This is a genomic window from Pseudoxanthomonas sp. 68-E7, assembly GCF_057773145.1.
The window spans coordinates 370,027-427,697 of the sequence record NZ_JBYMTI010000002.1 but is presented as its reverse complement, the minus strand read 5'-3'; the positions used below and the strand labels follow the sequence as shown (position 1 = coordinate 427,697).

Here is a 57,671-nt window from a genome sequence, read left to right as displayed (position 1 = left end):
TCGGCGATGTCCGGGTTCAGCCAGCCGCCGCGATCGTCCAGCGCCGCCGGCAGGTCCCAGTGGAACAGGGTGGCGGTGGGCTGGATGCCGTTCTCCAGCAGGGTATCGACCAGCCGCTCGTAGAAGTCCAGGCCCTTCTGGTTGATCCGGCCGCGGCCTTCGGGCATCACCCGGCTCCAGGACACGCTGAAGCGGTAGCCCTGCATCCCCAGTTCCTTCATCAGGCCGATGTCTTCGCGCCAGCGGTTGTAGTGGTCGCAGGCCACGTCGCCGGTGTCGTTGTTGAGCATGCGACCCGGGGTGTGGGCGAAGCGCTGCCAGATGCTGGGGCCGGCCCCGTCGGCCAGCGGCGAGCCCTCGATCTGATAGGCGGCGGTGGCGCTGCCCCAGATGAAGTTCTCGGGGAAACGGTAAGCGTTCGACATGGCCCCTCCGGCGGTGTCGTCAAATTGGAGATAAGTGGGGGTGATTGCGTTGTGAAAACGATTACATGGCAGAATAACCCAACTTCCCGGGTTGGGAAATGGGAAGGTGGTCATTGACGGCGTGCATTCGTATGCACGCCGCTGCACCGGGAGGGGCCCGGCGGCAGCGTCCGACAACACGGTGGCGGAAGCCGCCCGGGAGAGCAGATGGCGAGTGTGCGGCTGGACAATGTCCGCAAGGTCTACGGCAACGGCCAGGTGGCCGTGCACGGCGCGAGTTTCGAGGTCGCCGACGGTGAACTGATGGTGCTGGTCGGGCCCTCGGGCTGCGGCAAGTCGACCCTGCTGCGGATGATCGCCGGGCTGGAGGAAATCTCCGGCGGCACCCTGTCGATCGGCGATCGGGTGGTCAACGAGGTCGCGCCCAAGGATCGCGACATCGCGATGGTGTTCCAGAACTACGCGCTGTATCCGCACATGACCGTCGCCGAGAACCTGGCGTTCGGGCTGAAGCTGCGCGGACATCCGCGCGCGGTGATCGAACAGCGGGTCAACGCCGCCGCCGAAACCCTGGGCCTGGGCCAGATGCTGGCCAAGCTGCCGCGCGAGATGTCCGGCGGCCAGCGCCAGCGGGTGGCGCTGGGACGCGCGCTGGTGCGCGAGCCGGCGGTGTTCCTGCTCGACGAACCGCTGTCCAACCTGGACGCCAAGCTGCGCCATTCGATGCGCACCGAAATCGCCCGGCTGCACCGGCAACTGGGCGCGACCATGATCTACGTGACTCACGATCAGGTCGAGGCGATGACCCTCGGCCAGCGCATCGTGGTGCTGAAGGACGGCCAGATCCAGCAGATCGACACGCCGATGGCGTTGTACGAACATCCGGCCAACCTGTTCGTCGCCGGTTTCCTCGGCAGTCCGGCGATGAACGTGCTGCATGGCCGCCTGGAGCAGGCGGAAGGGTTGCGCCTGGTGCTGGACGCGGGCCTGTCGATTCCGCTCGGCGATGCGCGGGTCGGCGAGGACTGGCTGGGTAAGGCGGTGGCGATGGGCGTGCGCCCGGAACACCTGCGACCGGCCGCGCCTGAAGCCACCGGTTTCGACACCCTGGTGGAAGTAGTGGAACCGGTGGGCAGCGAGGCGTTCGTCAACCTGATGTTTGGCGCGCACCCGCTGGTATCGCGGTTGCCGCCGCGGCAACTGCCGCGTGCCGGCGTCGCCTTGCGCATGGCGGTGGATCCGGCGCACCTGCACTTCTTCGACTCGGAAAGCGGCCGCCGCCTGTGGTGAACCGGAAAGGCCGGAGGTTCGCCTGATTCGGGCCGCAGGCAACAAAATCTAGTCTCAGAACGTAGCCGGATCGGATTCCTTCCCCGGCGCGCGGGTCCTAGCCTCGTCGATGACGTTTGTGGACATCCGTCACGGGAGAGGGGCCAGTGCGGAAGCAGGACGGGAACACCCAGCGTGCGCGCATCCGCACCGCGCTGCTCATCGGCATCACGCTGTTGATGCTGCTTGCGGCGGGCTGCCGGGGGCCGGGCGAAGGCCGCAGGATCGTGCTGATTGGCGGAACCGGCACGGAAGGACCGGGCAAGCATGCCTATGCCGAAGGGGTGCGCCGGCTGGCGGCGCTCATCGGCGCATCGCCGCAGGCCCGTGGCGCCGAGATCATCGTCTACGACCGGGGCTGGCCCACGGATCCCGCCGCGTTGCAGGGCGCTTCGACCGTGGTGCTGTATTTCGACGGGCTGGATCGACATCCGCTACGCGATGCCGCCCGGCGCGCGCAACTGGAGGCGCTGGTCCAGCGGGGCGTCGGACTGGTGGCGCTGCACCAGGCTTCCACCGTACCGGCCGGCAATGCCCATTTTGATCTGCGTGGCTGGTTGGGCGCCGAACGCGTGGGCATGTTCGATCGCACCACCGAGACCGCGACGATATCGCCGGTCGACGCGAGGCATCCGGTCATCCGCGGGGTGACCGCCTTCAGTTATCGCGACGAGTTCTATCCGACCCTGCGCTTCGCAGCGCGGGGCGTGCAGCCGGTGCTGCGCAGCACCCTGCACGTGCAGTACCGCGACGGCGCGCCGGTGATCGAGGAGCGGCCTGAAACGGTCACCGTGGGCTGGACGTTCCAGCGTCCCGATGGCGGTCGTTCATTCGGTTACAGCGGCGCGCATTTCCTGGCCGCGCTGGACCAGCCGATGCTGAGGCGCGTGTTGTTGAATGCGATCCTGTGGACGGCGGACATCGAGGTTCCGGCCGCAGGCGCGGATGCCGGAGCGTCCAACCCGGTGGATTCGACAGGACCGGGCTCGGCGACGTCCGGCGTGATCACGCCGTCGGTGCGTGACGCAACCACTTTCCACGCGGATCGGCAACGCAGCGGCTGGCATCGCCACCAGCCGGAATTGACGCCGGCGCGGGTGCGGGATCCTTCCTTCGGCCTGCTCTGGGAATCACCGCCGCTGGATGCGCATGAAGGCCAGGCGCCGCGCCTGTACGCCTCGCCCCTGTACCTGTCGCAGGTCCGGATGACGGCGGGGCAACACCGCGGGCAGATGTTCCAGGTGGTGTTCGCCGCCAGCAACCACGGCTATGTGTACGCGATCAACGCCGGCAAGGCCGGTGACGTGGCGCCCGGCCGGATTCTCTGGCGCACCCGGCTCGCGCCGCCTTGCCATCTGCAGCCGGCGCCGCTGGATGCCGTACCCACTGGCGTCCTGGGTACGCCGATCATCGATGTCGCTCGCGGGCGCCTGTATGTCACCAGTTGTGATCCGAAGGAGCGCTGGCAGGCCTATGCGCTGGACATCGGCAGCGGCAAGCTCATCGAAGGCTGGCCCGTGCGCCTGGACGAGACCCGTTTCAACACCGTCAACGCGAACGCCGGACCCTCGCGGGTGCCGCCGAAGCGGCGCTTCGATTTCCGGGTGCAGCGCGGCGCGTTGAACCTGAGCCCCGATGGTTCACGCCTGTACGTCACCTTCGGCGAAACCGAGACCGGTTGGCTGGTCGCGGTCGATACCGCGCAGCCGCGCGTGGCCAGCGCGTTCGCCGCGGTGGCGATGCCGCATCGCGGCAGCGGCGGCATCTGGGGCGCGGGTGGGCCGGCGCTGGATGCCGGGGGGAACATCTTCGTCGTGACCGGCAGCGGCTTCGACGGTTATCGCGATCAGCCGCACGACTGGACCCAGTCGGTGCTGAAACTGTCCGACGCCGCGTCGGGAGGGTTGCGGTTGCGTGGCACCTACACGCCGTTCAACCACTGCGGCAGCGCGAAGATGGATATCGATCTGGGATCCGGCGGCATCAGCCTGCTGGCCGATCTGCCCCCTTCATCGACCGCCACGCCGCGACTGATGGTGGTCGGCGGCAAGCAGGGCAATGCCTATCTGCTCGATCGCGGGCGCTTGCCGGGACGGCTCGACAGGCGTCCGGCCTGCGGCCTGGACGCGGCCAGTGATGGTTCGCTGCTGCCCCCTTCGCGACAGCCGCAGTTTGGCGGGCGTGGCCCGCTCAACGTGTTCGGTCCGTACTCCGAACAGGACGCGGCGATGGATCAGGCGCGCGGACGCTCGGTGCCGGCGAACTATCGCGACGGGGAGGGCGTGGTCCATGTCTACCTGACCGGCAACACCCGGCGCACGGAAGGCTCGGCCGAAGCGGTGCCGCCGTCGCTGGTCCAGTTGCGGGTGACGGCCGCGCCCGGCCAGCCGGCCCATCTGGCGGTCGAGCGCCGGCAGATGGACGTGGTCCTGATCAATCCGGGCTCGCCGGTCATCAGCAGCGACGGCACGCGCAATCCCGTGGTCTGGGTGCTCGACGAGAATGCCCGCCGTTCCGCGCCACTCGCGGGCGCGGATACACCGGCGCCGGTGTTGTACGCCTTCGACGGCGACAGCCTGGAACTGCTGTGGAAGAGCGCGCCCGGCCAACTGCACACTTCCGGCAAGTACAACGAACCGGTATTCGCGAACGGAACGGTGGTGGTCGGCACGGATCGCATCCAGGCTTTCGGGCCGGGCGCGCCGGCGCGCGCGGAGAAGGCGGGGGCGGGACAGGCGAATGTTGCGCCGGCACCTCGGGTGCCTGGTGGCGCTGGAACATCCACGGGCGTGGCGCTGGCCGACTCGGGACTGGATGGCGAGACCTTGTTCAAGCAGCGCTGCGCGGCCTGTCATGACCACCCCCAGGGCAACATCCCGCCGCGTTCGCGACTGGAAAGCCGCAGCCGCGCCTACATCGTCGACACACTGACCCACGGCGCGATGCGTGCGCAGGCGGCGGGGCTCAGCGCCAACGACATCGACGCGGTCGCGGGGTATCTGGGCAGGCGCTGAAGGCAGACAACGACGGGAGAAAATCCGCCTCGGTCTCCCTTCTGCAACGGAGGAGGGAAGCGTGGGAGGGCGGCCCGCCCGCGCGGAACCGTAAAACAAAACCCCCGGCCATGCCGGGGGTTTTGGCCCATCACCCTTGAAACATCGCAGGCCGGTTCACACCGGCTCAGCCGCGGCTCACCGCGTAGACGGCCTCGGCCACCTTGCCGATGTTCTGGCTGTTGAGCGCGGCCACGCAGATGCGGCCGGTGCCGATGGCGTAGATCGCATATTCCTCGCGCAGGCGATCGACCTGGGCCGTGCTCAGGCCCGAGTACGAGAACATGCCGGCCTGCTGCTGGATGAAGCCGAACTCCGGCGCGCCCAGCGCCGCCAGCCTGGACACCAGTCCCGCGCGCAGGGTGTGGATGCGCTCGCGCATGCCGCCCAGTTCCTGCTCCCAGCGCGCGCGCAGCTCGTCGCTGCCGAGCACGCCGGACACCAGCGCGCCGCCATGGGTGGCGGGGCTGGAATAGTTGGAGCGGATGGTGCGCTTGATGTGCGACTGCACGCGCCTGGCCTCGTCGCGATCGGCCGAGACGATCGACAGCGCGCCCACGCGCTCGCCATACAGCGAGAACGACTTGGAATACGAGCTGGCGACCACGAACGCCGGGATCCCGGAATCGGCGAACAGGCGGATCGCGGTGGCATCGGCGTCGGTGCCCTGGTCGAAACCCTGGTAGGCGATGTCGATGAAGGGCAGCAGGCCGCGTTCCTTTACCAGATCCACCACCTGTGCCCACTGCGCGGCGGTCAGGTCGACGCCGGTCGGGTTGTGGCAGCAGGCGTGCAGCAGCACCACGGTGCCTGGCTCCAGCGCGCCCAGGTCTTCCAGCATGCCGGTGAAGTCCAGGCCGTGCGTGGCCGGGTCGTAGTAGCGGTAGTCGCTGACCTCGAAGCCGGCGGTGCCGAACACCACGCGGTGGTTTTCCCAGCTCGGGCTGCTGATGGCGATCTTCGCCTGCGGCAGCGCGCGCTTGAGGAAGTCGGCGCCGATGCGCAGGGCGCCGCTGCCGCCGATGGTCTGCGCGGTGACCACGCGACCGGCTTCGAGCGCGGCCGAACCGGCGCCGAACAGCAGTTTCTGGGTGGCCAGGTTGTAGCCCGGCAGGCCGTCGATGGGCAGGTAGCCGCGCGGTTTGGCTTCCGCGGCCAGCGCCTGTTCGATCTCGCGGACCGTGTCGAGCAGGGGAATGCGGCCCTGTTCGTCGTAGTAGATGCCAACGCCCAGATTGACCTTGCCGGGGCGGGGATCGGCGTTGTAGGCCTCGGTCATTCCCAGGATCGGATCGCCCGGGACCAGTTCGACGGATGCAAAGAGAGACACGGCGGTGTGACCAGTTGGTGAGGGAGGAAGGGACAGCGAACAAACTCCCGGATCCTAACAGGCCGGTGCCGCTCGTGCGGTCGCGTGGAGGCTGGCACGCGGGTCATGGGGCGCGTTAATGTGAGCACTCCGACGATTGGCCCGTTCGCCGGCCCCGTCGTCCCGCTCCACCCGGCATCCGCCGCGCGGGAGCTGGCGCCACCAAGGAGCAGGTCATGCTGGGCTGGATCCGTCGTCGATTGCCCTGGGTCATCGCCCTGCCGCTGCTCGCGGTGGGGGTGTACGCACTGGCGGGTTTCTGGTGGCTGCCGCGTTTCGCCCGGTCCGAGGCCACCGACTATGTCCGCGACGAACTGGGCAAATCGCTGCGCATGGGCGAACTGCGGTTCAACCCGTTCACCTTCCGCGCCGAGGCGAACGCGCTCGCCATCGAAGAGCCATCGCCCAAGGCCGGACAGAAGCCGCTGGTCGGCCTGCGCCGGCTGGTCGTCGATTTCCAGATCTCTTCGTTGTGGCAGGGTGCCTGGACCTTCCGCGACGTGACCCTGGAAGGGCCCTACGTGCAGGCGGTGGTGCGGCCGGACGGTTCGCTCAACCTCGCCGATCTGGTACCCCGCAAGCAGGACGACAGCCCGCCGCCGGAGGTCTTGATCGAGCACCTCGCCGTCGCCGATGGCGTGGTCGATTTCGCCGATCACAGCCGGCGCCTGCAGCCCAGCAAGCGGCTGGCACCCCTGCGTTTCGAGCTGCGTGATTTCCGCACCACGTCCGGCAACGGCAAAGGCGGCGGCTTCCATCTGGCGGCCAGTGGCGATCAGGGGGAACGGTTCGACTGGCGTGGCCAGCTTTCGCTGCGCCCGTTCGCCTCTTTCGGCACTCTGGCCGCGGCGAACCTGGAAGTGGACACGGCGTACGCCTTCCTCAGCGAAGCGCTGCCGTTCGCGCTGCACGGTGGCCGTTTCGATGTCGCCGGCGAGTACCGTTTCGCCGCCGGAACCACAGCCGGCACGCTGCTGGAGGCGAGCCTGTCGCGCGCGCAGGCCAACGGCGTCGGCGTGCGGGTCCGCGACGAAGCCCGCGACACCGCCACCCTGGGGCGGGTGGCGCTGGAAGGCGCGCGGTTCTCGCTGGGCAAGCGCGAGGTCATCGCCACCGCCCTGCGCGTGGACGGACTGCGCACCGCGCTGACCCGCGAGGCGAACGGCACGCTCAGCCTGCAACGCCTGTTTCCGGCCACGCCCGCCGCATCGCCACCGCCATCGGCTTCACCGCCGGACCCCGCGCCCGCGTGGCGATTCAGCCTGGGCGAGGTCGCGGTGCAAGACGCCGAGGTGGAGGTGCAGGACCGGGCGGTGCGACCGGCCGGCCGCTTCCATCTTCAGGGGCTGTCCGCCAGCGCCCGCGACATCAGTCTGGACATGGCCCGGCCGGTGCCGCTGCGGGCCAGCGCCACCGTCAACGGCAAGACCCGCCTGGCCCTGGAAGGCGAAGTGGTGCCGGCCAGCGCCGCCGCCCGCCTGCGACTGGATCTGGCCGGCCTGCCGCTGCGCGACGTGCTGGCCTACCTGCCGGACTTTCCCGCCCTGGAACTGCGCTCCGGCACCCTCAGCGCGAACGGCGATCTGAGCGTGCCGGGGACCGGCGAGGCGGGCGCCGCGCTGGCGTTCACCGGCGCCGGTCGCATCGATGGCTTCTCGCTGCTGGAGCGTGCGGGCAAGCGGCAGGTCATGGCCTGGGACCAGGTCGACGTCAGCGGCCTGCGCTATGCGCAGGCGCCGGATCGCCTGCAGATCGCCCGCGTCCTGATGCGCAGGCCGTTCGCGATCGTGGCAATCGAACCGGATGGCACCGTCAACCTGAGCCGGCTGTTCGCCACCCCCGCGTCCGCGCCGGCGAAGGCAAGCGGGCCGGCGATGACCATCCGGGTGGAGGATCTGCAGATCGAGAACGGCACCATGGCCTTCGCCGACACCTCGATGGATCCCGGTTTCCGCGCCGACATCGCCGCCCTGCGCGGGCATGTCCGCGGACTCTCCACCGCCGCGTCCGCGCAGGCCCGGGTGGACCTGCACGGGCAGGTGGTCAACCGTTTCTCACCGGTGGACATCACCGGCACGCTCAATCCGTTCGCCTACGACGAACGCACCGATCTGAAGATGAGCTTCCGCAACATCGATCTGCCCATCTTCAATCCGTACTCCGGCCGGTTCGCCGGCTACGCCATCGCCAAGGGCAAGCTGAGCACCGAACTGCATTACCAAATCGACCACCGCAAGCTGGAGGCGGCCCACCATGTGGTGCTGGACCAGTTGGAGTGGGGCGAGGCGACCGAGAGCAAGGAGAAGGTCTCGCTGCCGATCCGGCTGGCGACCTCGCTGCTGAAGAACCGCCAGGGCGTGATCGATCTGGACCTGCCGGTCAACGGCTCGCTCGACGATCCCACCTTCCGGATGTGGCCGATCGTCTGGCAGATCCTGAAGAACATCCTGGTCAAGGCGGTGACCGCGCCGTTCGACTTCATCGGTTCGCTGTTCAAGGGCGCGGAGCAGGCCCGCTATGTCGACTTCGCCGCCGGTTCCAGCGAGCTTGGCGAGTCCGCGCGCGCCAGCCTGTCCGCGCTGGCCAAGGCGCTGGGCGAACGGCCCGCACTGCGCCTGGACATTCCGGCCGGCACGGCGCCGGACGGGGAGGCCGACGCCATCGCGGCGCAGCGGCTGGATGCCGCCGTGCTGGCCGCGCGCGAGGGTGAACCGATCGCGCTCGCGGCGCTGGAGCCGGGGGACCAGCGGGATCTGCTGGAAGGGCTTTATCGCCAGCAACTGGGTCGCAAGCCGGACATTCCGGAGACCGCGGAGAAAGCCGGGCAGGAAGACCCCGACCGCAAGGCGCGCAAGGCCGCGCGCCAGGCGGCCGACGTGGCCTGGCTGCGCCAGGCGCTGCTGCCCCGTTTCCGGCCCGGCGCCGACGAACTGGCCGCGCTGGGACGGTCGCGCGCCAATGCCGTGCAGGAGGCCCTGCTGGCCGGCGGGGAGGTGGATCCGACCCGGGTGTTCATCGACGCGGCCAAGGGGCCGGCGGCGCATGAAGGCGGAGTGCGGCTGGAGCTGGGCCTGGAGTAAGGCCGGGGCCTGCGGTCCCGCGTCGGGCCGGGGCCCGTTATACTCATCGGTCAATGCCGCAAGAGCAGTATTGGATTGCCATATAAATCAAATATTTGGCGATTCAACCTCATCCAGTCCAACAATTTGGCAGCGCACCGGCCGGCCGGTCGCGACGCCCGGAAAACCATCGCCGCATGCGCCTTTCGACCATCAAGCTGTCCGGTTTCAAGTCCTTCGTCGATCCGACCACCTTGCACCTGCCCACCAACATGACCGGCGTGGTCGGTCCCAACGGTTGCGGCAAGTCCAACATCATCGACGCGGTGCGCTGGGTAATGGGCGAAAGCTCCGCCAGCCGCCTGCGCGGCGATTCGCTGACCGACGTGATCTTCTCCGGCAGTTCGGCCCGCAAGCCGGTTTCGCAGGCCACGGTCGAGCTGATCTTCGACAACAGCGATCACACCATCGCCGGCGAATTCGCCGCGTTCAACGAAATCTCGGTCAAGCGCCAGGTCAGCCGCGACGGCCAGAGCAACTACTACCTCAACGGCACCAAGTGCCGTCGTCGCGACATCACCGATCTGTTCCTGGGCACCGGCCTGGGGCCGCGCAGCTATTCGATCATCGAGCAGGGCATGATCAGCCAGATCATCGAGGCCCGCCCCGAGGACCTGCGCGTGTACCTGGAGGAAGCCGCCGGCATCTCCAAGTACAAGGAACGCCGCAAGGAAACCGAGACCCGCATCCGCCACACCCGCGAGAACCTGGATCGCCTGAACGATCTGCGCGAGGAAATCGGCAAGCAGCTGGAGCACCTCAAGCGCCAGGCCAAGCAGGCCGAGCAGTACCAGGCCCTGCAGGAAGAGCGCCGGATCAAGGACGCCGAATGGAAGGCGCTGGAGTTCCGCGGCCTGGATCTGCAACTGCAGGGCCTGCGCGAGAAGCTCTCGCAGGAAGAAACCCGCCTGCAGCAGTTGATCGCCGAACAGCGCGAGGCCGAGCGCAACATCGAGACCGATCGCCTGCGCCGCGAGGAAGCCGCCGAGGGTCTCAACAAGGCCCAGGGCGAGGTCTACCAGGTCGGCAGCACGCTGGCCCGGCTGGAACAGCAGATGCAGCACCAGCGCGATCTGGCCGAGCGCCTGAAGAAGGCGCGCGACGAGGCGCACAACGCGCTGCAGGAACTGGGCCAGCACATCAGCGGCGACGAGACCAAGTTGAATGTCCTGCGCGAGAGCGTGGAGGAAGCCGAGCCACGACTGGCGCAGTTGCAGGAAGAGGATCTGTTCAAGCAGGACGCCCTGCGCGACGCCGAGACCCGGCTGTCGGACTGGCAGCAGCGCTGGGAAACCCATTCGCGCGAGTCGGCCGAAGCCGCCCGCGCCGGCGAGGTCGAACGCACCCGCGTCGACTACCTGGATCGGCAGGCGCTGGAGACCGAGCGCCGCCGCGAGAACCTGGCCGCCGAGCGTGCCGGGCTGGACCTGGACGCGCTGGCCGAAGCCTTCGAGCAGTTGCAGATCCAGCACGACACCCAGAAGGAATCGCTGGAGTCCCTGAGCGAGCAGGTCGAGTCGCGCAAGCAGTCGGCCGCATCGGTGCAGGAACAGCAGCGCGCCTCGCAGACCGAACTGTCGGAGGTGCGCAAGCGCGCCCAGGAAGCCCGTGGCCGCCTGTCCTCGCTGGAAACCCTGCAACATGCCGCGCTGGGCCAGGAGCAGGGCGCGGCGATGAGCTGGCTGAAGGCGCGCGGACTGGATTCGGCCGCGCGCGTGGGCGAGCGGCTGACCGTCGAGCCGGGCTGGGAAAACGCGGTCGAGGGCGCGCTGGGACAACTGATTGAAGGCGTGCTGGTGGATGCGCCGGAATCGCTGGTCGACGCCCTGGGCGAACTGGGCGAAGGCCGCATCGCGCTGGTGTCCGACGCGCAGGCCGACTTCAACGTCGCGCCGACATCGCTGGCCGCGCGGGTGCAGGGACCGGCGGCGGTGCGCCGCCTGCTGGCGCGCCTGCACGTGGCCGAGGATCTGACCGAGGCGCGCCGCCTGCAGGCGCAACTGGGCGAAGGCGATTCGGTGATCACCCGCAGCGGCGAGCGCCTGGGCGCCGGCTGGGTGCGGGTGCTGCGCTCCGGCGCGGCCAAGCAGGGCGCGCTGCTGCGCGAACGCGAAATCCAGGGCCTGCGCACCGAAATCGAAACGCTGCAGACCCGCGAAGCCGAGCTGGAAGAACGCCTGGCCAACCTGCGCGACCAATTGCTCGCCGCCGAGCAGCAGCGCGAGGATGCGCAGCGCGCGCTGTACCTGGCGCATCGCGGCGTGTCCGAACTGGCCGGCCAGTTGCAGAGCCAGCAGGGCCGGGTCGAATCGACCCGCCAGCGCATCGACAAGATCGATCAGGAAATCGCCCAGTTGGTGGAAACCCTGGACAACAGCCGCGAGCAGGCCCGCGAGGCGCGCATGCGGCTGGAGGAAGCGGTCACCGCGATGGGCGATCTGGAATCGGCGCGGCAAGCGCTGGAATCCGAGCGCCGGCAACTGGTGGAAGCGCGCGATCTGGCCCGCGAAGCGGCGCGCGCCTCCCGCGACGCCACCCATGCGCTGGCACTGACGCTGGAATCCCAGCGCACCCAGATCGTCTCCCTGAGCCAGGCGCTGGATCGCATGGGTGGCCAGCGCGGCCAGCTCGATTCGCGGCTGGAGGAATTGACCCTGCAGCTCAGCGAGGGCGATTCGCCGGTGCAGGAACTGGAGGCCCAGCGCCAGGCCGCGCTGGAAGAACGCGTCAACGCCGATCGCCGGCTGGCCGAGGCACGCTCGGTGCTGGAAGGCATCGACAACGAGTTGCGCCAGTACGAGCAGACCCGCCACCAGCGCGACGAGGCCGCATTGGCCCAGCGCGAGCGGATCTCCCAGCGCAAGCTGGACCAGCAGGCGCTGGCGTTGAAGTCCGAACAGCTTTCGCAGGGCATCGTCGCTGCCGGCTTCGTGGTCGAGGACGTCATCAACACCCTGCCCGAAGTGGCCGACGCCCGCGAGTGGGAGCAGGCCGTCACCCAGATCGATTCGCGCATGCGCCGGCTGGAGCCGGTCAACCTGGCCGCGATTCACGAATACGGCGAGGCCTCGCAGCGCGCCGAGTACCTGGAAGCCCAGCATGTTGATCTGACCACCGCGCTGGAGACCCTGGAAGAGGCGATCCGCAAGATCGATCGCGAGACCCGCGGTCGTTTCAAGGACACTTTCGACCGCGTCAATGCCGGCGTGCAGGCGCTGTATCCGCGCCTGTTCGGCGGTGGCCATGCCTATCTGGAACTGACCGGCGAGGATCTGCTCGATACCGGCGTGGCGATCATGGCGCGTCCGCCCGGCAAGCGCGTCTCCAACATTTCGCTGCTGTCCGGCGGTGAGAAGGCGATGACAGCGGTCGCGCTGGTATTCGCGATCTTCCAGCTCAATCCCGCGCCGTTCTGCCTGCTGGACGAGGTGGACGCGCCGCTGGACGAGGCCAACGTCGGCCGCTTCACCAACATGGTGAAGGAGATGAGTGAGAAGGTGCAGTTCCTGTTCGTCAGCCACAACAAGGCGACCATGGAAGCCGCGCACCAGCTCAGTGGCGTTACCATGCGTGAACCGGGCGTCAGCCGACTGGTGTCGGTCGACCTGGATGAAGCGGCACGCCTGGCTGGCGCGGCCTGACCCTGGACCCTTGAACGAACCCTGGCGGAGAACACGACGTGTCCGACATGGCAATGCTCCGAATCGGCATCCTGATCGCAGGCGCCATCCTGATCGCGGCGATCATCTTCTTCGGCCGCCCCAAGAAGCCCAGCCAGGGCCGGCGGCTGGAACCCAGCGAACGTGACAACGCCCGCGTCGAACCGAGCCTGGCCACCGACGAGGCGGCCTACGAAACCGACAGCGACTACTCCGGCGAGGAGGTCACCCAGCCCGAGCTCGGCCTGGCCGGCGGCACGCCCACCGCGGCCGACAGCCACCTGGGCAAGCGGGTCAGCCAGGACTTCGACAAGATCGTCTCGCTGTACGTCGCGGCGCGCGCCGGCCAGGTGCTGCGCGGCGAGGACATCGTGGTCGCGGCGGAAAAGACCGGCCTGATCTTCGGCCACATGAACGTGTTCCACCGCCTGATCGAGGGCCATCCCGAACGCGGCCCGATCTTCAGCATGGCCAACATCATGCAGCCGGGCAGTTTCGACATGGCCAACATCCGCGAGATGGAAACCCCGGCCATCGCGTTCTTCCTGACCCTGCCGGCGCCGGTGAGCGCGCTGGAAGCCTGGGAAAAACTGCTGCCCAACGTCGAGCGCATGGCCGAACTGCTCAACGGCGTGGTCCTGGACGACAGCCGCAACACCCTGGGCCGCCAGCGCATCCAGCATATCCGCGAAGAACTGCGCGCCTACGATCGCCAGCACGAGGCGCCGCCGCTGACCAAGCCGCCGCGCTGGTAATCGGCCGGGCGGCGACCGCCGTCCCGCCAGGCCATGCCGGGCAGCGTCGGGCCGTTCTTGCCGGAGCCACCACCGTTCGCCTGCTCCTCCGGATCGGCAATGGGGGGGGCCGCTTTGAACACGCCGGCTTTGCGGCCGGCCGCCTTAGAATCCCGCCATGACCGCACCCACACCCGCCGATCGCGCCATCGCGCTGCGTCGCCAACTGGACGACGCCAATTATCGCTACCACGTGCTCGACGAGCCGAACATCCCGGACGCCGAGTACGACCGCCTGCTGCGCGAACTGGATGAACTGGAAGCGGCCAATCCGGACCTGATCACCCCGGACTCGCCGACCCAGCGGGTCGGCAACGCGCCCTCGGCACGGTTCGCCGAAGTCCGTCACGCGATTCCGATGCTGTCGCTGGGCAATGCCTTCACCCTGGAAGATCCCGAGCCCGGCCAGGACCCTTACCAGGAGGTCAGGGATTTCGCCCGCCGCATCGCCGAGAAGCTCAAGCGGCCGCACCTGTTCTTCTCGGTCGAACCCAAGCTGGACGGGCTGGCGATCAGCCTCCGCTACGAGGACGGCGTGTTCGTGCAGGGCGCGACCCGCGGCGATGGCGCGACCGGCGAGGACGTCACCGCCAACCTGCGCACCATCAAGGCCATTCCGATGCGCCTGCGCGGCAAGGGCTGGCCGCGGGTACTGGAAGTGCGCGGCGAGGTCTACATGCCGCTGGCCGCGTTCCGCGCCTACAACGAGCGCGCGCTGAAGGAGGGCGGCAAGGTATTGGCCAATCCGCGCAACGGCGCGGCCGGATCACTGCGGCAACTGGATCCGCGGATGACCGCGCAGCGTCCGCTGGCGTTCTACGCCTACGCGGTCGGGCTGGTCGAGGGCGGCGATCTGCCGGAAACGCATTCGCAGACCCTGGCGCGCCTGCGCGACTGGGGCTTTCCGGTCAGCGCGGAAAACCGCGTGGTCGACGGCGTCGACGGCCTGCTCGACTACTACCGCGACATCGGCGCGCGGCGCGATACGCTGCCGTTCGACATCGACGGTGTGGTCTACAAGCTGGACGACTATGAAGGCCAGCGCGAGATGGGCTTCGTCTCGCGCGCGCCGCGCTGGGCCATCGCCCACAAGTTCCCGGCGCAGGAACAGATGACGGTGCTGGAATCGATCGAGGTCAACGTCGGCCGTACCGGCGCGGTCACGCCATGGGCGCTGATGCAGCCGGTCCAGGTCGGCGGGGTCACCGTCACCCGGGCCACCCTGCACAACGCCGACCAGATCGCGCGGCTGGACGTGCGCAACGGCGATACCGTGATCGTCCGCCGCGCCGGCGACGTGATCCCGGAAGTGGTGCGCGTGGTCATGGAGCGTCGCCCGCCCGGCACGCAACCCTGGTCGATGCCGACCCGCTGCCCGGTGTGCGGTTCGGAGGTGGTGCGCGAGGAAGGCGAGGCGGTCTGGCGCTGCTCCGGTGAACTGACCTGCGCGGCCCAGCGCAAGGAAGCCATCGGCCATTTCGCCTCGCGTCGCGCAATGGACATCGAAGGCCTGGGCGAGCGCTACGTCGAAGTGCTCAGCGATCTGGGCTATGTCACCTCGGTGGCCGACCTGTATCGGCTCACGGTCGAAGACTTGCTGGAAATGAAACGACGCGCCGACGAGCGCGACGGCACCACGCCGGAAACGGTGAAGGCGGGCAAGGTCGCGACCAAGTGGGCCGACAACCTGATCGAGGCCATCGATCGCAGCCGCACCACCACCCTGGAGCGGTTCCTGTTCGCGCTCGGTATCCAACATGTCGGCGAAAGCACCGCCAAGGCGCTGGCCCAATGGTTCGGCGATCTGGAACTCATCCGGCGCATGCCGTGGCCGCTGTTCAAGCGCGTGCCCGACATCGGCGGGGAAGTCGCGCGCTCGCTGGGCCATTTCTTCGACCAGCCCGGCAACCAGCAGGTGATTGACGATCTGCTGGCGCGTGGCGTCACCCTCACCGACGCGCACCCGCCGCAGCCGAAACTGCGCGCGGATCTGGGCATGGCGTCGTTGCTGGTGGACCTGGAGATTCCCAAGGTTACCCGCGTGCGCGCCGAGCAACTGGCCGCCGCCTTTCCGCGCGTGAAAACACTGGTGGACGCACCCGCGCACCAGTTCGTCAGCGCCGGCCTGCCGTCCGAATCCGCCAACGCGCTGGCAACCTGGCTGGAAGTGCCGGAGCACGCGAAGCTGCTGGCGCACGCCGGGCAGATGGTGGAGCACCTGCTGGCGATCACGCCGGAGGGCGAGGCGGTGCCGGCCGGTCCGCTGGAGGGCAAGACCGTCGTGCTGACCGGCGGCCTGGCGGCGATGAGCCGTGACGAAGCCGGCGGGAAACTCGAAGCACTGGGTGCGAAGGTCGCCGGCAGCGTGTCGAAGAAGACCAGCCTGGTGGTGGCCGGCGAGGCCGCCGGTTCCAAGCTGGCCAAGGCGCAGGAACTGGGCATCGAGATCTGGGACGAGGCACAGCTGCTGGCCTTCCTGGCGAAACACGCATGAACTGGCAACCCTCGGCGTCGTTCGAGGCGATCCGCCTGCGTGCCCGCCTGAATGCCACCGTGCGCGCGTTCTTCGCCACGCGCGAAGTGCTGGAAGTGGAGACGCCGGTGATGTCGCAGGCCGGCAACACCGATCCCAACATCGCCTCGTTCTCGCTGGAATTCGGCGGTCATGTCGACGCCGGCCCGCGCCGTCGCTGGCTGCGTACCTCGCCGGAGTTCCCGCTCAAGCGGTTGCTGGCGGCAGGCCTGGGCGACTGCTACGAACTGGGCCGGGTGTTCCGCGATGGCGAGGCCGGCGGACGCCACAATCCCGAGTTCACCATGCTCGAGTGGTACCGGGTGGGCTGGGATCACCAGCGCCTGATCGACGAGTGCGCGGATCTGCTGCGCGACTGCCTGGCCCTGGTGGGCCGCGGGGCGCGGCTGCGCCGGGTGGCCTATCGGGATCTGTATCGCGGCATGCTCGGCATCGATCCGATGCTGGATGCGATCGACGTCCTGCGCAACGCGCTCGGCGACGTGCGTGTCGATCCCGAGGGGCTGGAGCGCGACGACTGGCTGGACCTGCTGATGACCCATCGCCTGCAGCCGGCCTTCGCCGACGATCAACTGCTGGCGCTGTACGACTATCCCGCCTCGCAATGCGCGCTGGCGCGGGTGCGTGCGGACGATGTGCCCGTGGCCGAGCGTTTCGAGATCTATCTCGGTCCGCTGGAACTGGCCAACGGCTATCACGAGCTGGCCGATGCCCAGGAGCAGTCGCGCCGTTTCCATCGCGATGTCGAGGTGCGCAAGGCGCGCGGCGGGCCCGCGCCCGCCGTCGATGCGCGCCTGCTGGCGGCGTTGGCGGCGGGGTTCCCGGACTGCGCGGGCGTGGCCCTTGGCGTGGATCGCCTGTTGATGGCGATGCTCGGAACCCCGCGCATCGCCGACGTGCTGGGCTTCGATTTCGCGCGAGCCTGAGCGGCGGCCAAACGTTCATGGACGCCCCAAGGAAAGGAAACGGTTTCTTGGGTTCACATTCATGATGACCGGGTAGATTCTTCCGTAACACCACTCACACGGATGGCCGCGCCATGAAGTTCACCACGACGTACGTCATGCATCGGATGTTGCCGTTGTTGTCGTTCCTGTCCCTGGGCTTCGTGGCTGCGACCGCCGTCGCCGCGCCGCAGGATCGCGGCTACTATCCGGGCAACGGTTATGGTCAGGTCGTCCGCTGCGAGTCCCGGGATGGCAAGTATCGTCATTGCCAGGCGGATACCCGCGGTGGCGTCGAGCTGATCCGTGGCCTGTCCCGCACCTACTGCACCGAGGGACGCAACTGGGGTTGGGACCGCAACGGCGTCTGGGTCACCGGCGGTTGCCGCGCCGAGTTCCGTACCCGAGGCGGCGGCGGTGGCTGGGGGAATGGTGGCTGGAACGGTGGCGGCTGGAATGGCGGCAGCCAGATCGTGCGCTGCGATTCCAACGACGAACGCCATCGCAACTGCCCGATTCCGCGCGGAGGCCATGTCCGCCTGCACCGGCAGATTTCCAGGACCCGCTGCACCGAAGGTTACAACTGGGGCCGCGAGCGCGATCAGATCTGGGTGTCGGGCGGCTGCCGCGCCGAGTTCGAGGTGGGCGGACGCGGCGGCGGCTGGAACGGCAACAACGGCGGGGGCTGGGGCGGCCACGACCGCGTCGTGCGCTGCGACTCCAACGACAACCGCACCCGCCGCTGCGATGCCTACGTCCGGCGCGGCGCCCGGCTGGAGCGGCAGATTTCCAAGTCGCCCTGCATCGAAGGCCGCAGCTGGGGCTGGGACCGCAACGGAATCTGGGTGAGTGGTGGTTGCCGCGGTGAGTTCAGCGTCTGGTGATGACCACCGTCACCGCGGTCGAAAACAAGCCCCGCCCGCGCGGGGCTTTTTTCCGCCCGTTACAATGACGCGATGAACGACGCCTTCGACTACGCCCGCTACGACCGCATCCGTCCGATCCGCTGGACCGGTGACGCCCTGGAACTGCTGGACCAGCGCAAGCTGCCGTTCGTGGTCGAGTACCTGACCTGCGCGACCAGTGACGAGGTCGCCGCCGCCATCCACGCACTGGCCGTGCGCGGGGCGCCGGCCATCGGCATCTCCGCCGCCTGGGGCGTGGTGCTGGCGGCGCGCGCGGTCGAGGCCGCCGATGGCACGCAGGCCTCCATCGCCCTGGAGCCCGCACTGCAGCGGCTCAATGCGGCCCGTCCGACCGCGGTCAACCTGGCCTGGGCGCTGGCGCGCATGCGCGCCGCCCTGCACGGCACGGGCGCGGACTGGCGCGCGGTGCTCGAACACGAGGCTCAGGCGATCGCCGACGAGGACCTGGCCGCCAACCGCCACATGGGCGAGCTGGGCGCGGCCCTGATCGCGGCCGGCAGCGGCGTGCTGACCCATTGCAACACCGGTTCGCTGGCGACCGCCGGCTTCGGCACCGCGCTGGGCGTGATCCGCGCCGGCGTGGCGCAGGGCCGCATCGGCCGCGTGTTCGCCGGCGAGACCCGGCCCTGGCAGCAGGGCGCGCGGCTGACCGCCTGGGAACTGCAGCAGGACGGCATCCCGGCCACCCTGATCGCCGATTCGGCCGCCTCGCACCTGCTCAAGACCGGGGCCGTGCAGTGGGTGGTGGTAGGCGCGGATCGCATCTGCGCCAATGGCGACACCGCCAACAAGATCGGCACCTACCAGCTGGCCATCGCCGCCCGCCACCACGGCGCGCGCTTCATGGTGGTGGCGCCGTCGTCCACGGTGGACATGGCGACACCGGATGGCGAGGCCATCGAAATCGAGGAACGCGATCCGGGCGAACTGCTGGGCATCGGCGGGGTCCGCACGGTGGCCGAGGGCATCGCCGCCTGGAACCCGGTGTTCGACGTCACCCCGGCCAGCCTGATCGACGCCATCGTCACCGAGAAGGGCGTGGTGGAGTCGCCGACCGTGGCGAAGATGAAGGCCGCGTTCGGCTGAATCCCGACCCTTCGCCGGGGCGCCTGGAGGCGTCCGCGCGGGCTCGGCCAGCGCCTGGCCCGGCCGTTGCCCGGGCAGCGCGCGCACGTGACGAAGCCGCCCCGGCGGGAACCCCGCGCGGGGCGCTAACTGCTTGTTTCCGAGGCTGAAAACCGGGCGGAAAAGTCCCGTCTGTGGTACACTCCGCAGGTTGTAAAAACCTGCCTGAAACCCCGCCCGCGCTAGCGTTGCCGGCTCCGTCCCGGCAGGCCGGTTTCGGCTCGAAAAACCTGAGAATACGGAACCCGAATGGCTGATCTCGCCAAGGAAATCATCCCCGTCAACCTCGAAGACGAGATGCGCAAGAGCTACCTCGACTACGCCATGAGCGTGATCGTGGGACGCGCCCTCCCGGACGTCCGGGATGGCCTGAAGCCGGTGCATCGACGCGTGTTGTACGCGATGAACGAACTGGGCGCGCACAGCAACAAGCCGTACTACAAGTCGGCGCGTATCGTCGGTGACGTGATCGGTAAGTTCCACCCGCACGGCGATCAGTCGGTCTACGACACGCTGGTGCGCATGGCCCAACCGTTCTCGCTGCGCTACCTGCTGGTGGACGGACAGGGCAACTTCGGTTCGGTCGACGGCGACAGCGCGGCGGCGATGCGCTACACCGAGGCGCGCATGTCGCGCCTGACCCACGAACTGATGGCGGACATCGACAAGGAAACCGTCGACTTCCAGCCCAACTACGACGAGAAGGAACTGGAGCCGACGGTCATGCCGACCCGGTTCCCGAACCTGCTGGTCAACGGCTCGGCCGGCATCGCGGTCGGCATGGCCACCAACATCCCGCCGCACAACCTGTCGGAAGTGATCGACGGCCTGATCGCGCTGATCAACGATCCCGAGATCGACGTCGACGGCCTGATGCAGTACATCCCCGGCCCGGACTTTCCGACCGCGGGCATCATCAACGGCACCGCCGGCATCATCGCCGGCTACCGTACCGGCCGTGGTCGCGTGCGCATGCGCGCGAAGGCCGACATCGAGGTCGATGATCGCACCGGCCGCGAGGCCATCATCGTCACCGAGATTCCCTACCAGGTGAACAAGGCGCGGTTGATCGAGAAGATCGCCGAGCTGGTGAAAGAGAAGAAGCTGGAAGGCATCAGCGAGTTGCGCGACGAGTCCGACAAGGACGGCATGCGCATCTACATCGAGGTCAAGCGCGGCGAATCGGCCGAGGTCGTGCTCAACAACCTCTATTCGCAGACGCCGATGGAGTCGGTGTTCGGCATCAACATGGTGGCGCTGGTGGACGGCCGTCCGCAGCTGCTCAACCTGAAGCAGATGCTGGAAGCGTTCGTGCGTCACCGCCGCGAGGTGGTGACCCGCCGCACCATCTTCGAACTGCGCAAGGCGCGTGCCCGCGCCCACATCCTGGAAGGCCTGACGGTCGCGCTCGCCAACATCGACGAGATGATCGAGCTGATCAAGACCTCGGCCAACCCGCAGGAAGCCCGCGAGCGCATGCTGGCCAAGACCTGGCAGCCCGGCTTGGTCGGCGCGCTGCTGTCGGCCGCCGGCGCCGAGGCCTCGCGCCCGGATGACCTGCCCAAGGGCGTGGGCCTGGTCAACGGCGCCTACCAGCTGACCGACGTGCAGGCCACCCAGATCCTGGAGATGCGCCTGCATCGCCTGACCGGTCTGGAACAGGAAAAGCTGACCGAGGAATACAAGGAACTGCTGGAGGTCATCGCCGGCCTGATCCGCATCCTGGAAAACCCGGACGTGCTGCTGCAGGTCATCCGCGACGAACTGCTGAACGTCAAGGCCGAATTCGGCGACGCGCGCCGCAGCGAAATCCGCCACAGCGAAGAAGACCTGGACATCCTCGATCTGATCGCCCCGGAAGACGTGGTGGTCACCCTGTCGCACGCCGGCTACGCCAAGCGCCAGCCGGTCAGCGCCTACCGCGCCCAGCGTCGCGGTGGCCGTGGCCGCAGCGCGGCGGCGACCAAGGAAGAGGATTTCATCGACCAGCTGTGGCTGGTCAATACCCACGATACCCTGCTGACCTTCACCAGCAGCGGCAAGGTGTTCTGGCTGCCCGTGCACCAGTTGCCGGAAGCCGGCTCCAGCGCCCGCGGCCGTCCGATCATCAACTGGATCCCGCTGGAGGAAGGCGAGAAGGTCCAGGCGGTGTTGCCGGTGCGTGCCTACGAGGAAGGCCGCTATGTGTTCTTCGCCACCCGCAGCGGCACGGTCAAGAAGACCCCGCTGACCGAGTTCGCCTTCCGCCTGGCGCGCGGCAAGATCGCCATCAGCCTGGACGAGGGCGACGCGCTGATCGGCGTGGCCCTGACCGACGGCGGCAACGACGTGCTGCTGTTCGCCTCCAACGGCAAGACCGTGCGTTTCGCCGAGGACAAGGTGCGCTCGATGGGCCGCACCGCCGCCGGCGTGCGTGGCATCCGCCTGGCCGAGGGCGAGGAAGTGGTCAGCCTGATCGTGTCCGAATCCGCCGGTGGCGTGGACGAAGGCGAAGACGAGGGCGCCGAGGACGTGGCCGAGGCCAGCGAGGAGGCGGTGGTGGAAGCCGGCGCCGACGACGCCGGCATGGCCTACATCCTGACCGCCACCGAGAACGGCTACGGCAAGCGCACCCCGCTGGCCGAGTACCCGCGCAAGGGCCGTGGCACCCAGGGCGTCATCGGCATCCAGACCAGCGAGCGCAACGGCAAGCTGATCGGCGCGGTGCTGCTGCGCGCCGGCGACGAGGTCCTGCTGATTTCCGACGGCGGTACCCTGGTGCGTACCCGCGCTTCGGAAATCTCGCGGGTGGGCCGCAATACCCAGGGCGTGACCCTGATGCGCCTGTCCGAAGGCGAGGTGCTGCAGGCGGTCGAACGCCTGGATGCCTCGCTGGACGAAGACGAAGAGGGCGATGTCGACGCCGCCGAATCCGGCGAGACCATCGCACCGCCACCGCAGGCCTGAGGCCTGTCCGGCGACACAGTGAAAAACCCCGGCCCGCGCCGGGGTTTTTCTTTTCCGGTGTTTTCACGGCGCTGACCCCAAAGCCTCGCGGTCCGCGTTCTATACTGCCGCCAAGACCGGATCAGGGACATGCACATGGAATCGTTGGCTCCTTCCTTCCGCGGCGCGCGCGCTTTCTGGGCGCGCGCGTTCTTTGTGGGCTTGCTGGCGCTGGGCGCGCTCGGCGGCTGCAAGCGCAACGACACCGGGCAGTTGCCCGAAGCCAGCGGCGAGGCGGTGCAGGCGCAGCGGCAGGAAGTGGTCGGCTTCGGCCTGGTCAGCGCCTATCCGGATCAGCATGACGGCAGCCTGGCGATCGCGTTGGAGTTCAGTCGTCCGCTGGTGAGTTCGCAGGACTTCGACCAGTTGCTGGCCGTGGCCGGCGCCAACGGCGAAACGGTCAAGGGCAGCTGGGTGCTGGACGACAAGGGCAGGATCCTGCGCTTTCCGTCGGTGGAGGCGGCCAAGGATTACGACGTGAACGTGCGCGCTGACCTGCTGGCCGCCGATGGCAGCCGCCTGGGCAAGGCGCTCAAGCAGCGCGTGCACACCGGTGAACTGGATCCCGCCGTCGGTTTCGCCTCGCAGGGCAGCGTGCTGCCGGCGCGCGAGAGCCGCGGATTGCCGGTGGTCTCGATCAACGTCAAGGAAGTGGACGTCGAGTTCCTGCGGGTCAACGAGAAATCGCTGCCGAAGTTCTTCTCCGAATACCAGCGTGGCGGCCGCCGCGGCAGCTGGGACCTGGACAGCGACTACGGCGACAACACCCCGATCGGGCAGTTGGCCGAGCCGGTCTACGTCAACCGCTTCCTGCTCGGCGGCAAGCCCAACGAACGGTTGCTGACCTACCTGCCGATCCAGGACATCAAGGAGCTGCAGGAACCGGGGCTCTACTTTGCGGTGATGAAGCGCACCGGCAAGTTCTCCGGCGATTTCGAGACCGCGTTCTTCACCGTCAGCGACCTGGGCCTGCATACGCGCGCCTACAAGGATCAGCTGTTCGTCCATACCGCCTCGCTCCGCGACGGCGCGGCCGTGGGCGGGGTCGAACTGCGCGTGCTGGACGCCAAGGGCGAGACCTTCCTGACCGGCAAGACCGACAGCAACGGCAACGCCTTGCTGAAGTACACGCTGGATGCCGGCCACGTGCTAATCGCCCGGCGTGGCCAGGACGTCTCGATGCTGCCGTTCAACCAGCCGGCGCTGGATCTGTCCGAATTCGCGGTGGCCGGGCGCGAGCAGGCCTGGTTCGACGTGTTCGCCTGGTCGGGGCGAGACCTCTACCGCCCCGGCGAGACGGTCAGGCTGTCCGCGCTGCTGCGTGATTTCGATGGCCGGCCGGTCAAGGCGCAGCCGATCTTCCTGCGCCTGAAACAGCCGGACGGCAAGACCTTCCGCGAGACCCGCCTGCAACCGGGCGAGCAGGGCTATTTCAACTTCGAACAGGTCATCCCGCAGGAAGCGCCGACCGGCCGCTGGCAGGTCGAGTTCCGCACCGATCCGGCCAGCAAGGAAGCCGTGCAGGGCATGACCCTGCGCATCGAGGAATTCCTGCCGGAACGGATGAAGCTGGATCTGGATACCGCGCAGGCCACGCTCGCGCCGGGACAGCCGCTGCAGCTGCAGGCCACGGCCGCCTATCTCTACGGCGCGCCGGCCGCGGGCAACCGTTTCACCGCGCGCCTGTCGGTGGCGGTGGAACAGCATCCGGTCGAGGCGCTGCCGGGTTACTTCTTCGGTGATCCGACGGTGGAATTGCCGAAGGAAGCCAAGGACGTCATCGATACGTCATTCGACGACAAGGGCGTCCACCGCGAGGCCATCGCGCTGCCGGCCGAGGCCAAGCCGGTGACGCCGATCGCGGCGGTGGTTTCGGGTAGCGTCTACGAGACCGGCGGCCGTACCGTCACCCGCACGCTCAAGCGGGTGATGTGGCCGGCCAGCGCGCTGGTCGGCGTGCGCCCGCTTTTCGACGACAAGGACGGCGCCGACGCCAACAGCAATGCCGGCTTCGAGGTCATGCGGGTCGACGCGGCCGGCAAGCCGCAGCCCGGCAAGGGCCTGAAGGTCACGTTGGTGCGCGAGCATCGCGATTACCACTGGAACTACGACGAAGACGGCGGCTGGGACTACGACTTCACCCGTCGCTTCGAGAACCTGGAGACCAAGGTGATCGATGCTGGGGCCAGCGCCACGCGCATCGACTATCCGGTGGAGTGGGGCGAATACCGGTTGGATGTGTTCGATCCGGCCTCCGGCCTGACCACTCGCTATCCGTTCCGCGCCGGCTGGAGCTGGGATGACCAGAACCGCGGCCTGGACGCGCGCCCCGACAAGGTGAAGCTGGCGCTGGACAAGACCGGCTACAAGGCCGGCGACACCCTGCAGGTGACCCTGACCCCGCCGCATCCGGGCAAGGGCCTGCTGATGGTCGAGGCCGATCGCATGCTGTACGTGCAGGAGATCGACGCCAAGCCCGGCAGCCGCTTCTCGATTCCGGTCACCCAGGAGTGGGAACGGCACGATGTCTACATCACCGCGCTGGTGTTCCGCGGCGGTTCCGCGCCCAGCAAGATCACCCCGGCGCGCGCGGTCGGCGTGGCCCACGTGCCGATGGATCGCAAGGCGCGCCGCGTCGCCGTCGGCCTGGCCGTGCCCAAGCAGATGCGGCCCGAGCAGGAGCTGCCGGTCACCGTCAGCGTGCCGGAACTGGCCGGCAAGGCCGCGCACGTCACCGTCTCGGCGGTGGACGTGGGCATCCTCAACATCACCCGCTTCCCGGTGCCGGATGCCAACGCGCAGTTCTTCGCCCAGCGCCGTCTTGGCGTGGACGCCTATGACATCTACGGACGCGTGATCGAAAGCTTCGAGGGCGGCAGCGCCAAGATGCGGTTCGGCGGCGACATGGCGCTGGCCGCGTTGCCGCAGGCCAAACGGCCGACCTCGCGGGTGCAGACGGTGGACCTGTTCGCCGGGCCGGTGAAGCTGGATGCCCAGGGCAATGCGCGCATCCGCCTGAAGGTGCCGGATTTCAACGGCACCCTGCGGGTATCGGCGCTGGTGTACGCGGACGAGCGCTACGGCAACCGCGATCGCGAGACGCTGGTGCGCGCGCCGATCGTCGCCGAAGCCAGCCTGCCACGCGTGCTGGCGCCGGGGGACCGCAGCATGGTGACCCTGGACGTGCAGAACTTCACCGGCAAGCCGGGCGAGTTCAGCGTGCGGGTGGACGGAGAAGGCCCGCTGTCGATCGGCGAATCCGCGCGCAGCGCGAAACTGGCGAGCGACGCCAAGACCACGCTGAGCTTCCCGATCACCGCCGGCGAGGGCTACTCCACCGCCAAGGTCCGGGTGCGCGTCGACGGCAACGGCTTCAAGGTGGATCGCCGCTACGACCTGCCGGTGCGCGCCGGCTGGCCGTCGGTGCTGCGTTCGCGCACGCTGGTGCTGGACAGCCTGGCGCCGGTGGAAATGGGCGCGGGGCTGGCCGATGGCCTGATGGCCGGCTCGGTCAATGCCCGCATGCTGGTCAGCGCGCTGCCGCCGATTCCGTTCGCCAGCGCATTGCAGGGCGCGCTCGAGTATCCCTATGGCTGCGCCGAACAGACCACCAGCAAGGGCTACGCGGCGCTGGAACTGGACGATGCGACCGCCAAGTCATTGGGCGTCGGTGGGCTGGATGCGAAGAAGCGCCGCGAACGGATGGAAGGCGCGTTCGGCCGGCTGGCTTCGATGCAGGTGGCCAACGGCCACTTCTCGATGTGGGGCGATGACGGTTACGTCAATCCGGGCCTGACCCCGTACGTGGTCGAGTTCCTGCTGGATGCGCGCGAAGGCGGCTTCGCGGTGCCGGACGCCGTCCTGCAGAAAGCGCTCAACCGCCTCAACGAGGATCTGCTGGCCGGTGGCGCGCAGTTCTATGGCTACTCGCAGCGCGATCACCTGAAGTTCGCCAACCAGGCCTACGCCGGCTACGCGCTGGCGCGGGTCAACCGCGCCCCGCTGGGTACCCTGCGCGCGTTGTACGACAACGAGCGCAACAAGAGCCTGACCGGCCTGCCGCTGGTGCACCTGGGCCTGGCGCTGTCGCTGCAGGGCGACAAGACGCGCGGCGCCAAGGCGATCGCCGAGGGCTTCGCCAAGACCGGCGATCGACCGGACTACCTCGGCGATTACGGCACGCGCCTGCGTGACGATGCGCTGATGATCGCGCTGGTGCACGAGCGCAAGCTGTCCAAGCCGGAATACGACCGTCGCGCGGTCTCGCTGGGCCGCGAACTGGACGCCCGCCGCAACAGCGGCTGGCTGTGGCTGAGCACGCAGGAACAGGTCGCGCTGGCACGCCTGGGCAAGGCGTTGATGGTGGATCAGAAGAAGCTGGTTTCCGGTACCTGGAGCCTGGGCGGCGAAAGCGAGACCGTTGCGCCGGGCAAGCTGTTCGGCCGCAGCCTCGACCACGCGGCGCTGGCGCGCGGTGCGCGCTTCGTCCCGGAAGGCCAGCCGCCGCTGTACGCCAGCCTGGACGTGAGCGGCGTCCCGCGCACGCCGCCGGCGGCCGACGAACGCCAGATCGGCATCGAGCGGCGCTACTACACCACCGACGGCAAGGAGTGGAATGGCGGCACGCTGAAGGAAGGCGAGGCACTGATCGTGCGGGTCAGCATCACCCCGCACGTGACCATGCCGGACGCGCTGTTCACCGACCTGCTGCCAGCCGGCCTGGAAATCGAGAACTTCAACCTGGGCGACGCCAAGCAGTGGGCCGACGTGGTGGTCGACGGCATCAACGTCAGCGATCGCGGCAGTGCCGCGGACGTGAAGCACGAGGAGTTCCGCGACGATCGCTACGTGGCCGCGTTGAAACTGGACAGCGGCGACACCGCCAAGGTGTTCTATCTGGTGCGCGCGGTCACCCCGGGCACCTATACGGTGCCGCCGCCGCTGGTCGAGGACATGTACCGGCCCGACATCCGCGGCGTCGGCCGCTCGAAGGTGGGCACGATCACCGTCGTGCAGCCGTAGGGCGGGAGTCGGGCATGGGGAATCGGGAATCGGTGCACGCCGGTTCCCTTCTTCCGGATGCGGGAGGAGGGCCGCGCCACGGAATGCGTGGCGGGTCGCGCGGGAACCGTCCGCCTGGCGGCGATGGTGCGAAGGGAGCGCGCGGGTGAGCGGAGGGGAGCATTCCCGCTGGAGACGCGCGGGCCGCCGCCTGCGCGGGCTCCGTTGGCCCGCGCTGCTGCGCTGGGGGGCGGTCGTGGTGCTGTCCTTGCTGCTGGTGCTGGACCTGCTGTTTCCGCCGCCGCTGCCGAAGGCGCGCGACACCAGCACCCTGGTGGTCGCCGGCGATGGCACGCCGCTGCGCGCGTTCGCCGATCGCGAAGGTGTCTGGCGCTATCCGGCCAGCCCCGAAAGCGTGTCGCCGCTGTACCTGGATGCGCTGCTGAACTACGAGGACCGCTGGTTCTGGAAGCACCCGGGGGTCAACCCGTGGGCGATGCTGCGCGCCGGCGGCCAGTGGCTGCGGCGCGGCCGGATCGTGTCCGGCGGCTCCACCCTGACCATGCAGGTCGCGCGTATCCTCGATCCGCACACGCGCACGCCCTGGGGCAAACTCAAGCAGTTGCTGCGCGCGCTGCAACTGGAAGCGCACCTGTCCAAGCGCGAAATCCTGTCGCTGTATCTGGAGCGTGCGCCGTTCGGCGGCACCATCGAGGGCGTGGAAGCGGCCAGTTGGGCTTATCTCGGCAAACCGGCAACGCGGCTGTCGCAGGCCGAGGCCGCGCTGCTGGCGGTGTTGCCGCAGTCACCCAGCCGGCTGCGGCCGGATCGCCACCCCGACGCCGCGCGCGCGGCACGCGACAAGGTGCTGGCGCGGATGGTCGCGCTGGGCGTGTGGACACCGGCGCAGGTGGAGGAGGCGCGGATCGAGCCGGTGGTCGCGCGTTCGCTGCAACCGCCGCTGTCGGCGGCACTGCTTGCCGAACGCCTGCGCCAGCGGCAACCGGGCGCCGCGCGCATCGAATCGACCGTCGACGCGGATCTGCAACGCACGCTGGAAGAGCGGGTGGCGGCCTATTTCTCGCAGCTGCCGGCGCGCACCTCGGCGGCCCTGCTGGTGGTCGACAACGCCAGCATGGAAGCGCGCGCCTACGTGGGCTCGGTGACGTTCGGCGACAAGGACCGTCTCGGCCACGTGGACATGGTGCAGGCCTGGCGCTCGCCGGGGTCGACGCTCAAACCGTTCCTGTATGGATTGGCGCTGGACGACGGCCTCATCCATTCCGAGAGCCTGCTGGTGGACGCGCCGCAGTCGTTCGGAGGGTACCGTCCGGGCAATTTCGATGCGGCCTTCAACGGCCCGATCGGCGCGGCGGAGGCGTTGCGCCTGTCGCTCAACGTGCCGGCGGTGGATCTGCTGGATCGGGTCGGGCCGGCACGCTTTTCCGCGCGCCTGGCCAACGGCGGCATCAACCTGAAGTATCCGCGCGGCGCCTCGCCGAACCTGGCGCTGATTCTCGGCGGGACCGGCGCGCGGCTGGAGGATCTGGTGGGCGCTTTCGCCGCGTTCAATCGCGGCGGACTGGCGGGGCGGGTGCGCTACACGCCGCAGGACCGGCGCGAGGATCGCCGGCTGGTGTCACCGGGCGCGGCCTGGATCGTCCGCGAGATCCTGGAATCGCATCCGCGCCCGGGCTACGGGCAGGGTGCGTTCGACACCGCGATGCGTCCGCGCGTGGCCTGGAAAACCGGGACGAGCTACGGTTTCCGCGATGCGTGGGCGCTGGGCAGCACCCGCCGCCATACGGTGGGCGTGTGGGTGGGGCGACCGGACGGAACGCCGCTGCCCGGTCAGTACGGCGCGGTCACCGCGTTGCCGCTGATGTTCGAGATCATCGACAGCCTGCCGCGTGCGCGCGGCGATGCCGCCGCGCAGCCACCGCCGCCCACCGTGGCGGAAGCCGAAATCTGCTGGCCGCTGGGATTGCCGCCGGACGCCGACGCGCCGGAATTGTGCCAGCGCCGGATGAAGGCATGGACACTCGATGGCGCGGTTCCGCCCACGCTGGCCGAACGCGATGCGCGCCGCTGGAGCGCCGGCGCGGAGACGTTCGACGTGGATGCGACCACCGGCCAGCGACTTTCCGCCGAATGCGGGCGGCCACACATCGCGCAGACACGGCGCATCGCCCGCTGGCCAGCGCTGGCGTCCCCCTGGCTGGGCGCGCAGGCCCGCGCGCAATCGCGGCTGCCGCCGCTGTCACCGGATTGCGTGGATGACGGGCGCGACGCGACGGAAGAATTGCGCATCGACGGCATCAACGATCGCGCCACCCTGGCGCGCGCGCCAGGCAGCGAACATGGCGTGCGACTGCAACTGCGCGCGCTGGGCACGGAAGCGCGGGTGCAGTGGTTGCTGGATGGAAAGTGGATTGCGGAAACCCAGGGCGCGCGCACGTTCGTGCGCGATTTCGACGAGCCCGGCCCGCACACGCTGACGGCGTTGGCCGACAGCGGCGCGTGGACGCGGGTGGGGTTCAACATCCTGCGCTAGCAACTGCATTGGGTAGGGGTAATCGATTTCGTTCCGATCCACCGGGCTGCATTTCGGCCTTATTTCAGCGTGAATACTTCGCCCAATGTGGCCGCTCCGGGAGCGATGGCATGCAACGCCACACCCAACGCAAAAGAACACAGAAACGCTATCACGAAGGGCCAGCCGGTATGCCGCAAGGTCGTGTAGAGCCAGTCCTCGGAAGGCATGCGCCTCAGCCTGCTGTACAGTCCGGTGGACAGGACGGCATCGAGGGCCAGTTCCGACAACAACGCGGGAGAGCTCCAGACCACCCAGACGAGAGCGACCAGCACGCCTGCCAGGATGCCCAGCACGGGCAGGATCCAGGCATGCTCGATATCAAGGCTCGCATCCGAAATTGACACATCGGCCGCCTGAATGTCGAGCTGCGGCACCATGTCCATATCCGCCGCATTCGTTGCCGAGGGCGCTTCGAACCGCGCACTGGCTCCGGCACCCCCGGAACTGCCGCCCCCACCCCCCCAGTCTGGGGTATCGGGGCCTGTTTCGCGGGATGGCACGCCGGGGCCTCCGAAGCCGGAGACATCCATCTCACGTGATAGGCGCCACAGCCAGATCAGCGCCAGGAACACCAGATAGGCGATGCCGACGCAGATGGGATAGCGCAGCCACATGGCGTCCATGCCGGCGACGCTCAACAATACCGAGGCCAGGAAGCCAGAGACCGCCGTGACCGCGACGATGACTGACATCTGCAGACGCGGGGCGAAAACCCGCGCGGCCAACCGCGCCTGCAATGTCATTGCGAGCGGGCGTTCCCTAAGTTTCAGTTGATGTTCGCCAGCACGTGTTCGGCCGAGGACACCTTGTATTCGCCGGGTGCTTCGACGAACAGGTTGCGGACCACGCCGTCTTCCGCGTAGAGCGCGAAGCGGCGCGCGCGGATGCCCATGCCGTAGCCGCTGGCGTCCATTTCCAGGCCGAGCGCCTTGACCAGGTCGGCGTTGCCGTCGGCGAGCATCTGCAGGCCGTCGGGCACATGCTGGGTCTTGCCCCAGGCCTGCATCACGAACGGATCGTTGACCGATACGCAGAACACTTCGATGCCGCGCTTGCGGAAGTCCTCGAAATGCTGGACGAAGCTGGGCAGGTGCTTTTCGGAGCAGGTCGGGGTGAACGCGCCGGGGACCGCGAACAGCACCACCTTGCGGCCGTCGAACAGCGCATGGGTATCGACCGTCTCGACGCCTTCGCGGATGCGCTTGAGGATGACTTCGGGAACGTGTTCGCCAATCTGGATGGTCATGCGTGGGTCCTAGTGGGGGAAGGCTGAACGAAGTTTAGCCTCCCACGTCGATGCGGGCGTTACGTGCCTGGAAAGATCGGGCTGAAAACGCGGCCGCCCCGGCGGAGAGCGTCCCGGCACGGGGTATCGAGGTGTCCAGACCTGGTCCCGGCAACGGCCGGGTCCGGCAACCGACGCGGCAGCCGCTAGAATTGCGGCCAAGGCGCCCGCATCGCGGGCCAATCCGTTTTCCGCCGGGATCGGACCGGCATGGTTTTCCAGTGGAGCCCCGATGCAATTCAAGGATTACTACGCGGTGCTGGGCGTGGAACCCAGCGCCGGCGACGCCGAGATCAAGACGGCGTACCGGCGGCTGGCGCGCAAGTATCACCCCGACGTCAGCAAGGAAGCCGGCGCCGAGGACCAGTTCAAGGCGGTCAACGAAGCCTACGAGGCGCTGCGCGACCCGCAGAAGCGCGCGGCCTATGATCAGTTGCGCGCGCGTGGCTACCGGCCGGGCGAGGAGTTCCGCCCGCCGCCGGATTTCGGCCATGGCGGCTACGGCGGCCAGAACTTCGATTTCGACGAGGTCTTCGGCAGCACCGGCAGCGGCGGCGGTGGTTTCAGCGATTTCTTCGAAGGGCTGTTCGGCCGGCGTGGCCGTGCCGATAGCGCGCAGTCGCGGGGACCGCAGGCGTCGCGTGACTCGCGCGCCAAGCTGGCTGTGCCGCTGCAGGCCGTCCACGATGGCGGCAGCGTGCGGGTGAACGTCAATGGCCGGCAACTGGAGGTCAAGGTGCCCAAGGGCATCAAGCCGGGGCAGGTGATCCGATTGGCCGGGCAGGGCGGCAACGGCGGCAACCTGTTGCTGGAAATCGAGTACGCCGCGCACCCGCAGTTCGAAGTGGACGGCCGCAACATCATCTATGTCCTGCCGGTGGCGCCCTGGCAGGCCGCGCTGGGCGCGGCCATGACCGTGCCGACGCTCGGCGGCGAGGTCGAGGTGAAGATACCGCCGGATTCGGAAGCCGGCCGCAAGCTGCGCCTGCGGGGACGCGGTCTGCCGGGCAACCCCGCCGGCGATCAGATCGTGGAACTGGAAATCACCGCCCCGCGCGCCGCCAGCGAGGAGCAACGGGATGCCTACCGCGACCTGGCCAAGGCCTTCGGCGAAAAACCGTAAACGCCTTGCGTAAGCGACGTGAGTCGCGATTTGCGATCGTGATTGGCCATCCGGTAGTCGCGGCTCACGTCGACCCCACCGGATGAAAGCGGATTCACGCATTGCCAAACAAGAAGAGCAGGCCTGGGCCTGCTCTTCTTCATTGCGCTTGAAGGCGATCAGGCCGCGGGCGGATCCGGCAGTTCCCGCGCGTTGAACACGCGCTCGATGACTTCGGCCAGTTCGTCTTCCGAGAATGGCTTGGTCAGGTAGGCCTTGGCACCCTGGCGCAGGCCCCACATGCGGTCGGTGTCCTGGTCCTTGGTGGTCACCAGGATCACCGGGATGTGCTTGGTGCTGGCTTCGCGGCTCAGCGTGCGGGTGGCCTGGAAGCCGTTGAGATTGGGCATGACCACGTCCATCAGCACCATGTCCGGCAGCTCGCGCTTGGCGACTTCCACGCCCGCGGCGCCATCTTCGGCGGTGAGGGATTCATGTCCCAGTTTTTCGACGATGCGCTGGATGCCCAGCAACTGCGAAGGTGAATCGTCGACGATCAGAATGCGTGCCATGGAGTTCCCCGTATTTCCCCAATTGTCCCCGCCCCCGATTGTAGGAGCGGGCCGGTGAGAAAGAAACGGGGGCCCGCCCGGACACGCCGTCGGGTCAAGCCCGACAGCTCAGAAAGTGACCAGGGTACGGCCGAACGAACCACCGGAAAGCATGGTCCGGAACACATCCGGGAGGCCTTCCAGGGTGGTTTCGCGGGTGCAGATGGCATCCAGGCGGTCCGGTTTCCAGTCGTCGGCCAAATGCCGCCAGATGTCGTCGCGGATGGCGCGCGCGGTGCCGGCCGAAGCCACGCCGACGAGCGATACGCCCCGGATGATGAACGGCATGACCGTCATGTCCAGCTCGGCGGTCGCCGCCAGGCCCGCGCTGGCGACGTTGCCGTAGGGCGCCGTCTGCGCCAGCAGGCTGGCCAGCATCGGCCCGCCCACGTTGTCCAGCCCGCCGCCGAAGCGCGCCGATTCCATCGGCCTCCCGGCCGCCAGCGCGTCGCGTCCCAGCACTTCGCTGGCGCCGATCGACTTGAGGAAGTCCGCGTGTTGGGCCTTGCCGCTGATGGCGTGCACGGCATAGCCGGCGCGGCTGAAGATGTTGACCGCCAGGGTGCCGACGCCGCCGGTGGCGCCGGTGACCGCCAGTGGCCCCAGATCCGGCGTCTGCCGGTTGTCCTGCATGCGGTACAGGGCCAGCGCGGCGGTGAAGCCGGCGGTGCCCAGGATCATGCTCTCGCGCAGGCTCAAGCCCTTCGGCAGCGGAATGACCCACTTCGCTTCCAGCCGGGCGTATTCGCCGTAGCCGCCATCACGGGTTTCGCTGAGCCCGCAGCCGGTCACCAGCACCTCATCGCCCTCGCGGAACGTCGGATCGGTGGAGGCCACCACATGCCCGGCCACGTCGATGCCACCCACCAGCGGGAATCGACGCAGGATCTTGCCTTCGCCGGTGCCGGCCAGGGCGTCCTTGAAGTTCACCGAAGAATACGCGGTCTTGATGACCACCTCGCCGGGGTTCAGATCATCCAGCGAGATCGATTCGATGCCGCTGCGATAGCCGCGGTCGTCGTTGTGGATGCGGAAGGCGTTGAATGTGTTCGGCAAGGTCATGGGGCCGCTCCGGTTGGGGCAAGGCGATGAAGGACTACAGGATATCCGGATAAAGATCCCGCCAATCCGGATTGGAGTCCTCGACGAGGCGGATCTTCCAGATCCGTTTCCACGCCTTCAACGCCTTTTCGCGCAGGATCGCAGATTCCATCGTGCCGTGGACCTCGTACCAGACCAAAGTATGGACCTGGTAGCGGCAAGTGAAACCTTCGACCTGATCCTGTTTGTGTTGCCAGATGCGACCAGGCAGATGGGAGGTCACGCCGATGTAGAGCGTTCCGCGTGGCCGGCTGGCCAGGAGGTATACGCAGGGAATCCGTTCCCGGGGCATGGCGGTTGGTTTGGGTGGGAGAGTGTCTTCAGCTTTTACGGTGTTGGTAGGGACCGGGGAAGGTGGTCAATGGAATGAATTAGCGAGCCGGCAATGGAAGCAAAAGGGGACCCAGCCTTCGCCGGGATGACGGGAACCGTTGATTCGTCATTCCAGCGTAGGCAATGGAATCCATTGGGGTGTGTCCGCGGCCGGGCTGGCGGCAAAAGAGCCAAATGGGTCCCAGCCTTCGCTGGGACGACGGAAGCACCGGATTCGTCATTCCAGCGCAGGCTGGAATCCATTGGGTGTGTCCGCGGCCGGGCTGGCGGCAAAAGAGCCAGATGGGTCCCAGCTTTCGCTGGGACGACGGGAACCGTTGATTCGTCATTCCAGCGCAGGCTGGATTTCATTGGGGCGTGTCCGCGGCCGATCTGGTGGCAAAAGAGCAGATGGGTCCCTGCCTTCGTTGGGACGACGGGAGCACCGGATTCGTCATTCCAGCGCAGGCTGGATTCCATTGAGGTGTGTCCGCGGCGGGGACACCGATCGGGCAGCGGAACCCCGGCGTTCGCCAGGACGACGAAAGGCGGACCCCGGGGCGCAACCTCAACGCAACGACTTGCGCCGCTTCTCGTCCATCCACTTCGAGGCCTGCGCCGGCTGGTAGGCCTTCATCCAGTCGAACATCGCGCCGATGTCCTCGCCGTGCCATAGGTCTTCGCGCTGATCCGGATGCAGGAAGCGTTCTTCCACCATGCGATCGATCATGCCCATCAGTGGCGCGTAGAAGCCATCGGCATCCAGGAACGCGCAGGGTTTGTCGCCGATGCCGAGCTGGCGCCAGGTCAGCATCTCGAACATCTCGTCCAGGGTGCCGAAGCCGCCGGGCAGGGCGACGAAGGCATCGGACAGATCGAACATGCGCTTCTTGCGTTCGTGCATGTTGGCGACGACTTCCAGCCGGGTCACCCCCTTGTGGGCGACTTCCCAGTTGACCAGTTGCTCGGGAATCACCCCGACCACTTCGCCGCCGGCGGCCAGCACGGCATCGGCGACGATGCCCATCAGGCCGACGTTGCCGCCGCCATAAACCAGCTGCATGCCCTCGCGGGCGATGCGATCACCCAACGCGACCGCGCGTTCGGCGTAGAGGGGCTTGCTGCCGGCGTTGGAGCCGCAATAGACACAGAGGCTGCGCATGGGATTCGTGATTGGGGATTCGGGATTCGTAAAAAGCAAACGCCGAGCAAAGCCCGGCGTCCGCATTGGAATTCGGTCAGGTGGGGGAATGCGCTTGGCGAATCCCCAATCCCCCTTCCCGAATCCCGGCTCTCATCAATTGGCCTTGTGGATAGAACGCTTGTCCACCGCCATGGCGGCGTCGTGGATGGCCTCGGACAGGGTCGGGTGGGCGTGGCAGATGCGGGCCAGGTCGTCGGCCGAACCGTTGAACTCCATCGCCAGCACGCCTTCGTGGACCAGTTCCGAGACGCCGACGCCGACCAGGTGCAGGCCCAGGATGCGGTCGGTTTCGGCGTGCGCGATGACCTTGACGAAGCCGGCCGGCTCGCCCATCGCGACGGCGCGGGCGATCGCGGCGAACGGGAAGCTGCCAGTCTTGTACGGGGTGCCTTCGGCCTTGAGCTGTTGCTCGGTCTTGCCGACCCACGCGATCTCCGGCTCGGTGTAGATGACCCAGGGCACGGTGTCGAGATTGACGTGGCCCGGCAGGCCGGCGATCAGTTCGGCGACCGCGATGCCTTCCTCGAAGCCCTTATGCGCGAGCATCGGGCCGCGCACGCAGTCACCGACCGCCCACACACCGTCGACGCCGGTATGGCAATGCTCGTCGACCTCGATCTGGCCGCGCTCGTTGAGCTTGACGCCGGTGCCTTCGGCGAGCAGGCCCTTGCTGGCGGCGCGGCGGCCGACGGCGACCAGCAGCTTGTCCACCGTCAGGGTCTTTTCGCCCTCGGCATCGCTGTAGGTGACCACGACTTCCTTGGTCTTGCCCTTGCCGGTGATCTCGGTCTTGCTGACCTTGGCGCCCAGGCGGATGTCCAGGCCCTGCTTCTTGAACTCGCGTGCGGCGGTCTTGGCCACTTCGGCGTCGGCGGCGGCGAGGAAGTCGGGCAGGGCCTCGAGGATGGTGACCTCGGCGCCCAGGCGCTTCCACACGCTGCCCAGTTCCAGGCCGATGACGCCCGCGCCGATCACCGCCAACCGCTTGGGCACGGCGGTGAAGTCGAGCGCGCCGACGTTGTCGACGATGTATTCGTTGTCGAACTTGGCGAACGGCAGTTCGATCGAGTCCGAACCGGCGGCGATCACCACGTTGGTGCCTTTCAGCTCGACTTCGCTGCCGTCATGCTGCTTGACCTTGACCACGTTGCCCGGCTGCAGCTGGCCGAAGCCGTAGAACGGGGTGATCTTGTTGGCCTTGAACAGCATGGCGATGCCGCCGGTGAACTGCTTGACGATCTTGTCCTTGCGGCCAACCATCGTGGCGACGTCGATCTTGGCGTCCTTGGTGCTGATGCCGTGTTCGCCGAACAGGTGCTGCAGGTTGTAGAACTGGCGCGAGCTGTCCAGCAGCGCCTTGGAGGGCACGCAGCCCACCCGCAGGCAGGTGCCGCCCAGGGCGGGCTTGCCATCCTTGCCCAGCGCGGCGTCGATGCAGGCGACCTTCATGCCCAGCTGCGCGGCGCGGATGGCGGCGTGATAGCCGGCGGGACCGGCACCGATGACGACGACGTCGAATTGTTCGCTCATTTCATTCGCTCGAATGGGATTCGGGATTCGGGAGTGGGGATTCGTTGAAAGCGGATGCAGGAGCCTGTCGCTCCTGCGAATCCCGAATCACGAATCGCCAATCCCGGCATGCATTACATGCCCAGCAGCATGCGGTGCGGATTTTCCAGCTGGTTCTTGATGTCGACCAGGAACAGCACCGCGTCCTTGCCGTCGATGATGCGGTGATCGTAGGACAGCGCGATGTACATCATCGGCGCGGCGACGACCTGGCCGTTCTCGACGATGGCGCGTTCCTTGATCGCGTGCATGCCGAGGATGGCGCTCTGCGGCGGGTTGACGATCGGGGTGGACATCAGCGAACCGAAAGTGCCGCCATTGGTGATGGTGAAGGTGCCGCCCTGCAGGTCTTCCAGGCCCAGCTTGCCGTCGCGCGCCTTCTTGGCGTACTCGGCGATGCCCTTTTCGATGTCGGCGAAGCTCTGGCGCTCGACGTTGCGCAGCACCGGGGTCACCAGGCCCTTGTCGGTGGACACGGCGATCGAGATGTCGGCGTAGCCGTGATAGATGATGTCGTTGCCGTCGACCGAGGCGTTGACCACCGGGTGGCGCTGCAGTGCGTTGGCGGCGGCCTTGGCGAAGAAGCTCATGAAGCCGAGCTTGATGCCGTTGGCCTTCTCGAACGACTCGCCCAGCTCCTTGCGCATGGCCATGACCTTGCCCAGGTTGACTTCGTTGAACGAGGTCAGCATGGCGATGGAGTTCTTGGACTGCATCAGGCGCTCGGCGATGCGGGCGCGGATGCGGGTCATCGGCACGCGCTCTTCCGGGCGGGCGCCGCCGGACACGCCGGCGGTCTTGCCGCTGGCGTAGTTGACCAGGTCTTCCTTGGTGACCGCGCCGCGGCGACCGGTGCCTTCGACCTGCGACGGATCAATGCCCTGGGTGACCGCGGTGAAGCGCGCGCCCGGCGGCAGGCTGTCGGCGCCGGCCGGAGCCGGGGCGGCCTTGGCGGCGGGAGCTGGCGCAGCGGCAGCGGCGGGAGCGGCGGCCTTCGGCGCCTCGGCCTTGGGCGCTTCGGCGGCCGGGGCCGCAGCGGCGGCGACCGCGCCTTCCTCGATGATCGCCAGCAGCTGCTGGCTGGTCACGGTGTCGCCTTCCTTGAACTTGATTTCCTTGATCACGCCGTCGACCGGCGCCGGGACTTCCAGCACGACCTTGTCGGTTTCCAGATCCAGCAGGTTCTCGTCGCGCTTGACCGCGTCGCCCGCCTTCTTGTGCCAGGTGGCGATGGTCGCGTCGGAGACGGATTCGGGGAGAACCGGAACTTTGACTTCAGTGGCCATGGATGGAGGCGTCCTGTTTTTTTGGTGGCGTGCTTTGAAGGGTGGAAGGCGGGTCGACGCTTACTCGGCGACCACGTCGTTTTCGAACTTGTTGACCAGCGCGTCGGCGACCAGCTTCAGCTGTTCCTCGACGTGCTCGGCGAAGTGGCCGGCGGCCGGCGACGGCGAGCGCGGGCGGCCCGCGTAGTGCAGGCCCTGCTTCTCGCCCAGGCAGGCGTTGAGGTGGTGGCGGATCTGGTACCACGCACCCTGGTTCTGCGGCTCTTCCTGGCACCAGACCACGTCGGTGGCCTTGCCGAAGCGCTTGAGTTCGGCCGCCAGCTGGGGGCGCGGGAACGGATAGAGCTGCTCGATGCGGACCAGCGCGACGTCGTCCTGGCCGCGCTTCTGCTGGTCTTCCAGCAGGTCGTAGTAGACTTTGCCCGAACACAGCACCACGCGCTTGACCTTCTTCGGGTCCGCGGCATTGTCCGGAATCAGGTGCTGGAACTCGCCGTTGGCCAGTTCGTCCAGGGTCGACACGGCCAGCTTGTGGCGCAGCAACGACTTGGGCGTCATCACCACCAGCGGCTTGCGGGTGGTCATGCGCATCTGCCGGCGCAGCATGTGGTAGGCCTGGGCGGGCGTGGTCGGCACGCAGACCAGCATGTTCTCCAGGGCGCACAGCTGCAGGAAACGCTCCAGGCGCGCGGAACTGTGCTCCGGACCCTGGCCTTCGTAGCCGTGCGGCAGCAGCAGGGTCAGTCCGCTGATGCGGCCCCACTTGGCTTCGCCGGCGGCGATGAACTGATCGATCACCACCTGCGCGCCGTTGGCGAAGTCGCCGAACTGCGCTTCCCAGATGCACAGGGTATTGGGATCGGTCGTGGAGAAGCCGTATTCGAACGCCATCACCGCTTCCTCGCTCAACAGCGAATCGATGATGGTGGCCTGCTCCGGCGTTTCCACCAGCTGCCGCAGCGGCAGGAAATAGCTGTCGGTCTTCTGGTCGTGCAGGATCGCGTGGCGATGGAAGAAGGTGCCGCGACCGGCATCCTGGCCGACCAGGCGCAGGCCATTGCCTTCGGCCAGCAGGGTGGCGTAGGCCAGGTTCTCGGCGAAGCCCCAGTCACCGGGCAGTTCGCCGGCGGCCATCTTGGCGCGGTCGTCGTAGATCTTGGCCACGCGCGGATGCAGGGTCACCCCGGCCGGAATCGTGTTGATGATCTTGGCCAGCGAATCCAGCGCCTTGCGCTTGACCCGGGTGTCGACCGGATCGGTGACCTTGCCGGACACGTACTTCGACCAGTCGATCGCCAGCTCGTCGCCCTTCTGCTTGGCCAGCTCGGTGGTGTACTCGCCCGAATCCAGCTTGTCGCGGTACTGGTCGACCAGCGCCTTGCCGCCCTCGGCGGGGACCACGCCGGCGCCTTCCAGCTTGGCCGCGTACAACTCGCGGGTGGTCGGGTGCTTGCGGATGGTCTGGTACATCAGCGGCTGGGTCGCCGCCGGCTCGTCGGCCTCGTTGTGGCCGTGGCGGCGATAGCAGACCAGGTCGATGACCACGTCCTTCTTGAACTGCTGGCGGAAGTCGTAGGCCAGGTTGGCGCAGAACACCACCGCTTCCGGGTCGTCGCCGTTCACGTGCAGGACCGGCGCGCCGATCATCTTGGCCACGTCGGTGCAGTACAGGGTGGAGCGAGCGTCGTCGCGGGCGCTGGTGGTGAAGCCGATCTGGTTGTTGATGACCACGTGCAGGGTGCCGCCGACCGCGAAACCGCGCGCCTGCGACATCTGGAACAGCTCCATCACCACGCCCTGGCCGGCGAACGCGGCGTCGCCGTGCATGATGATCGGCAGCACGGCCTGGCGCGACGTATCGTTGCGGCGCTCCTGGCGGGAACGCACGCTGCCGGCCACGACCGGATCGACGATTTCCAGGTGCGAGGGATTGAAGGCCAGCGCCAGGTGGACCGGGCCGCCCGGGGTGGCGATGTCGGCGGAGAAGCCCATGTGGTACTTCACGTCGCCGGCGTGGGCCAGGCTGTTGTCGTGCTCGAACTTGCCTTCGAACTCGTCGAACAGCTTGCGCGGGCTCTTGCCGAGCGTGTTGACCAGCACGTTGAGGCGGCCGCGATGGGCCATGCCGACCACGATGTCCTTGACCTGGCCTTCGCCGGAGCGGCGGATCACCGTATCCAGCAACGGAATCAGCGAGTCGCCGCCTTCCAGCGAAAAGCGCTTCTGGCCGACGTACTTGGTATGCAGGTAGCGCTCGAGGCCTTCGGCCGCGGTCAGGCGTTCCAGGGTGCGCTGCTTGGCCGCCGCGTCCAGCCCGTAGTTGCCGCCGGCCGCTTCCAGGCGCTGGTACAGCCACTGGCGCTGCTCGACCTCGGGGATATGCATGAACTCGGCGCCGATCGAGCCGGTGTAGGCGGCCTTCAGGCGCCCCAGCAGGTCGCGCAGCTTCATGCGCGGCTGGCCGGCCACGTTGCCGGTGCTGAATTCGGCGTCCAGATCCTTGTCGGACAGGTCGTGGAAGGCCAGGCCCAGGTCCGGCGGATTCATCGGCGGGCTCAGGCCCAGCGGATCCAGGTTGGCGCCGAGGTGGCCACGCGACCGGTAGGCGGTGATCAGGCGGCCGACGTTGCGCTCGCGCTCGTCGCCACCGGCCGGGGCCGCCACGTGGCCGTTGTTCGCGGCCTGGCGCGAGGCGGCGGTAATCTGCTCGATGACCACCGAGTGCGGCACATCACCGGCCTCGCGGCCCTTGAATCCGTCGAAGTAGGCCTTCCATTTGGGACCCACGCTGTCGGGGGCGACCAGGTATTGCTCGTACAGGTCTTCGACGTAGGAGGCATTGCCTCCATTGAGTTGCGAGGATTGCGCAAACTGCTTCAGGAGATTGTCCACGATGGCGATGAGATGCGAACTGTCGATTGATCTTGGAGGAACGGGGCCGGCGGATTCGATGTGCGCCCGCGCGGGCGGAAGACAACCCCAAAATTATACCCGCAAGGCGGGAACGGGGCATAAAGGTATTGGACTAAAGGCGCAGTCTGGTCCGCCCGGATGACAACAAAGGACACAATCCGCGCGATTCCCGCGGATTTCCGCCTTCCAGGAGCTACAGCCCCAGCGCGCGGTACTCCGTGCAGGGGCGGGAACGCTCCCAGACCTGCGCGAATTCATCGCGCAACTGGCGCGCGCGGCCGGCCGCATCGAGATCCGCTTCGCCGTCGAAACGATGCCCCAGCGTGCGGAAGTAGTAGCCATCGGCGTCGTTGACGGCGTAGGCCGAGGGATAGTTGCGGTCCACCGGGTCATGCACCTCGCGGAACAGGAACACGCTGGGCAGCCGCTGGGCCAGGGGCAGCAACGGGGCAAGCCGGCGCTGCGGCGTGCCCGCATCCTGCAACAGCACCCGGATTTCCGCCGTCCCGGCGGCACGGGTCGCCAGCCGGCGCAGGGCGTCCAGCACCTCCGGTGCGTCGAACAGGGCCGGCTCCAGGTCCCGGCTGTAGAGGCACAGGCGCCGGCGGGTGCCGTTGGCCAGGGCCTGCAAGGCGGCCCGGGCACCGGCCTGGTCCTCGATGGCGGTGGCGCCGTCCAGCCGGCGGCGCATGGCCTGGTGCTCGATGCCGGCTTCGTGGAAACGCGGGCCATACGGGACGAAACCATGACGGGCGTAGAAGTTCTCGGCGCTGACCTGGGCGTTGAGGGTCAACTCGGGCCAGCGCTGCCGGCGGGCCTGGTCCAGCAGCGCGGCCAGCAGGGCGTCGCCGACGCCGCGCCCGCGCCATTCCCGCAGGACCGCCATCCGGCCGACCCGATGCTCCGGGGTCAGGCGCCCGGTGCCGATGGGGTGGCCGGCGTCATCGCGTGCCAGCACGTGGTGGCACAGCGGGTCCAGGGCGTCGCGTTCCTCTTCCAGGGGGACATGCTGTTCCTGCACGAACACGGTTTCGCGCACCTGCAGGAGATCCTCCCGCTGGCGGGCGAATTCGACCGCTTCGACCCGGAAGCCTGGCGGATTCAATCCTCGTCCTCCGCCATGCCCAACTGGTAGTGGCCCTGCGCGGCCAGCGCCATCACCGCGTCGCGGCCGGCTTCCGACAGGCCGGCGTAGCCGGCCCCGTCGATGCTCTCGGCGGCGGCCAGCCAGCGCGCGTCGGCGATCGGCAGGGCGTAGTCGATGCCGGTGCAAAACAGGGTGGCCCCCTTGCTCTGGTGGACGCGTCGCCAGGCCAGGCGCGAGAACGGATGCCGGTACAGGCGGGCGCCATGTTCCAGATCCCACTCGAGTTCGATGCGCGAGCGCTGCTCGGGGGGCGGCGCGACGTCGCCCGCGGCGCGATAGGTGGTGATGAAGCGCCCGAACCAGTCGCCGAGGCGGTCCGGATCGTTCATCCGCAGTGCGTTGAGCGCTTCCACCACCCGGCTCATCGCCGCGGCGTCGATCTCGTTGGGATCGCGCGGCGGCGCCAGATCCTCGTCGTGGTAGCGCAGCCGATCGTCGGCATCGGCGACCAGGGTATCGAGATAGTCGCTGATCAATTCGGCCGAGGAGGGCGCGCGCATGCCGACCGAGATGGTCAGGCAGGGATTGACCGCCACGCCATGGTGCGGGACGCCCGGCGGCAGGTACAGCATGTCGCCCGGCCCCAGCACCCAATCATGGGTAGGGGTGAATTCGCGCAGCAGCTTGAGCTCGACGTCGTCGCGGAAACCGAGCGGGGGATTCTCGCCGGCGTCGATCAGCCAGTGCCGCTCGCCCTGGGCCTGCAGCAGGAACACGTCGTATTGATCCACGTGCGCGCCGACCGAGCCGCCGGTGGCGGCGAAACTGATCATGATGTCGTCCAGCCGCCAGCGCGGCAGGAAGTCGAAATGCGCCAGCAGGCCGCGCACATCCGGATCCCACTTGTCCACGTCCTGCACCAGCAGGGTCCAATCGTGGTGCGGCATGCCGGGGAATTCCTCTTCCTGGAACGGACCGGTGCGCAGGGTCCAGGCATCGCGTTCGCGATCGTGCATGACGATGCGCGAGAGCGCGCCTTCCTCGCAGGCCAGGCCGGCCAGATCCTCGGGCTGGATCGGCGACTGGAAGTGCGGGAAGGCATTGCGGATCAGCAGCGGCTTCTTCTGCCAGTACTCGCGCAGGAAGCGCGCGGCGGGCATGCCGAGGAAATGCTTGGCGGTGGCGTGGACTTCGATCATGGGCGTGGGGAGCTTGCGGGAGCGGGGGCGGCCTCTTCGGCCAGGCGCTTGTCCAGGCGCGCGCGCGCGGATTGCGCGTACTCGCGACAGGCGGCGGTGTTCACCAGCGGTTCGCTGGCCCCGGGGCCGACACGGGACCACAACCGGCTGGCGGACGGATGCGGCGTCACCAGGATGTCGCACTCCAGCGCGGCGACCCGGTCCAGGGCCTGCCGGAAAGCGGCGACATAGCCGGGGTGGGCCTGCTCGTCGCCGAAGCGGTACTGATCGTCGGAGAACGCCGAGAGGCTGTCGGCGTAGACGAACTGCCGGCAGTCGTCGCCGTCGCAGGAACGCCAGGTCCAGGATGCCGCGCCCGGCGTGTGGCCCGGGGTGGCGATGGATTGCAGCGACAGCGGGCCGACGGTGACGGTTTCCTCGTCACCGAGGGGGCGGACATTGGCGACCGGCGCGAACGGCTGGAGTTGCCCGAACTGGGGATCGTTGCGGTCATTGGTGCCGCGTCGCAGCGTGGCGGCCGCGGGTTCGCGCGCCAGCACCGGCGCGCCGGTCGCGCGTTGCAGTTCGGCCAGGCCACCGACGTGATCGAAATGCTCGTGCGAGATCACGATCGCGCGCACGTCTTCCGGCCGGAATCCCAACGTGCGCAGGTTGGCGAGCACCTGCCTGCCGCCTTCGGCGGTGCCGCCGTCGATCAGCACGTGGCCCTGCGGCGAGGTGATCAGCAGCGCGCTGATGCCGCAGGTACCGACGAACCAGGTATTGCCGTGCAGGCGCCGGGGCGCGGCGGGATCATCCCAGCCGGGATCGGCGGGGCAGGTGGCGGCAGCGGGCGCGGACGCGTCCGCCCGGGCCTGGGCCATCGGCAAGGCGGCCAGCAGCAGGGAGGCGGCCGCCAGCAGCGGGCGGTAGCGTGGACGGTGGGTCATGTGGTGATCTCGTCATAGCCGCGACCACTGAACTGCAGCAGGCACCAGCCATGGCCGAACGGATCGGCCAGGCGCACGATCCGGCCCCAGCGGGCTTCGCGGATGGGCGTTTCGGCGCGCAGGCCGGCCTGTGTGGCGATGGCCAGGGCCGCATCCAGGTCTTCGACCACCACGTCCAGGTGCACGGGCGTCCAGTGGCGATCATAGCGGCGTGGCGAATGGGGCGCGCCCTCGCTGCCGGCCGCATTGCGCAGCAGGTAGAGGGGGGGCTGTGCCCCCAGCAGTTCCACCACGTCGCCGCCCAGGCGGCGTCCGGTGGTCAGCCCGAACGCCCGCTTGTACAGGGTTTCGGCGGCATCGAGATCCGGCACGTCGAGGTTGATCAGCAGTTGCATGGGCGCGGTCCTGCGGGGCGGCGTGCGGTCTCCGGAGCGATCAGATCTTCCGGGCCAGCGTTTCGGCCAGGCCGGTGTAGCTGCCCGGGGTCATGTCGCGCAGACGCTGCTTGGCCTCGGCCGGCAGTTCCAGCGATTCGATGAAAGCGCGCATGGAATCGGCGGTGATGCCCTGGCCGCGGGTCAGCGCCTTGAGCTGCTCGTAGGGATTGGGCAGGCCATGGCGACGCATCACCGTCTGCACGGCCTCCGCCAGCACTTCCCATGCAGCGTCCAGATCCGCGTCCAGGCGCTGCGGGTTCACTTCCAGCTTGCCCAGCCCCTTGGCCAGCGAATCCAGCGCCACCTGGCTGTGGCCGAAGGCGGTGCCGAGCGCGCGCAACACGGTGGAATCGGTGAGATCGCGCTGCCAGCGGCTGATCGGCAGCTTGGCGCTGAAATGCTCGAACAGCGCATTGGCGAGGCCGAAGTTGCCCTCGGCGTTCTCGAAGTCGATCGGATTGACCTTGTGCGGCATGGTCGAGGAGCCGACTTCGCCTTCCTTGAGGCGCTGCTTGAAGTAGCCCAGCGAGATGTAGCCCCAGATGTCGCGGGCCAGATCGATCAGGATGATGTTGGCGCGGCGCGCGGCGTCGCCGATTTCGGCGACATTGTCGTGCGGCTCGATCTGGGTGGTGTAGGGATTGAACACCAGTCCCAGGCTTTCGACGAAACGCTGCGCGAACACCGGCCAGTCGACGTCGGGATAGCTGCTGACGTGGGCGTTGTAGTTGCCCACCGCGCCGTTGATCTTGCCGGTCAGTTCGACCGCCGCGATCTGGGCGCGCTGGCGCTCCAGGCGGGCGACCACGTTGGCGATTTCCTTGCCCAGGGTCGTCGGCGAGGCGGTCTGGCCGTGGGTGCGTGACAGCATCGGCTGGCCGGCCTGGGCATGGGCCAGCGCGCGCAGCGTGGCGGCGACGCCGTCCAGCGACGGCAGCAGCACCTCGCGGCGCGCCTGTTCCAGCATCAGGCCGTAGCTGAGGTTGTTGATGTCCTCGCTGGTGCAGGCGAAATGGACGAACTCCAGGGCCGGCGCCAGTTCCGCGTCGTCCTTCAGGCGTTCCTTGATGAAGTACTCGACCGCCTTGACGTCGTGATTGGTGGTCCGCTCGATTTCCTTCACCCGGGCCGCGTCCGCGACCGAGAAACCGTCGGCCAGTCCGCGCAGGCGCGCGATGGCGGCGGCGGAGAACGCCGGCAGCTCGACGATGCCAGGCTCGGCGGCCAGCGCCAGCAGCCACTCCACTTCGACCTTGACCCGCGCCCGGATCAACCCGTACTCGGAAAAGATGGGGCGCAGGGCGTCGACCTTGGCGGCGTAGCGGCCGTCGAGCGGGGACAGGGCGAGCAGGGCGGATTCCGACATGGGGGCAGGGGGCTGAAAAGGAGCGTTCTAGTTTACCGCGAGACGCCCCTCGGCCGGCCTGGCGTATGCTGGCGGCCCTCGCAAGCAGCCGGTTCCACCACCCGGCGCCAGCCGTAGACCATCCCCACAGGAGGCGCTGATGAGCAGGAAAACCGCGGGCACGGCCCGCACCGAACGGACCCGGGTGGAACGGGACAGCATGGGCGAACTGCGGGTTCCCGCCGACGCACTCTGGGGCGCGCAGACCCAGCGCGCGGTCCTGAATTTCCCCATCTCCGGCCGGCCGATGCCGCGCGGCTTCATCCGCGCGCTGGGCCTGATCAAGGCCGCCGCCGCCGAGGTCAACGCCGGCCTGGGCCTGTTGCCGCAGGCCACCGCGCGCGCCATCCGCGCCGCCGCGCTGGACGTGGCCACCGGCCAGCACGACGCGCATTTCCCGATCGATATCTACCAGACCGGTTCCGGCACCTCGTCGAACATGAATGCCAACGAGGTGATTGCCGCGCTGGCCAACCGATCCGGCAAGGCCGGGCGCAAGGGCGTGCATCCGAACGATCACGTCAACCTGGGGCAGAGCTCGAACGACGTCATCCCGACCGCCATCCGCGTATCGGCGCAGTTGGCGGTGCTGGAAGACCTGCTGCCGGCGATCAAGCACCTGCGCCGTACCATCGACCGTCGCGGCAAGGGGCTGGCGAAGGTGGTCAAGACCGGCCGCACCCACCTGATGGACGCGATGCCGCTGACCTTCGCCCAGGAATTCTCCGCCTGGTCCGCGCAACTGGCGTCCGCCGAGGAACGCATCGCCGACAGCCTGAAGCGGCTGCGCCGGCTGCCGCTGGGCGGCACCGCGATTGGTACCGGCATCAATGCCGATCCGCGCTTCGGCGCGCGGGTGGCGAAGGCACTGTCGAAACAGACCGGAGCGCGTTTCGAGAGCGCCGGCAACAAGTTCGAGGGGCTGGCGGCGCAGGACGACGCGGTCGAACTGTCCGGCCAACTCAGCGCGCTGGCGGTGGCCCTGACCAAGATCGCCAACGACCTGCGCTGGATGAACGCCGGGCCGCTCGCGGGCCTGGGTGAAATCGAACTGCCCGCCCTGCAGCCCGGCAGTTCAATCATGCCCGGCAAGGTCAACCCGGTGATTCCCGAAGCGACGGTGATGGTCTGCGCGCAGGTGATGGGCCACCACACCGCGATCACCGTGGCCGGGCAGACCGGCAACTTCCAGCTCAACGTGACCCTGCCGCTGATCGCGGCGAACCTGCTGGATTCGATCCAGTTGTTGTCCAATGTGTCGCGCCTGCTGGCGGACACCGCCATCGAAGGCCTCAAGGTGCGCGAGGACAATGTCAGGCAGGCATTGGATCGCAATCCGATCCTGGTGACCGCGCTGAACCCGGTGATCGGCTACGAGAAGGGCGCGGCCATCGCCAAGCAGGCCTACAAGGAGAACCGCGCGGTGCTGGACGTGGCGCGCGACGTCACCGGCCTGCCGGAAAAGGTGCTCAAGCCGCTGCTGGATCCTGCGGTGCTCGCCAAGGGTGGAATCCACGGCAAGCCGGGCGGTGGAGGCGGCTGAGCCGCCTCCTGCCCGGTTTCCGGATTCACTCGGCGGGAATGAACTCGGCGGCCTTCATTGCGGTGATGGCCGCCCAGTCGTGCGGTTTGCCGTCCAGGTGCGCGGCGACCAACCGGTAGCCGACTGAATAGCCGGCCCACATCGGGATGCCGGCCTGCGGATTGCCGAACATCGAACCCATCAGCACCTGCGGTGAAGTGTCGCCCAGCCTGGGGCGGAACGCGGCCAGGGTGGCCGTGTACTGCGCATCATCCAGTGCGTGGATCCAGGGCGCCGGATGCGCGTCGAACACCTGGTTGGCGTAGTAGTCGGCACGGCCCTCGAACACCAGGTAGTCGGCGAGGGTGAAGGCCGCGTCGGGGCGGAACTGTTCCTGCGCCCAGTAGCTGTGGTGCAGCTCGTGCGCCAGCACATAGGGAAGCAGCTTCACCCAGTCGGCCTGCGGATGCAGCTTGACCACGACCTTGCCGCTGCCGGCGGTCAGGGCGATGACGCCCTGCATGCGATCACGGGTGAACGCGTCATCCGGTGCGGTGAAGTCCACGCACAGGGTCAGCCGACCCTGCGGCAGATCGGTGATCACCCGGTCGTAGGTGGACTGGGCGATCCGTTCGAAGCGGGCGCGATCGAATCCTTTTTCGGCCGCTTCGCGCTGTTCGCGGGTGAGACGCGGATCCGGCGCGTAGCCACGGGCCAGATCCGCGAACTGGCCGCCGGCCGCGCAACGGGCGAACCAGGCTTCGCCAGCGGCGGCCGCGTCGGGGGCTGCCAGCATCTGGGCGTTGGTGTAGTGGAAATCGATGGGCTCGGCGGCCATCGCGAAACCGGGCAGGAGCAGGGACAGCAGCGGAAGTCGGCGTTTCATCGGAGGTCCTGGCAGGGGCGGCGCGGAATGCGTCCAATGATCAAGACGCGCCGGAAGCAGGGGTGTGACCCGGCGCCCGCGTCTTCTCAGCGGGCGATGACCGTGGCCGGCAAGGGCCAGCGGGTGCAGGGCGGGTGGGACCGGGTGTTGGCATCCCGGGCACGCAGTTCCGGGTGGTCGTACGGCAGGTAGGCCTGCCAGTACCAGGGGAAGCAGACCGGCCCGAGCTTGTGATCGATGAGATAGGCGAAGATGCCGTCGGCGTTGGAACTGTTGCTCATCAGCAGCAGGCAGTCGCGCCCGTCGCGCACGCACACCGCGATGTTGCGGGTGCCGTCGTCATGGCCGCCCTTGAAGAACGCCCGTCCTTCCGGCGTCCGGTAGACGCTCCAGCCCAGGCCGTAGGCCAGTCCGATGGCCTGGTTGTCCGGGGTGGTCTCGGTGGACAGGGTCGGGAACTGCTGCACCGAGTCGATGCGCACCTGTTCTCCGAACAATTGTCCACGCGCCGCGGCATCCAGGCCTTCGCCGCGCGAGAGACCGGCCAGGAACGCCGCGAAATCGCGCAGGGTGGTGTCCATCGAGCCGGCGGCGCGCACCGCGCCGCGCTGCTTGTGGCCAAGCGGCTTGCCCGCCTCGTCGTAGCCCAGCGCAAGATTGGTGGCGAAGGCATCGCGCCAGGTCATTCCGCTGGACTTCATGCCGAAGCGGTCGAAAACGCGTTCCTGCATCAATGCGCCGACATCGGTGCCCAGGCCATGTTCGATGACGAACTGCAGCAGATTGATGCCTTCGCCGGAGTAAGCGAAGCGGCTGCCGGGTTCGAACTCGAACGCCAGTTTCGCGTGTTCGTCGTAACCGTGCGGGGTGAAGAAGCGGAAATTCGGGAAGCCCGCGGTGTGTGCCAGCAGCATCCGCGCGGTCAGCTTGCGCCAGCGTTCGTCGCCGGCCAGGTCCGCGTACTTTTCATACTCCGGCAGCGGACGGGGCAGGTAGTCGGCGATCGGGCGATCCAGGTCGAGCTTGCCGTCCTGCACCAGTCCCATCACCGCGTAGGCGAACGCACCCTTGGTGAGCGAGGCCGCATACATCGTGCTGTCGGGCGTCAGCGGCAGATCCTGTTCGACGTCGCGCAGGCCATAGGTACGCAGTTCGGTCACCTGTCCATCGTGGATGGCCGCCAGTGCAAGGCCGGTCACGCGGGCCTCGCGCATCAGCGCTTCGACTGCTGGGTCGGGAACCGCATCGGCGGTCTGCGCGGCAACGGGCGCGGCCGCGGTACACAGGCACAACAACAGCGACCACATCCCTTTCATGGTTCGGCCCTCGCGTCTGTCGTTGGAATGGCCGCGGCGACTCTTCGCGCCGCGGGCCGTGGCGGCAGGATCAGTCCTTGCCGCAGTCGTCGATGTCTTTCTGGTCCAGATTGGCGTACGGACGGAACGCCGGCACCTGCGCCGCCAGTGCGTCCTGGGCGGTGCGCAGCCCGGTGAGGCGGGTGCAGATCTTGTTGGCCTCGGCCTCGATCTTCTTGGCCTCGGCGTCCATCCGCGCATCGATGTCGTCGGTGTTGCCGCTGATCACCCCGCTGATCGCGGCCCCGACCGCCTTGCCGGCCATCTTGGCGCCCTGCTTGCCGACCGCGATGCCGGCCAGGGTGATGCCTTCCAGTTCGTCGTAATAGGCCGAGACCAGCTTGCGCTGATCCGGTGTCAGCGCCACCGCCTTGCCGTCGATGATCAGGTCGCCCTCGGCGCTGACTTTCGCCTTGGGGTAACCGGTCGCGTTGATGGTGAGCTCGCCGTCGCCGAAGCGGGCGATCTTGCCGTTGCCGCTGTCGATGCTGGTCTGTGGCTTGCAGGCGGCCAGCGAGAGCGCCAGGACCAGGCCGATGCCCAGGCCGGTGGAAAGGGATGGAATGCGCATGGCGTGACTCCTCAGTGGCGACGGGGGAGGGAAACGGTGCCGGTGACACCGCTGTGATCGACCGATCCGCTGCCGACCGAGCGGACCGTCAGGTTGCCGCGCGCTTCGCGAACGCCGAGATTGCCCGAACCAACGCTGCCGACGACGACGTCGCCTCCGATCCGGGCGAGTTCCGCGTCACCGGAGCCGATGGATCCGATTTCCACCGTGCCCTGCGCGTCCTCCAGTTCGAAGTCACCCGACCCGATGGCACCTAGGCGCACCGGACCGCGGATGCCGCGCGCGCGCGCATCGCCGGAACCGATGTCGATGCCCTGTACCGAGCCCGCGCCATCGATGTCCACGTCGCCGGAACCGACGTCAAACGCCACCAGGCCACGGGTCTCGCGGACGATTGCGTCACCCGACCCGACGTCCACGCTCACGATGGCCGCGCCACGAACCTCCGCGTCGCCGGAGCCGACCTTGATCTGCACCGGGATGTCGTCGGGCACGCCGCCGCTCACTTCCAGGTAGGCGTAGTGCTCACTGAAGAAGATGCCGCGGAACTGGCCTTCGCGGCGCAGACGCACCACCAGCTTGTCGCCTTCGCGCTGCTGGGTGACGCTGAGCTGCGGCAGCAGCTTGGCGTCCGAGGCGCAGGCACGGCCCTGCAGGACCTGCCTGCGGCCGGCGCGCGCCACCAGCTTCAGATCGTGCGAGGCCACGTCGAACACCACGGCCTTGGCGTCGCCCACGTCCAGGTCCAACTGGCGGGGTTCGCTGTGCTTGCAGTTGTCGCCGGCCAGGGCGATGGCCGGCGAGAGGGCGGCCAGGGTCAGGAGGGACAGCGGCAGGAAAACGCGGGACATGGGAACTCTCCGTGCGGGACTGCGAATCGGACTGCTGGGAATTGTGGAACGGATGCGGTGGATTGCGAAGCGGGCGGTGGCAGGGCGCCACCGCCCGCGGGGGCTCACTCGCTGTCGCGCCAGCGGCGCAGGTAGATGGCGGCGGCGATCAGGCCGGCGCCGATGACCGCGCCGATCCACAGGTCGGCCGTACCGAACACGTGCCAGTTGTTGCCCAGGTTCATCATCCGCATCAGATCGTCCGGGCTGTTCACGTCCTGGCCGGCCATCTGGCTCTCGGTGAGGCTGCGCGGCGACCAGGTGCCCGGCAACACGCTCAGCAGGCCGCGATAGACCACCGTGTACCAGAGCGGGCCGTAGGGGATGTCGATGCCCAGGATGCCCAGCATGCTGATGATCACGCAGGCCAGTACCGGGATCAGCACCGCCCACAGGAACGGCTTGCTGCGCGCCCAGGCCGAGCAGAACATCAGCCAGCCGACCGCCGGCAGGGCCCAGAACAGGTAGATGGGCAGGGTCGACAGCACGTTGAGGATCATGCTCAGCGGGTGCGAGTGGGTAAACATCGCCCAGCTGCCCGGCACACCCATCACGCCCATCGCGCTGGCGGCGATGACCCACAACGCCAGTCCGACCAGCACGCCGATGCCGATGGCCAGCAGCGGGGCCAGCAACAGCGCCCATGCCGCCTTCGACAGCACCATCTGGGTGTCGGTGACCGGCAGCGACTTCCAGAACAGGATGCTGCGATCACGGCGGTCATCGTGCAGCGTGCCCAGGGCGTAGAAGAACACCACGAAGGCCAGCACGATCTGGGTCAGCCCCATGCCGCCCATCAGGATGCCGTCGCCGACCTGGCCGATCTGGTGGGCATGTCCGAGCATGTCGCCGTCCATGGCCATGTCGACCACGTCGTTCTTCACCTGGAAGAACTTGATGACCCCGATGAGGGCGGCGATGAAGGACAGTACCGTGATGATCGCGCCGGTGATGACCGGGGCCCACAGGAAGCCGCCCCGGTTTTCCCAGAATTCCCGTTTCAACAGCCATTTGAAGGCCGAGCCCTTGGTGGCATGCGCAGTGGTGACGGCGTTCATGCGTAGGTTCCTTTCATGATGGCGACGAACAGATCGGCCAGGCCGGGATTGCGGGTCTCGCCCAGTTCGGCGAGCCGGCCGCGATCGACGCCGTCGTACAGCAGGACGCTCTTGCCGAATGGCAGGCCGCGTTCGTCGATGGGGTTCAGGGCGCGTGCCTGCTCGACCCTGTCGGCCGGAACGAGCAGTTCGGTGTAGCGTTCGGCGACTTCGTCCATCTGCGCGGTCAGCACGATCCGGCCGTCGCGGATGAACATCACGTCGGTCAGGATGTGCTCGATTTCCTCGACCTGGTGGGTGGTGACGATGATGGTCTTCTGCTCGTCGAAGTAGTCTTCCAGCAGGCGCTGATAGAACTGCTTGCGGTACAGGATGTCCAGGCCGAGGGTGGGCTCGTCCAGCACCAGCAGGCGGGCGTCGATGGCCATCACCAGCGCCAGGTGCAACTGCACGATCATGCCCTTGGACATTTCGCGCACCCGCAGATCCGGGCGCAACTGGGTGTTGGCGAGGAAGCGCTCGCACTTGGCCCGGTCGAAGCGCGGATGCACGCCGGCCACGAAGTCGATGGCCTCGCGGACCCGCATCCAGCGGGGCAGCACCGCCACGTCGGCGATGAAGCACACATCGTTCATCAACTGGCCGCGCTGCTTGCGCGGATCCAGGCCCAGCACCTTCAGATCGCCCTCGAACGGGGTCAGTCCCAGGATGGCCTTCAGCGCGGTGGTCTTGCCGGCGCCATTGGGGCCGATCAGGCCGATGATCTTGCCGGCCTCGATCTGGAAGCTGGTGTTGTCCAGCGCCAGCTTGCTGCGGTAGGCCTTGCGGAGGCCGTGGGCGGAGATCACGGTATTGGAAATCACGGCGCTCATCACTTGTTCTCCTTGGCTTGCAGCAGTTCCTCGAATGACAGCCCCAGGCGTTCGATGCGCTGGGCTACGGCCGGCCATTCATCATGCAGGAAGCGCTCGCGCTCGCTCTTGAGCAGTTTGCGGGAAGCCTCGTCGGTGACGAACATGCCCAGTCCGCGGCGCTTTTCCACCAGCGCCTCGTCGGCCAGTTCCTGGTAGGCGCGCGAGACCGTGATGGGATTGAGCTGGTACTCGGCCGCCACCTGGCGGACGGACGGCAGGGCGTCACCTGGTTTCAGAACCCCGTCTAGCATCATGGCGATCACGCGATCCTTCAGTTGGCGGTAGATGGGAGCACCGTCGCTCCACTGGATGTCAGCCATGGCTCAACCCCGTGGGCGCAGCGACTGCGCGAAAGAGAAATAGGGCATCGACAGGGTGGCGCGGGCCCGGCGACGCGGGTGGACCTGCGCCTCCTCGGCCGCCGCGGCCGCCTCGATGGTGGAATCGACGCCGGCCAAGGGACTGCCTTCCGTGGCATTCCGCTGGCGGGTCTCGGTGCCGCCGACCAGCAGACCCAGGGTCAGCAGGGCGCCACTGGCCGCCAGGCCGGACAGCGTATTGAGCAGTTTCGGTTTCATTGCGTCTCCCCCTTCATTGGGTGAGTGGTGTTGTATGTAACTATAACACCAAAACACAGGCCGTCAACGGGGGATCCCCGGTTTCGTAACCCAACTGAAGGCATACTTGTCGACCCCGGCGACCAGGAGCTCGACATGAAGCGCAAGTGCTTGAAAACGATGATTTTCGTGGTCGCTTTGATAGCGGCGGGCAGTGTGCTTGCGGCCGGATTGCTGGATGTCAGTTACCGGCCGCTGGCCGGCAAGGCGCCGGTCCGGCTGAACGAAAAGTACGCCGGACAGGTGCTGCTGGTGGTCAACACCGCCAGCAAATGCGGCTTCACCCCGCAGTACGAAGGCCTGGAAGCGCTCCACCAGAAGTACGCGGGACGGGGATTCGCCGTACTCGGCTTCCCCTCCAACGATTTCAAGGGCCAGGAACCGGGCAATGAGCAGCAGATCCAGGAGTTCTGCACGCTGACTTACGGGGTCAAGTTCCCGATGTTCGAAAAGGTCCACGTGATCGGACCGGAAACCACGCCGCTGTATCGCGCGCTGACCCAGGCCACCGGCGTGGCGCCGGGCTGGAATTTCCACAAATACCTGATCTCGCGCGACGGCAGGGTGGTGGCGAATTTCCCCAGCAAGATCACCCCGGACGACCCGGCGCTGGTGGCCGCGGTCGAACGCGAACTGAAGGCGTCGCGGCGTTGAACCCTGCACGCGGCCGCGGTGCGCGTGCGACAATGCGGGATTGGCGCCGCCATCGCGGCGAGTTGCGAGGAGTTGAGGGATGAAGGGGTCGGTTCGCGGTCTTGCCGCGTGTTTGGCAATCACTTTTTCGATGCTGGGAGGCAGCGTGTCTGCACAGGAAAAAACCGCGCTGGCGAATGAGCGCGACAAGGTCAGCTATTCGGTCGGTCTGGATCTGGGCCAATCGTTCGAGCCAATTGCCAAGTTCATCGATCTGGCTTCCTTCGAGCGCGCGATGAAGAACGCGATGGACGGTGGCAAGCCGCTCATCAGCCAGGAAGAGGCGCAGGCGACCGACCAGGCGCTGCGGATCAACCTGGCCGCCAGCCAGGGCCAGCAGATCCCGGGCATGCCGCCGGGCAGCCAGCCGCCGGCCGTGGCCAAGGACAAGGTTGGCCTGATGCTGGGCAGCTACATGGTCGGCCCGTCGCTGGCACCGCTGAAGCAGGATCTGGATCTGGCGGTGGTGATGCAGGGCATGCGCACCGCGCTGGACAAGGCCGCCAAGCCGCTGCTGACGGCCGAGGAAGCCAAGGCGACGATGGAAGCGTTCATGGTCCGCCGGCAGAGCGAGAGCGCGCAGCGCAACCGCACCGAGGGCAGCAAGTTCCTGAGCGAGAACAAGGCCAAGAAGGGCGTGATCACCACGCCGTCGGGCCTGCAGTACATGGTGCTGCGCGAAGGTAACGGCGCGCGTCCCACGCCCGCCAGCCGCGTGCGCGTGAACTATGTCGGCGCGCTGCTGGACGGCACCGTGTTCGACAGCTCCTACGACCGCGGCCAGCCGGCTGAGTTTGGCCTGAACCAGGTTATCCCGGGTTGGACCGAAGGCGTTTCGCTGATGCCGGTCGGCGCCAAGTACCGTTTCTGGATTCCGGGCGACCTCGCATACGGCAAGGATGGCGCGCCGGGCGGCAAGATTGGCCCTGATGCGACACTTACTTTTGACGTCGAGTTGATGGGCATCCTGCAATAACTGCGCGTTCCCCCCATTAACGGAATTCCAGCATGCGAGTAGCGATCTTCGGCACCGGTTACGTCGGCCTGGTGACGGGTACCTGCCTGGCCGAGGTAGGCCACGACATCATCTGCGTCGATATCGATGCCGCCAAGGTCGAAGGCCTGAACAACGGCGTCATCCCGATCTACGAGCCGGGCCTGGAGCCGATGGTGAAGGCCAACCATGCCGCCGGCCGCCTGCGCTTCACCACCGACGCGGCCGAGGCGATCGCGCATGGCGAGGTGGTGTTCATCGCGGTGGGCACGCCGCCCGACGAGGACGGCAGCGCCGATCTGCAGTACGTGCTGGCGGTGGCCCGCACCGTCGGCCAGCACATCCAGCGCCCGACCGTCGTCGTCGACAAGTCGACGGTTCCGGTCGGTACCGCGGATCGCGTGCGCGACGCGATCCAGGCGGAACTGCAGAAGCGTGGCGTGGAGATCCCGTTCGACGTGGTCTCCAACCCGGAATTCCTGAAGGAAGGCGATGCGGTCAAGGATTGCATGCGTCCGGATCGCATCGTGATCGGCGCCAACAATCCGGCCGCCGTCGAAAAGCTCAAGCGGCTGTACGCGCCATTCAACCGCAACCACGAGCGCATCGTGGTGATGGACGTGCGTTCGGCGGAACTGACCAAGTACGCGGCCAACGCGATGCTGGCGACCAAGATCAGCTTCATGAACGAGATCGCCAACATCGCCGAGCGCGTCGGCGCGGACATCGAACACGTGCGCCAGGGCATCGGCTCCGATCCGCGCATCGGCTGGTACTTCATCTATCCGGGCGCCGGCTACGGCGGTTCCTGTTTCCCCAAGGACGTGCAGGCATTGGCCCGCACCGCCCAGCAGAACGGCTACACCCCGCGCCTGCTCGACGCGGTGGAAGAGGTCAACGACGCCCAGAAGGGCCATCTGTACGAACTGATCCAGCGCCACTACGACCGGGGCGAGGACGAAGGCGTGCGTGGCCGCACCTTCGCGGTGTGGGGCCTGGCGTTCAAGCCCAACACCGACGACATGCGCGAAGCCTCCAGCCGGCGCCTGCTGGCCCAGTTGTGGGAGGGCGGCGCCAAGGTGCGGGCCTATGATCCGGAAGCCAGCCACGAGGCGCGGCGCATCTTCGGCGAGCGCGATGATCTGGTGCTGTGCGATTCGGCCAACGCGGCGCTGGATGGCGCCGACGCGCTGGTGGTGGTGACCGAATGGAAACAGTTCCGCAGCCCGGATTTCTCCCGCCTGAAGGGCGTGCTCAAGGATGCGGTGATTTTCGACGGCCGCAACCTGTACGAACCGGCCGAGGTCGAGCAGGCCGGTATCGCCTACTACGGCATCGGTCGCGGGCGTTCCGTCCATGCCGAGTGATCTGTTTTCGCAGGACCGGCTGGAACAGCGCCTGGTCGAACTGGAAACGCGCCTGACCTTCCAGGAACAGGCGATGGCCGAACTCAGCGAGGCGCTGGCCGATGCCCGCGCCGAGAGTGGGCGCAACACCGCGTTGCTGATGAACCTGCTGTCGGATCTGCGCAAGCTGAGGGGCGAGCTGTACGCCGATCCGGCTGACGAACCACCACCGCCGCATTATTGATACGCTTGGCACCGCGCCCGCCACGGGCGCGCTGTGTTCACCGTCGAACTTCCCGCAATGAGCGATACCCTCCGCGACCAACTCCTTGGCCTGGGTTTCAAGCCGGCGCCGAAACCCGAGCGCAAGCCGCAGGCCGGCAAGCCGGGCCAACCCTCAGGCAAGCCGCACGCCAGGCACCCCGGCAAGCCGGGACAGGCGGGCAAGGGCAAGCCTGGCGGCAGGCCGCATGCGCCCGCCGGACAAGGTCCGGGCAAGGGTGGCAAGCGCGAGGGCGACATCGACC

42 protein-coding genes and 1 pseudogene (2 of these 43 only partly in view) are annotated in these 57,671 nt (G+C 67.8%); 19 read left to right on the top strand and 24 right to left on the bottom strand.

The window, feature by feature from the left end:
• On the bottom strand, positions 1-425 hold the 5' end (the start) of the coding sequence (locus AC3DE2_RS06460; RefSeq protein ID WP_295377642.1) for a GH1 family beta-glucosidase. 937 nt of this gene lie to the left of the window's left edge; only the first 425 of its 1,362 coding nucleotides appear in the window; it begins with the start codon at positions 423-425; its stop codon lies off the left edge, out of view.
• A gap of 207 nt (positions 426-632) precedes the next feature.
• Here AC3DE2_RS06460 and AC3DE2_RS06455 point away from each other — a divergent pair, with 207 nt between their 5' ends.
• Positions 633-1,715 (top strand): ABC transporter ATP-binding protein, encoded by a 1,083-nt coding sequence (locus AC3DE2_RS06455; RefSeq protein ID WP_488425527.1) that lies wholly within the window; start codon positions 633-635, stop codon positions 1,713-1,715.
• Between the two features lie 146 nt (positions 1,716-1,861).
• The gene (locus AC3DE2_RS06450) at positions 1,862-4,768 is read left to right on the top strand and encodes a ThuA domain-containing protein (RefSeq protein ID WP_488425526.1); all 2,907 of its coding nucleotides are present in this window, start codon (positions 1,862-1,864) and stop codon (positions 4,766-4,768) included.
• A 166-nt stretch (positions 4,769-4,934) separates the two neighbouring features.
• On the opposite strand, the gene AC3DE2_RS06445 is transcribed toward AC3DE2_RS06450, so the two are convergent.
• Positions 4,935-6,137 carry an amino acid aminotransferase gene (locus AC3DE2_RS06445; protein WP_488425525.1) on the bottom strand — a complete coding sequence of 401 codons (1,203 nt, stop codon included), beginning with the start codon at positions 6,135-6,137 and terminating at the stop codon, positions 4,935-4,937.
• A gap of 215 nt (positions 6,138-6,352) precedes the next feature.
• Here AC3DE2_RS06445 and AC3DE2_RS06440 point away from each other — a divergent pair, with 215 nt between their 5' ends.
• The 10 genes from AC3DE2_RS06440 to pbpC all read left to right on the top strand — a co-directional run bounded on the left by AC3DE2_RS06440 (position 6,353) and on the right by pbpC (position 29,816).
• Positions 6,353-9,256, top strand: a complete 2,904-nt coding sequence (locus AC3DE2_RS06440; protein WP_488425524.1) for a DUF748 domain-containing protein — start codon at positions 6,353-6,355, stop codon at positions 9,254-9,256.
• A gap of 176 nt (positions 9,257-9,432) precedes the next feature.
• Positions 9,433-12,936: a chromosome segregation protein SMC gene (gene smc, locus AC3DE2_RS06435; protein ID WP_488425523.1), complete on the top strand. Its 3,504-nt coding sequence runs from the start codon at positions 9,433-9,435 to the stop codon at positions 12,934-12,936.
• 38 nt (positions 12,937-12,974) lie between these two features.
• Entirely contained in the window at positions 12,975-13,709 is a 735-nt protein-coding gene (gene zipA / locus AC3DE2_RS06430; protein ID WP_295377629.1) for a cell division protein ZipA, read from the top strand.
• A gap of 157 nt (positions 13,710-13,866) precedes the next feature.
• A complete protein-coding gene (gene ligA / locus AC3DE2_RS06425; RefSeq protein ID WP_488425522.1) occupies positions 13,867-16,242 on the top strand; it encodes an NAD-dependent DNA ligase LigA in 2,376 nt (791 codons plus the stop codon).
• Positions 16,239-17,207, top strand: a complete 969-nt coding sequence (epmA, locus tag AC3DE2_RS06420) for an EF-P lysine aminoacylase EpmA (RefSeq protein ID WP_488425521.1) — start codon at positions 16,239-16,241, stop codon at positions 17,205-17,207. Before ligA ends, epmA begins: the two co-directional genes overlap by 4 nt.
• A 113-nt stretch (positions 17,208-17,320) precedes the next feature.
• Positions 17,321-18,109 carry a DUF3011 domain-containing protein gene (locus tag AC3DE2_RS06415; RefSeq protein ID WP_488425520.1) on the top strand — a complete coding sequence of 263 codons (789 nt, stop codon included), beginning with the start codon at positions 17,321-17,323 and terminating at the stop codon, positions 18,107-18,109.
• A 72-nt stretch (positions 18,110-18,181) separates the two neighbouring features.
• Positions 18,182-19,237, top strand: a complete 1,056-nt coding sequence (mtnA, locus tag AC3DE2_RS06410; protein WP_488425519.1) for an S-methyl-5-thioribose-1-phosphate isomerase — start codon at positions 18,182-18,184, stop codon at positions 19,235-19,237.
• A 288-nt stretch (positions 19,238-19,525) separates the two neighbouring features.
• Positions 19,526-22,222, top strand: a complete 2,697-nt coding sequence (gene gyrA / locus AC3DE2_RS06405; protein ID WP_488425518.1) for a DNA gyrase subunit A — start codon at positions 19,526-19,528, stop codon at positions 22,220-22,222.
• Between the two features lie 129 nt (positions 22,223-22,351).
• Positions 22,352-27,283 carry an alpha-2-macroglobulin family protein gene (locus AC3DE2_RS06400; RefSeq protein ID WP_488425517.1) on the top strand — a complete coding sequence of 1,644 codons (4,932 nt, stop codon included), beginning with the start codon at positions 22,352-22,354 and terminating at the stop codon, positions 27,281-27,283.
• 190 nt (positions 27,284-27,473) lie between these two features.
• On the top strand, positions 27,474-29,816 hold the full coding sequence (gene pbpC, locus AC3DE2_RS06395) for a penicillin-binding protein 1C (RefSeq protein WP_488425765.1): 2,343 nt from the start codon (positions 27,474-27,476) through the stop codon (positions 29,814-29,816).
• Positions 29,817-29,875: 59 nt separating this feature from the next.
• Here the strand turns inward: pbpC and AC3DE2_RS06390 are convergent, their stop codons facing one another.
• Positions 29,876-30,550: a hypothetical protein gene (locus AC3DE2_RS06390; protein WP_488425516.1), complete on the bottom strand. Its 675-nt coding sequence runs from the start codon at positions 30,548-30,550 to the stop codon at positions 29,876-29,878.
• Positions 30,551-30,624: 74 nt separating this feature from the next.
• Positions 30,625-31,104 (bottom strand): peroxiredoxin, encoded by a 480-nt coding sequence (locus tag AC3DE2_RS06385; protein ID WP_295378196.1) that lies wholly within the window; start codon positions 31,102-31,104, stop codon positions 30,625-30,627.
• A gap of 271 nt (positions 31,105-31,375) precedes the next feature.
• Here AC3DE2_RS06385 and AC3DE2_RS06380 point away from each other — a divergent pair, with 271 nt between their 5' ends.
• Positions 31,376-32,266, top strand: coding sequence for a DnaJ C-terminal domain-containing protein (locus tag AC3DE2_RS06380; RefSeq protein ID WP_488425515.1), 891 nt, complete (start codon positions 31,376-31,378; stop codon positions 32,264-32,266).
• A gap of 158 nt (positions 32,267-32,424) precedes the next feature.
• Here the strand turns inward: AC3DE2_RS06380 and pilH are convergent, their stop codons facing one another.
• The 12 genes and pseudogenes from pilH to purB all read right to left on the bottom strand — a co-directional run bounded on the left by pilH (position 32,425) and on the right by purB (position 46,259).
• Complete coding sequence (gene pilH / locus AC3DE2_RS06375) at positions 32,425-32,817, bottom strand: twitching motility response regulator PilH (RefSeq protein WP_295378200.1); 393 nt, start codon at positions 32,815-32,817, stop codon at positions 32,425-32,427.
• Positions 32,818-32,925: 108 nt separating this feature from the next.
• Positions 32,926-33,918: a YhdH/YhfP family quinone oxidoreductase gene (locus AC3DE2_RS06370; protein ID WP_488425514.1), complete on the bottom strand. Its 993-nt coding sequence runs from the start codon at positions 33,916-33,918 to the stop codon at positions 32,926-32,928.
• Between the two features lie 34 nt (positions 33,919-33,952).
• Positions 33,953-34,249 carry a GIY-YIG nuclease family protein gene (locus AC3DE2_RS06365; protein ID WP_488425513.1) on the bottom strand — a complete coding sequence of 99 codons (297 nt, stop codon included), beginning with the start codon at positions 34,247-34,249 and terminating at the stop codon, positions 33,953-33,955.
• A 588-nt stretch (positions 34,250-34,837) separates the two neighbouring features.
• A complete protein-coding gene (locus AC3DE2_RS06360) occupies positions 34,838-35,431 on the bottom strand; it encodes an LOG family protein (protein ID WP_488425512.1) in 594 nt (197 codons plus the stop codon).
• A gap of 135 nt (positions 35,432-35,566) precedes the next feature.
• Positions 35,567-37,003: a dihydrolipoyl dehydrogenase gene (gene lpdA, locus AC3DE2_RS06355; RefSeq protein ID WP_488425511.1), complete on the bottom strand. Its 1,437-nt coding sequence runs from the start codon at positions 37,001-37,003 to the stop codon at positions 35,567-35,569.
• A gap of 113 nt (positions 37,004-37,116) precedes the next feature.
• Positions 37,117-38,328: a dihydrolipoyllysine-residue succinyltransferase gene (gene sucB / locus AC3DE2_RS06350; RefSeq protein ID WP_295378211.1), complete on the bottom strand. Its 1,212-nt coding sequence runs from the start codon at positions 38,326-38,328 to the stop codon at positions 37,117-37,119.
• 60 nt (positions 38,329-38,388) lie between these two features.
• On the bottom strand, positions 38,389-41,220 hold the full coding sequence (locus AC3DE2_RS06345; protein ID WP_295378215.1) for a 2-oxoglutarate dehydrogenase E1 component: 2,832 nt from the start codon (positions 41,218-41,220) through the stop codon (positions 38,389-38,391).
• A 214-nt stretch (positions 41,221-41,434) separates the two neighbouring features.
• The gene (locus tag AC3DE2_RS06340) at positions 41,435-42,346 is read right to left on the bottom strand and encodes a GNAT family N-acetyltransferase (protein ID WP_488425510.1); all 912 of its coding nucleotides are present in this window, start codon (positions 42,344-42,346) and stop codon (positions 41,435-41,437) included.
• Positions 42,346-43,599: pseudogene (locus tag AC3DE2_RS06335) on the bottom strand (ribosomal protein uL16 3-hydroxylase); the annotation flags it as partial. The pseudogene AC3DE2_RS06335 and the gene AC3DE2_RS06340, both read right to left, overlap by 1 nt.
• On the bottom strand, positions 43,524-44,456 hold the full coding sequence (gene bla / locus AC3DE2_RS06330) for a subclass B3 metallo-beta-lactamase (protein ID WP_295378222.1): 933 nt from the start codon (positions 44,454-44,456) through the stop codon (positions 43,524-43,526). The pseudogene AC3DE2_RS06335 and the gene bla, both read right to left, overlap by 76 nt.
• On the bottom strand, positions 44,453-44,851 hold the full coding sequence (locus tag AC3DE2_RS06325) for a VOC family protein (RefSeq protein WP_488425509.1): 399 nt from the start codon (positions 44,849-44,851) through the stop codon (positions 44,453-44,455). The genes bla and AC3DE2_RS06325 overlap by 4 nt, the downstream gene beginning before the upstream one ends.
• A gap of 40 nt (positions 44,852-44,891) precedes the next feature.
• Complete coding sequence (purB, locus tag AC3DE2_RS06320; protein WP_488425508.1) at positions 44,892-46,259, bottom strand: adenylosuccinate lyase; 1,368 nt, start codon at positions 46,257-46,259, stop codon at positions 44,892-44,894.
• Between the two features lie 139 nt (positions 46,260-46,398).
• On the opposite strand from purB, the gene AC3DE2_RS06315 reads away from it, so the two are divergent.
• A complete protein-coding gene (locus tag AC3DE2_RS06315) occupies positions 46,399-47,841 on the top strand; it encodes a class II fumarate hydratase (RefSeq protein ID WP_295378227.1) in 1,443 nt (480 codons plus the stop codon).
• 25 nt (positions 47,842-47,866) lie between these two features.
• On the opposite strand, the gene AC3DE2_RS06310 is transcribed toward AC3DE2_RS06315, so the two are convergent.
• The 8 genes from AC3DE2_RS06310 to AC3DE2_RS06275 form a co-directional block, all read right to left on the bottom strand.
• Entirely contained in the window at positions 47,867-48,706 is an 840-nt protein-coding gene (locus tag AC3DE2_RS06310; protein ID WP_488425507.1) for a DUF2268 domain-containing putative Zn-dependent protease, read from the bottom strand.
• An 86-nt stretch (positions 48,707-48,792) separates the two neighbouring features.
• On the bottom strand, positions 48,793-50,022 hold the full coding sequence (locus AC3DE2_RS06305) for a serine hydrolase domain-containing protein (protein ID WP_488425506.1): 1,230 nt from the start codon (positions 50,020-50,022) through the stop codon (positions 48,793-48,795).
• A gap of 70 nt (positions 50,023-50,092) precedes the next feature.
• Entirely contained in the window at positions 50,093-50,632 is a 540-nt protein-coding gene (locus tag AC3DE2_RS06300; RefSeq protein WP_295378233.1) for a DUF2884 family protein, read from the bottom strand.
• Positions 50,633-50,643: 11 nt separating this feature from the next.
• The gene (locus tag AC3DE2_RS06295; protein WP_488425504.1) at positions 50,644-51,483 is read right to left on the bottom strand and encodes a DUF4097 family beta strand repeat-containing protein; all 840 of its coding nucleotides are present in this window, start codon (positions 51,481-51,483) and stop codon (positions 50,644-50,646) included.
• A gap of 104 nt (positions 51,484-51,587) precedes the next feature.
• Positions 51,588-52,580 carry an ABC transporter permease gene (locus tag AC3DE2_RS06290; RefSeq protein ID WP_295378237.1) on the bottom strand — a complete coding sequence of 331 codons (993 nt, stop codon included), beginning with the start codon at positions 52,578-52,580 and terminating at the stop codon, positions 51,588-51,590.
• Positions 52,577-53,452, bottom strand: a complete 876-nt coding sequence (locus AC3DE2_RS06285; protein WP_488425502.1) for an ABC transporter ATP-binding protein — start codon at positions 53,450-53,452, stop codon at positions 52,577-52,579. The genes AC3DE2_RS06290 and AC3DE2_RS06285 overlap by 4 nt, the downstream gene beginning before the upstream one ends.
• Entirely contained in the window at positions 53,452-53,814 is a 363-nt protein-coding gene (locus AC3DE2_RS06280; RefSeq protein ID WP_295378242.1) for a GntR family transcriptional regulator, read from the bottom strand. The genes AC3DE2_RS06285 and AC3DE2_RS06280 overlap by 1 nt, the downstream gene beginning before the upstream one ends.
• A 3-nt stretch (positions 53,815-53,817) precedes the next feature.
• The gene (locus tag AC3DE2_RS06275; protein WP_295378244.1) at positions 53,818-54,072 is read right to left on the bottom strand and encodes a hypothetical protein; all 255 of its coding nucleotides are present in this window, start codon (positions 54,070-54,072) and stop codon (positions 53,818-53,820) included.
• 159 nt (positions 54,073-54,231) lie between these two features.
• Between AC3DE2_RS06275 and AC3DE2_RS06270 the strand changes: the two genes are divergently transcribed.
• From AC3DE2_RS06270 to AC3DE2_RS06250, 5 genes are all read left to right on the top strand, one after another.
• Positions 54,232-54,765 (top strand): glutathione peroxidase, encoded by a 534-nt coding sequence (locus AC3DE2_RS06270; protein WP_488425764.1) that lies wholly within the window; start codon positions 54,232-54,234, stop codon positions 54,763-54,765.
• Positions 54,766-54,844: 79 nt separating this feature from the next.
• Complete coding sequence (locus tag AC3DE2_RS06265; protein WP_295378246.1) at positions 54,845-55,780, top strand: FKBP-type peptidyl-prolyl cis-trans isomerase; 936 nt, start codon at positions 54,845-54,847, stop codon at positions 55,778-55,780.
• A 32-nt stretch (positions 55,781-55,812) separates the two neighbouring features.
• Positions 55,813-57,165, top strand: coding sequence for a UDP-glucose dehydrogenase family protein (locus AC3DE2_RS06260; protein ID WP_488425500.1), 1,353 nt, complete (start codon positions 55,813-55,815; stop codon positions 57,163-57,165).
• Positions 57,155-57,388 carry a SlyX family protein gene (locus AC3DE2_RS06255; protein WP_295378251.1) on the top strand — a complete coding sequence of 78 codons (234 nt, stop codon included), beginning with the start codon at positions 57,155-57,157 and terminating at the stop codon, positions 57,386-57,388. Before AC3DE2_RS06260 ends, AC3DE2_RS06255 begins: the two co-directional genes overlap by 11 nt.
• A gap of 57 nt (positions 57,389-57,445) precedes the next feature.
• Positions 57,446-57,671, top strand: the start of a protein-coding gene (locus AC3DE2_RS06250) for a DUF2058 domain-containing protein (protein ID WP_295378254.1). It continues 413 nt past the right edge of the window; the window shows 226 of its 639 coding nt (coding positions 1-226); it begins with the start codon at positions 57,446-57,448; the stop codon falls past the right edge of the window.

What these genes read in the sequence shown, in the direction of transcription:
- AC3DE2_RS06295 (WP_488425504.1), bottom strand. Translation starts at nt 51,483, where the DNA reads ATGTCCCGCGTTTTCCTGCCGCTGTCCCTCCTGACCCTGGCCGCCCTC.
- ligA (WP_488425522.1), top strand. Translation starts at nt 13,867, where the DNA reads ATGACCGCACCCACACCCGCCGATCGCGCCATCGCGCTGCGTCGCCAA.
- AC3DE2_RS06365 (WP_488425513.1), bottom strand. Translation starts at nt 34,249, where the DNA reads ATGCCCCGGGAACGGATTCCCTGCGTATACCTCCTGGCCAGCCGGCCA.
- AC3DE2_RS06285 (WP_488425502.1), bottom strand. Translation starts at nt 53,452, where the DNA reads ATGAGCGCCGTGATTTCCAATACCGTGATCTCCGCCCACGGCCTCCGC.
- AC3DE2_RS06400 (WP_488425517.1), top strand. Translation starts at nt 22,352, where the DNA reads ATGCACATGGAATCGTTGGCTCCTTCCTTCCGCGGCGCGCGCGCTTTC.
- AC3DE2_RS06310 (WP_488425507.1), bottom strand. Translation starts at nt 48,706, where the DNA reads ATGAAACGCCGACTTCCGCTGCTGTCCCTGCTCCTGCCCGGTTTCGCG.
- smc (WP_488425523.1), top strand. Translation starts at nt 9,433, where the DNA reads ATGCGCCTTTCGACCATCAAGCTGTCCGGTTTCAAGTCCTTCGTCGAT.
- AC3DE2_RS06390 (WP_488425516.1), bottom strand. Translation starts at nt 30,550, where the DNA reads ATGTCAGTCATCGTCGCGGTCACGGCGGTCTCTGGCTTCCTGGCCTCG.
- lpdA (WP_488425511.1), bottom strand. Translation starts at nt 37,003, where the DNA reads ATGAGCGAACAATTCGACGTCGTCGTCATCGGTGCCGGTCCCGCCGGC.
- gyrA (WP_488425518.1), top strand. Translation starts at nt 19,526, where the DNA reads ATGGCTGATCTCGCCAAGGAAATCATCCCCGTCAACCTCGAAGACGAG.
- purB (WP_488425508.1), bottom strand. Translation starts at nt 46,259, where the DNA reads ATGTCGGAATCCGCCCTGCTCGCCCTGTCCCCGCTCGACGGCCGCTAC.
- AC3DE2_RS06415 (WP_488425520.1), top strand. Translation starts at nt 17,321, where the DNA reads ATGAAGTTCACCACGACGTACGTCATGCATCGGATGTTGCCGTTGTTG.
- AC3DE2_RS06265 (WP_295378246.1), top strand. Translation starts at nt 54,845, where the DNA reads ATGAAGGGGTCGGTTCGCGGTCTTGCCGCGTGTTTGGCAATCACTTTT.
- AC3DE2_RS06275 (WP_295378244.1), bottom strand. Translation starts at nt 54,072, where the DNA reads ATGAAACCGAAACTGCTCAATACGCTGTCCGGCCTGGCGGCCAGTGGC.
- AC3DE2_RS06300 (WP_295378233.1), bottom strand. Translation starts at nt 50,632, where the DNA reads ATGCGCATTCCATCCCTTTCCACCGGCCTGGGCATCGGCCTGGTCCTG.
- AC3DE2_RS06370 (WP_488425514.1), bottom strand. Translation starts at nt 33,918, where the DNA reads ATGACCTTGCCGAACACATTCAACGCCTTCCGCATCCACAACGACGAC.
- AC3DE2_RS06305 (WP_488425506.1), bottom strand. Translation starts at nt 50,022, where the DNA reads ATGAAAGGGATGTGGTCGCTGTTGTTGTGCCTGTGTACCGCGGCCGCG.
- AC3DE2_RS06325 (WP_488425509.1), bottom strand. Translation starts at nt 44,851, where the DNA reads ATGCAACTGCTGATCAACCTCGACGTGCCGGATCTCGATGCCGCCGAA.
- AC3DE2_RS06260 (WP_488425500.1), top strand. Translation starts at nt 55,813, where the DNA reads ATGCGAGTAGCGATCTTCGGCACCGGTTACGTCGGCCTGGTGACGGGT.
- AC3DE2_RS06315 (WP_295378227.1), top strand. Translation starts at nt 46,399, where the DNA reads ATGAGCAGGAAAACCGCGGGCACGGCCCGCACCGAACGGACCCGGGTG.
- AC3DE2_RS06455 (WP_488425527.1), top strand. Translation starts at nt 633, where the DNA reads ATGGCGAGTGTGCGGCTGGACAATGTCCGCAAGGTCTACGGCAACGGC.
- bla (WP_295378222.1), bottom strand. Translation starts at nt 44,456, where the DNA reads ATGACCCACCGTCCACGCTACCGCCCGCTGCTGGCGGCCGCCTCCCTG.
- epmA (WP_488425521.1), top strand. Translation starts at nt 16,239, where the DNA reads ATGAACTGGCAACCCTCGGCGTCGTTCGAGGCGATCCGCCTGCGTGCC.
- AC3DE2_RS06290 (WP_295378237.1), bottom strand. Translation starts at nt 52,580, where the DNA reads ATGAACGCCGTCACCACTGCGCATGCCACCAAGGGCTCGGCCTTCAAA.
- AC3DE2_RS06255 (WP_295378251.1), top strand. Translation starts at nt 57,155, where the DNA reads ATGCCGAGTGATCTGTTTTCGCAGGACCGGCTGGAACAGCGCCTGGTC.
- AC3DE2_RS06440 (WP_488425524.1), top strand. Translation starts at nt 6,353, where the DNA reads ATGCTGGGCTGGATCCGTCGTCGATTGCCCTGGGTCATCGCCCTGCCG.
- mtnA (WP_488425519.1), top strand. Translation starts at nt 18,182, where the DNA reads ATGAACGACGCCTTCGACTACGCCCGCTACGACCGCATCCGTCCGATC.
- sucB (WP_295378211.1), bottom strand. Translation starts at nt 38,328, where the DNA reads ATGGCCACTGAAGTCAAAGTTCCGGTTCTCCCCGAATCCGTCTCCGAC.
- AC3DE2_RS06380 (WP_488425515.1), top strand. Translation starts at nt 31,376, where the DNA reads ATGCAATTCAAGGATTACTACGCGGTGCTGGGCGTGGAACCCAGCGCC.
- AC3DE2_RS06270 (WP_488425764.1), top strand. Translation starts at nt 54,232, where the DNA reads ATGATTTTCGTGGTCGCTTTGATAGCGGCGGGCAGTGTGCTTGCGGCC.
- AC3DE2_RS06385 (WP_295378196.1), bottom strand. Translation starts at nt 31,104, where the DNA reads ATGACCATCCAGATTGGCGAACACGTTCCCGAAGTCATCCTCAAGCGC.
- AC3DE2_RS06280 (WP_295378242.1), bottom strand. Translation starts at nt 53,814, where the DNA reads ATGGCTGACATCCAGTGGAGCGACGGTGCTCCCATCTACCGCCAACTG.
- AC3DE2_RS06360 (WP_488425512.1), bottom strand. Translation starts at nt 35,431, where the DNA reads ATGCGCAGCCTCTGTGTCTATTGCGGCTCCAACGCCGGCAGCAAGCCC.
- pilH (WP_295378200.1), bottom strand. Translation starts at nt 32,817, where the DNA reads ATGGCACGCATTCTGATCGTCGACGATTCACCTTCGCAGTTGCTGGGC.